Origin of the sequence: Brevibacillus fluminis, assembly GCF_003710825.1 — a bacterium.
In the GTDB taxonomy this organism is placed as follows: Bacteria; Bacillota; Bacilli; order Brevibacillales; family Brevibacillaceae; genus Brevibacillus_D; species Brevibacillus_D fluminis.
The window spans coordinates 1-57671 of record NZ_RHHQ01000021.1 but is presented as its reverse complement, the minus strand read 5'-3'; the positions used below and the strand labels follow the sequence as shown (position 1 = coordinate 57671).

Annotated in this window: 44 protein-coding genes (1 of these 44 running past the window's edge); 9 read left to right on the top strand and 35 right to left on the bottom strand. The window is 50.5% G+C overall.

Features of this window, described 5'->3' with window-relative positions; all coding sequences use genetic code 11:
- The 14 genes from EDM56_RS24400 to speE form a co-directional block, all read right to left on the bottom strand.
- A protein-coding gene (locus EDM56_RS24400; RefSeq protein WP_122920543.1) for an acyl-CoA dehydrogenase crosses the window boundary here: on the bottom strand, positions 1-682 show its 5' portion. 458 nt of this gene lie to the left of the window's left edge; only the first 682 of its 1140 coding nucleotides appear in the window; its start codon is at positions 680-682; the stop codon falls past the left edge of the window.
- 55 nt (positions 683-737) lie between these two features.
- The gene (locus tag EDM56_RS24395) at positions 738-1589 is read right to left on the bottom strand and encodes a 3-hydroxybutyryl-CoA dehydrogenase (protein WP_122920542.1); all 852 of its coding nucleotides are present in this window, start codon (positions 1587-1589) and stop codon (positions 738-740) included.
- A gap of 4 nt (positions 1590-1593) precedes the next feature.
- The gene (locus EDM56_RS24390; protein WP_122920541.1) at positions 1594-2778 is read right to left on the bottom strand and encodes an acetyl-CoA C-acetyltransferase; all 1185 of its coding nucleotides are present in this window, start codon (positions 2776-2778) and stop codon (positions 1594-1596) included.
- A 164-nt stretch (positions 2779-2942) separates the two neighbouring features.
- Complete coding sequence (locus EDM56_RS24385; RefSeq protein ID WP_122920540.1) at positions 2943-5027, bottom strand: heterodisulfide reductase-related iron-sulfur binding cluster; 2085 nt, start codon at positions 5025-5027, stop codon at positions 2943-2945.
- A 262-nt stretch (positions 5028-5289) separates the two neighbouring features.
- A complete protein-coding gene (gene kamA, locus EDM56_RS24380; protein ID WP_122920539.1) occupies positions 5290-6630 on the bottom strand; it encodes a lysine 2,3-aminomutase in 1341 nt (446 codons plus the stop codon).
- A gap of 175 nt (positions 6631-6805) precedes the next feature.
- Positions 6806-8242: a sigma-54 interaction domain-containing protein gene (locus EDM56_RS24375; protein WP_122920538.1), complete on the bottom strand. Its 1437-nt coding sequence runs from the start codon at positions 8240-8242 to the stop codon at positions 6806-6808.
- A gap of 60 nt (positions 8243-8302) precedes the next feature.
- On the bottom strand, positions 8303-8701 hold the full coding sequence (locus EDM56_RS24370; RefSeq protein ID WP_246009521.1) for a hypothetical protein: 399 nt from the start codon (positions 8699-8701) through the stop codon (positions 8303-8305).
- 41 nt (positions 8702-8742) lie between these two features.
- Entirely contained in the window at positions 8743-9168 is a 426-nt protein-coding gene (locus EDM56_RS24365) for a YwiB family protein (protein ID WP_122920537.1), read from the bottom strand.
- A 70-nt stretch (positions 9169-9238) separates the two neighbouring features.
- Positions 9239-10492 (bottom strand): MFS transporter, encoded by a 1254-nt coding sequence (locus EDM56_RS24360; protein ID WP_122920536.1) that lies wholly within the window; start codon positions 10490-10492, stop codon positions 9239-9241.
- A 197-nt stretch (positions 10493-10689) separates the two neighbouring features.
- Positions 10690-11832: a M20 peptidase aminoacylase family protein gene (locus EDM56_RS24355; RefSeq protein WP_122920535.1), complete on the bottom strand. Its 1143-nt coding sequence runs from the start codon at positions 11830-11832 to the stop codon at positions 10690-10692.
- A 172-nt stretch (positions 11833-12004) separates the two neighbouring features.
- Positions 12005-13426 (bottom strand): YfcC family protein, encoded by a 1422-nt coding sequence (locus EDM56_RS24350; RefSeq protein WP_122920534.1) that lies wholly within the window; start codon positions 13424-13426, stop codon positions 12005-12007.
- Positions 13427-13595: 169 nt separating this feature from the next.
- Positions 13596-15611, bottom strand: a complete 2016-nt coding sequence (locus tag EDM56_RS24345; RefSeq protein WP_122920533.1) for a sigma-54 interaction domain-containing protein — start codon at positions 15609-15611, stop codon at positions 13596-13598.
- A gap of 160 nt (positions 15612-15771) precedes the next feature.
- Positions 15772-16641 (bottom strand): agmatinase, encoded by an 870-nt coding sequence (speB, locus tag EDM56_RS24340; protein ID WP_122920532.1) that lies wholly within the window; start codon positions 16639-16641, stop codon positions 15772-15774.
- 14 nt (positions 16642-16655) lie between these two features.
- The gene (gene speE, locus EDM56_RS24335; RefSeq protein ID WP_122920622.1) at positions 16656-17489 is read right to left on the bottom strand and encodes a polyamine aminopropyltransferase; all 834 of its coding nucleotides are present in this window, start codon (positions 17487-17489) and stop codon (positions 16656-16658) included.
- 324 nt (positions 17490-17813) lie between these two features.
- Between speE and EDM56_RS24330 the strand changes: the two genes are divergently transcribed.
- Positions 17814-19862 (top strand): transglycosylase domain-containing protein, encoded by a 2049-nt coding sequence (locus EDM56_RS24330; protein ID WP_122920531.1) that lies wholly within the window; start codon positions 17814-17816, stop codon positions 19860-19862.
- A gap of 131 nt (positions 19863-19993) precedes the next feature.
- Here the strand turns inward: EDM56_RS24330 and EDM56_RS24325 are convergent, their stop codons facing one another.
- The 15 genes from EDM56_RS24325 to EDM56_RS24255 form a co-directional block, all read right to left on the bottom strand.
- Positions 19994-20254 carry a hypothetical protein gene (locus EDM56_RS24325; RefSeq protein WP_122920621.1) on the bottom strand — a complete coding sequence of 87 codons (261 nt, stop codon included), beginning with the start codon at positions 20252-20254 and terminating at the stop codon, positions 19994-19996.
- 460 nt (positions 20255-20714) lie between these two features.
- Positions 20715-21215, bottom strand: a complete 501-nt coding sequence (locus EDM56_RS24320; RefSeq protein ID WP_122920530.1) for a YwhD family protein — start codon at positions 21213-21215, stop codon at positions 20715-20717.
- A gap of 165 nt (positions 21216-21380) precedes the next feature.
- On the bottom strand, positions 21381-21692 hold the full coding sequence (locus EDM56_RS24315; protein WP_122920529.1) for a hypothetical protein: 312 nt from the start codon (positions 21690-21692) through the stop codon (positions 21381-21383).
- Between the two features lie 76 nt (positions 21693-21768).
- A complete protein-coding gene (locus tag EDM56_RS24310; RefSeq protein WP_122920528.1) occupies positions 21769-22044 on the bottom strand; it encodes a hypothetical protein in 276 nt (91 codons plus the stop codon).
- Positions 22045-22066: 22 nt separating this feature from the next.
- Positions 22067-24925: a lipase/acyltransferase domain-containing protein gene (locus tag EDM56_RS24305; protein WP_122920527.1), complete on the bottom strand. Its 2859-nt coding sequence runs from the start codon at positions 24923-24925 to the stop codon at positions 22067-22069.
- A gap of 68 nt (positions 24926-24993) precedes the next feature.
- Complete coding sequence (locus EDM56_RS24300; protein ID WP_148040415.1) at positions 24994-29304, bottom strand: hypothetical protein; 4311 nt, start codon at positions 29302-29304, stop codon at positions 24994-24996.
- A gap of 395 nt (positions 29305-29699) precedes the next feature.
- Entirely contained in the window at positions 29700-30617 is a 918-nt protein-coding gene (locus EDM56_RS24295; protein WP_183192579.1) for an S-layer homology domain-containing protein, read from the bottom strand.
- A gap of 37 nt (positions 30618-30654) precedes the next feature.
- Positions 30655-31209, bottom strand: a complete 555-nt coding sequence (locus EDM56_RS24290) for a hypothetical protein (RefSeq protein WP_122920524.1) — start codon at positions 31207-31209, stop codon at positions 30655-30657.
- Positions 31210-31418: 209 nt separating this feature from the next.
- Positions 31419-31922, bottom strand: coding sequence for a YwgA family protein (locus tag EDM56_RS24285; protein WP_122920523.1), 504 nt, complete (start codon positions 31920-31922; stop codon positions 31419-31421).
- Positions 31915-33210, bottom strand: coding sequence for an HD domain-containing protein (locus EDM56_RS24280; RefSeq protein WP_122920620.1), 1296 nt, complete (start codon positions 33208-33210; stop codon positions 31915-31917). Before EDM56_RS24280 ends, EDM56_RS24285 begins: the two co-directional genes overlap by 8 nt.
- A gap of 80 nt (positions 33211-33290) precedes the next feature.
- On the bottom strand, positions 33291-36398 hold the full coding sequence (locus EDM56_RS24275) for an efflux RND transporter permease subunit (protein WP_122920522.1): 3108 nt from the start codon (positions 36396-36398) through the stop codon (positions 33291-33293).
- Positions 36395-37636 (bottom strand): efflux RND transporter periplasmic adaptor subunit, encoded by a 1242-nt coding sequence (locus EDM56_RS24270; RefSeq protein ID WP_122920521.1) that lies wholly within the window; start codon positions 37634-37636, stop codon positions 36395-36397. The genes EDM56_RS24275 and EDM56_RS24270 overlap by 4 nt, the downstream gene beginning before the upstream one ends.
- Before the next feature lie 27 nt (positions 37637-37663).
- A complete protein-coding gene (locus EDM56_RS24265) occupies positions 37664-38287 on the bottom strand; it encodes a TetR/AcrR family transcriptional regulator (protein WP_122920520.1) in 624 nt (207 codons plus the stop codon).
- Positions 38288-38490: 203 nt separating this feature from the next.
- Entirely contained in the window at positions 38491-39426 is a 936-nt protein-coding gene (locus EDM56_RS24260; RefSeq protein ID WP_122920519.1) for an RluA family pseudouridine synthase, read from the bottom strand.
- A gap of 59 nt (positions 39427-39485) precedes the next feature.
- Positions 39486-40598, bottom strand: a complete 1113-nt coding sequence (locus tag EDM56_RS24255) for an aminopeptidase (RefSeq protein WP_122920518.1) — start codon at positions 40596-40598, stop codon at positions 39486-39488.
- Between the two features lie 540 nt (positions 40599-41138).
- Here EDM56_RS24255 and EDM56_RS24250 point away from each other — a divergent pair.
- A complete protein-coding gene (locus tag EDM56_RS24250) occupies positions 41139-42419 on the top strand; it encodes an MDR family MFS transporter (protein ID WP_122920619.1) in 1281 nt (426 codons plus the stop codon).
- Between the two features lie 65 nt (positions 42420-42484).
- Here EDM56_RS24250 and EDM56_RS24240 read toward each other — a convergent pair whose 3' ends face one another.
- The gene (locus tag EDM56_RS24240; protein WP_221176002.1) at positions 42485-45295 is read right to left on the bottom strand and encodes a DUF4855 domain-containing protein; all 2811 of its coding nucleotides are present in this window, start codon (positions 45293-45295) and stop codon (positions 42485-42487) included.
- A gap of 68 nt (positions 45296-45363) precedes the next feature.
- Positions 45364-46530, bottom strand: coding sequence for a THUMP domain-containing class I SAM-dependent RNA methyltransferase (locus tag EDM56_RS24235; protein ID WP_122920517.1), 1167 nt, complete (start codon positions 46528-46530; stop codon positions 45364-45366).
- Between the two features lie 126 nt (positions 46531-46656).
- Here EDM56_RS24235 and EDM56_RS24230 point away from each other — a divergent pair, with 126 nt between their 5' ends.
- Together EDM56_RS24230 and EDM56_RS24225 are read left to right on the top strand one after the other, a co-directional pair.
- The gene (locus EDM56_RS24230) at positions 46657-47283 is read left to right on the top strand and encodes a GNAT family N-acetyltransferase (protein ID WP_122920516.1); all 627 of its coding nucleotides are present in this window, start codon (positions 46657-46659) and stop codon (positions 47281-47283) included.
- Between the two features lie 10 nt (positions 47284-47293).
- Positions 47294-48169, top strand: a complete 876-nt coding sequence (locus EDM56_RS24225) for a carbon-nitrogen hydrolase family protein (protein ID WP_122920515.1) — start codon at positions 47294-47296, stop codon at positions 48167-48169.
- A 50-nt stretch (positions 48170-48219) separates the two neighbouring features.
- On the opposite strand, the gene EDM56_RS24220 is transcribed toward EDM56_RS24225, so the two are convergent.
- A complete protein-coding gene (locus tag EDM56_RS24220; RefSeq protein WP_246009520.1) occupies positions 48220-49101 on the bottom strand; it encodes a GNAT family N-acetyltransferase in 882 nt (293 codons plus the stop codon).
- Positions 49102-49352: 251 nt separating this feature from the next.
- On the opposite strand from EDM56_RS24220, the gene EDM56_RS24215 reads away from it, so the two are divergent.
- The 4 genes from EDM56_RS24215 (at position 49353) to EDM56_RS24200 (ending at position 53005) form a co-directional block, all read left to right on the top strand.
- Entirely contained in the window at positions 49353-50048 is a 696-nt protein-coding gene (locus tag EDM56_RS24215; RefSeq protein ID WP_122920514.1) for a response regulator transcription factor, read from the top strand.
- Positions 50038-51213, top strand: coding sequence for a sensor histidine kinase (locus tag EDM56_RS24210; RefSeq protein ID WP_425456357.1), 1176 nt, complete (start codon positions 50038-50040; stop codon positions 51211-51213). Before EDM56_RS24215 ends, EDM56_RS24210 begins: the two co-directional genes overlap by 11 nt.
- Positions 51214-51344: 131 nt before the next feature.
- Positions 51345-52262, top strand: a complete 918-nt coding sequence (locus EDM56_RS24205; protein WP_122920513.1) for a D-alanyl-D-alanine carboxypeptidase family protein — start codon at positions 51345-51347, stop codon at positions 52260-52262.
- Between the two features lie 98 nt (positions 52263-52360).
- Positions 52361-53005 carry a thiamine diphosphokinase gene (locus tag EDM56_RS24200; RefSeq protein WP_122920512.1) on the top strand — a complete coding sequence of 215 codons (645 nt, stop codon included), beginning with the start codon at positions 52361-52363 and terminating at the stop codon, positions 53003-53005.
- 72 nt (positions 53006-53077) lie between these two features.
- Here the strand turns inward: EDM56_RS24200 and rluF are convergent, their stop codons facing one another.
- A complete protein-coding gene (rluF, locus tag EDM56_RS24195; protein WP_122920511.1) occupies positions 53078-53776 on the bottom strand; it encodes a 23S rRNA pseudouridine(2604) synthase RluF in 699 nt (232 codons plus the stop codon).
- Positions 53777-54023: 247 nt separating this feature from the next.
- Between rluF and EDM56_RS24190 the strand changes: the two genes are divergently transcribed.
- Positions 54024-55412 (top strand): MATE family efflux transporter, encoded by a 1389-nt coding sequence (locus tag EDM56_RS24190; protein ID WP_246009519.1) that lies wholly within the window; start codon positions 54024-54026, stop codon positions 55410-55412.
- Between the two features lie 82 nt (positions 55413-55494).
- Here the strand turns inward: EDM56_RS24190 and EDM56_RS24185 are convergent, their stop codons facing one another.
- On the bottom strand, positions 55495-56109 hold the full coding sequence (locus EDM56_RS24185) for a YcnI family copper-binding membrane protein (protein WP_122920510.1): 615 nt from the start codon (positions 56107-56109) through the stop codon (positions 55495-55497).
- The gene (locus EDM56_RS24180) at positions 56106-57410 is read right to left on the bottom strand and encodes a copper resistance CopC/CopD family protein (RefSeq protein ID WP_246009518.1); all 1305 of its coding nucleotides are present in this window, start codon (positions 57408-57410) and stop codon (positions 56106-56108) included. Before EDM56_RS24180 ends, EDM56_RS24185 begins: the two co-directional genes overlap by 4 nt.
- Positions 57411-57671: the final 261 nt, after the last annotated feature.

The window sequence follows — 57671 nt, the reverse complement described above, 5'->3', positions numbered from 1 at the left end:
CTTCTCCCAAACGATTGGCAGCAGGAACACGAGCCTGATCAAAGATCAATTCCGTCGTGCTGGAACCGGATAGCCCCATTTTCTTTTCCTTTTTGCCGATCGAAAAACCTGGTGTTTCTTTTTCTACGATAAAGGCGGAGATTCCTTTCGTTCCGGCAGACGGGTCGGTAACGGCAAACGTAATGTAGATGTCAGCCTCACCACCGTTGGTAATAAACACCTTACTGCCGTTTAAAACGTACTCATCTCCCTGCCGGACGGCTGATGTACGGATTCTGCTCGCATCCGAACCCGCCCCAGGCTCTGTCAAAGCGAAAGCGCCGAGAAACTGACCGGAAGCCAGTTTGGGGAGGTACGTCCGCTTCTGCTCGTCCGTGCCGAAATACAGAATCGGGTTGGTTCCTACCGATGTATGAACCGATAGAATGACCCCGACAGTCGCGCTCACTTTGGAGATTTCATGAATAGCGAGAATGTATGAGGTGAAATCGGCCCCGACTCCTCCCCATTCTTCCGGAACCGGTATGCCCATCAAACCGGCTTCTCCCATTTTCTTGATCAGATGGCGTGGGAACTGTTCAGTTTCCTCCATCGTCGCGACAAAAGGCGCAATCTCTTTTCTGGCAAAATCCTGAACCATTTTGCGCATCATCAATTGTTCTTCGGTCATGTGCAGATTCATCGCTGCCCTACCCCTCCAAGCTTTTTCTTCCGTTCATTTTGATTCGCTGACCAGCCTATTGGTATGAATAGAAACCACGGCCTGTTTTGCGGCCTAACCATCCTGCTTTCACATATTTTCGCAACAGAGGGCACGGTCTGTATTTCGAATCGCCCAATCCCTCATGCAGCACTTCCATGATATAAAGACATGTGTCCAAACCGATGAAATCAGCCAAAGTCAGTGGGCCCATCGGATGGTTCATCCCCATCTTCATGATGTCATCGATCGCCTCAGGCGTCGCGACACCCTCGTACACGCAGTAGATCGCTTCATTGATCATTGGCATCAAGATCCTGTTGGAGATGAAGCCAGGGAAATCATTGACCGTGACCGGTACCTTGCCCATTTTTCTGGAAAGGTCCTCAACAAGCTGGTACACCTCGTCCGCCGTTTGCAGGCCGCGAATGACCTCGACCAGCTTCATCACAGGCACCGGGTTCATGAAATGCATGCCGATGACTTTTTCCGGGCGCTTGGTGATCGCCGCGATCTCAGTAATTGGCAAGGAAGAGGTGTTGCTCGCCAGCACGGTATGCGGCGGGCATACTTCATCAAGCGTCTTGAAAATCTCGGTCTTGACAGCCATATTTTCTGTCACGGCTTCGACGACGAAATCGGCCGCCGCGCCGTTTGCCAAATCGGTTGACAAGCGAATGCGCGATAATGTAGCCGCTTTATCCTCTTCGTTCAATTTGCCCTTCTCCACATTGCGTGTCAGGTTTTTGGTGATCGTGGCGAGCCCGCGTTCCACGAATTCCTGTTTGACATCGTGCAGGATTACATCAAGTCCTGCCTGCGCGGCTACTTGTGCGATACCGCTGCCCATCTGGCCAGCACCGATTACCATGAATGTTTGTACGTTCATTTGATTACGCCCCCTCTACCTGTAAAAGAATCGCATCTCCTTGTGCTGCCCCGCTGCAAATCGCTGCGATACCGAGTCCGCCGCCCCTACGTCGCAATTCATAAATCAAGCTCATCACGATGCGGGCTCCGCTGGCCCCGATCGGATGACCGAGCGCAATCGCACCGCCGTTCACGTTCACTTTATTTTCATCCCAACCGACGATCTGCCCGCTCGTCAGTACGACAGCGGCAAACGCTTCGTTCACCTCGAACAGATCGATCTGCTCCAGCGACACGCCGGTTTTTGCCAAAAGCTTCTGAATCGCCAAACCTGGCGTCGTTGCGATATAAGGCGCCTCTGCCCCTGCCTGGGCGTGGCCGAGGATCGTTGCCAACGGTTTTACACCAAGCTCGGACGCTTTGCTGTCCGACATGAGCACCATCGCTGCCGCACCGTCGTTGATACCCGGTGCGTTGCCTGCTGTAATCGTCCCATCTTTTTTATAAACAGGGGGAAGCTTGGCGAGTCCTTCCGGCGTCGTTTCCGGGCGCGGCGCCTCATCCGTGCTGACCAGCAACGGATCGCCTTTTCGCTGCAGTACCGGTACCGGCACGATCTCCTCCGCCAGTTTGCCGGACGCGATCGCCTGCGCTGTACGCTGCTGGCTTATGTACGCCCAGCGGTCCTGCTCTTCGCGGGTGATGCCGTACTCTGCGGCAACATTGCTGCCGTGAACCGCCATCGGCACCGAGTCAAACGGGCACGTCAAGCCATCGTGCATCATCAGGTCCGTCACGGCTGAGTCTCCCATTCGCAGACCATAACGTGCCTGCGGCAGTGCATACGGCGCATTGCTCATGCTTTCCATTCCGCCAGCCACGACGATTTGGGCATCGCCTGCGCGGATAATCTGGTCCGCCATGGTGACTGCGCGCATTCCGGATGCACACACTTTGTTGATCGTTTCAGAGGCTACGTCCCACGCCAATCCCGCTTTGCGAGCCGCTTGCCGGGATGGAATTTGGCCTGCTCCTGCTTGAACGACCATCCCCATGATGACTTCCTCTACCTGATCACCAGCCACACTAGCGCGATTCAGCGCTTCTTTGATCGTGATCGCCCCTAAGTCGACTGCAGGAATATCTTTCAAAGAACCGCCCAATTTGCCGATCGGTGTGCGCGCCGCGCCGACAATTACCGTTTTCATCTCGCTTCCACTCCCCTCACAGATTGCTTGCCGTTTAAAAGTAAAAACATTCCGTATACAATGCTATATTATACCATCTGATTGATCGCTCGCTCAATTAGGTTGAGAAAGCAGGGGAAGCGAAATCTCGCTTCCCTCACCTGCCTATTTGCTATGAATCCCGCTTACAGTGCTTCCGCCAAAATTTCCGCGATGTCTTTCGTTTTCACCTGGTCTTCGGCTTCCTTCATTTTGACGCCATCGTTCATCATAGTCAGGCAATATGGGCACGCACTCGCGATGGCTGTCGGGTTCACTTCAAGAGCCTGTTCGGTTCGCGCCACATTGACGCGCGTTCCTTCGTGCTCCTCCATCCACATCAAGCCGCCGCCTGCGCCGCAGCACATGCTGTCGCAACCACTGCGCTTCATCTCCAAAATTTCCACACCCGGGATCGCTTCTAAAATTTCGCGCGGCTTATCATAAATTTCGTTGTAGCGGCCGAGATAGCATGAGTCATGATAGGTGATCCGCTCTTTCACCTCTTTTGTCGGCTTCAGGCGCCCTTCTTTGACCCACTGTGCCAACAATTCAGAGTGGTGGTACACTTCTGCATTGAGGCCGAATTCCGGATATTCGTTTTTAAACGTATTGAACGCATGCGGATCGCACGTGACGATCTTTTTCACATCATATGCTTCAAACAGGGCAACGTTTTCCTGGGCGAGCTGCTGGAACAAAAATTCATTCCCGATCCGGCGCGCCGTGTCACCCGAGTTCTTCTCCTCATTGCCGAGAATCGCGAACTTGATGCCCGCCTCATGCATCAGCTTGATAAACGCATGCGAGATTTTCATGCTACGGTTGTCATACGATCCCATCGAGCCGACCCAGAACAAGTACTCGAACTCATCGGTTTCTTTCACGGTTGGGACCTCATATTGGCCTTGCAGACCTTCGATCCATTTCATCCGGTCTTTTCGGTTAATCCCCCAAGGATTTCCCTGGCGCTCGATATTGTTCAGCGCGCGCTGTGCTTCCTGTGGCATGCTGCCTTCTGTCATTACAAGATAGCGGCGCAGATCGATGATTTTGTCGACGTGCTCATTCATAACCGGGCATTGGTCCTCGCAATTGCGGCAGGTCGTGCACGCCCACAGCTCTTGTTCGGTGATGACATCTCCGATCAGATTGACTTCATAGGCAGCTCCCTGTTTTTCCGGCGCTTCCGCTGTTGCCGCTGCTTCAGTTGCCTGGAAAGCCAGTTTGTTTGCCGCTGCATCAGGAAAAGCAAAGCTCGGCATCCACGGAGTGCGTGATGTAACTGCGGCCCCTTTTTCCGTCAGATGGTCGCGCATTTTGACGATCAGATCCATCGGCGACAGCATTTTGCCTGTTCCCGATGCCGGGCACATGCTCGTGCAGCGCCCGCACTCCACACAGGCGTACAGGTCGATCAGCTGCACTTGTGTGAAATCCTCAATTTTTCCGACACCGAACACTTCCTGCGTCTCATCCTCGAAATTGATCGTGGAGAGCTTTCCAGGCGGGTCGAGCTTTTTGAACCAAACATTGAACGCTGCAAAAATAACGTGCGCATGCTTGGACTGTGGAACATATACGGCGAACGCGAGCAAAACGATCAAGTGCATCCACCAGAACACATAAAACAATGCGGCTGCTGCCGTTTTGCCGATGCCTGCGAACGCCAGGGCAATCAGCGAGGAAATCGGTGCAAAGCCGGAAGCTTCATGACCGAGCCAAACTTGCTCAAATGCAAGAGACAGCAAAACCGAAGCCATCAAACTGGAGAGAAAAATCAAAACCAGTCCCGATTTCAGACCGCGCTTCAAACGCTTCAGCTTCTCGATATATCGGCGGTAGTAAGCAAAAGCTACTGCCAGCAAAATCAGGAAGGACGTGATCTCCTGCATCAAGCTGAAGTACTTGTGAGCGCTGCCAAAAGGAAGCTCAAAACCCGTAACCAGCCCTTTGATGATCAGTTCCAATGCGCCGAACTGCAGGATGATGAAGCCGTAAAACATCACGACGTGCATGACGCCGCTCTTTTTGTCTTTCAGGAGCTTTTTCTGGAACACGACGTTTTCCAGGATCAGATTCAACCTTGTGGAAAAATCGTCCTTCACGTTGCTTTTCTTGCCAAGCTTGATAAACAAGTAACGACTGTACACGACGTGGGCAAATAGATAGAGCCCATAAGCTAAAACCAGAAAGAACGCAATTAGATTCAATAAAGGCAAAAAATCCACGGCCTCCCACTCCCCCTGCTTTTTTTCTCTATATTATCAAAAAACTCAAAATAAATGAATGACTATTCATTCAAATGAATACGCCCTATAGAAGGTTGCATCAGACTGAGCGCTCGCTCATTTATCACTATAACACATGGCCCCCGATTTGTCATAGCATTGATTTGCTTGCGAAAAATTGTCTACGCACCTCCACTTGCTTCCTTAAGAGAAAACCGCCCTGCACGATTTCACAGGGCGGTAGCCAGATCAGTTTACACTTTTAGGTATTGGAAACTTCTTTATGATCTTTCTTGTCTTTTTGCTCCGTACGAACATCTGCCAGCGATTTTACCTTAGTCGCCTTGATACGCTTGTTGCGTTTCAATTCGGTTGGCTCCAGGTTGTTACCTTCATCGCGCATCAGCGCATGGATCCCTACATGAGTGCCTTTTGCTGATTGGCAATATTCGCAGTTCTCTTCATCATGCGCATGATAGTGCTTCGGTTCCGGATACGAGGTGATAACACCCTCGAAGTTGCGGAGAACGGTTTTCTCGGACGATTGCGAGATAATGTAGTTTGGCATGACCGGGATTTTACCGCCGCCGTGCGGTGCGTCCACCACGAAGGTTGGCACTGCATAGCCAGAGGTATGGCCGCGAAGTGCTTCGATGATTTCGATCCCTTTGCTTACAGGTGCGCGGAAGTGGCCGATACCCTCGGACAGGTCGCACTGATAGATATAGTATGGACGCACGCGGATTTTGACCAGCTCGTGCACCAATTTTTTCATGGTGTTCGCGCAATCGTTGATGCCAGCCAAGATAACCGCTTGGTTGCCCAATGGCACACCGGCATTCGCCAGCATTTCGCAAGCGCGCGTGGATTCTTCTGTGATTTCTTTTGGATGGTTAAAGTGCGTATTGAGCCATACCGGATGGTACTTTTTCAAGATTTCGCACAGGTTTTCCGTGATGCGTTGTGGGAATACGACAGGTGCACGAGTACCGATACGGATGATTTCCACGTGCGGGATTGCGCGCAGGTTGCTCAGGATGTACTCCAGTACGCGGTCATTGATCAGGAGTCCGTCACCACCGGAAATCAGCACGTCGCGGATCTCAGGCGTATTGCGGATGTAATCGATACAGGCATCCAGCTGTTTCTTAGGTACGCCCATTCCGATTTGGCCGGAGAAACGGCGGCGTGTGCAATAGCGGCAGTACATCGAGCACTGGTTGGTTACCAAAAAGAGCACGCGGTCTGGATAACGGTGAGTCAAGCCAGGAACCGGCGAATCTTCGTCTTCATGAAGCGGGTCTTCCATGTCGTATTTGGTGCGGACCATTTCCTGCGAAAGCGGGACGGACTGCATGCGAACAGGATCAGTTGGATCATCCTTATCCATCAGCAACGCGTAGTATGGTGTAATATTTAATGGGATCGTCTGGTTGGAAATACGGACGCCCTCTTCTTCTTCTGGGGTGAGATTAACTACCTTTTTCAAATCATCTACAGTTTTAACGGTGTGTGTCAGTTGCCACATCCAGTCATTCCACTGTTCGTCGGTGACATCCTTCCACAATTCCACTTCACGCCAATCACGCATTTTTACTGCCATGTTTGCCATCTCCCCTCGATCGTAGCGATTTTTCTTCATTGTCGCTCTACGCCAAATAAAGAGATGCAAAAGCCATGCCAACGTAATCTAAAAATTCGAAACACTGCTGTAATGCGGTTTTTCACGATCGGTCATGAATTCGCTTACAAAGATTGTGCCGGATTTCCGGCACCCCTCAATGACGTAGCCCGCCCAAGTTCGCCAATTTATACTGGAGAGTCTGTCTCGGGATCCCCAATAGTTTGGCCGCCTGCAAAATGTTGCCGCCCGTCGAGCTCATCGCTTTTTCGATCAGCACGGATTCTGTTTTGCGCAGCACCTCTGGCAGCTTCCACGCCCCATCTTCTTGCGGCGGCAGTGGCAATGCAATCTGCTCCATGCCTTCTTTATGCGAGTCGAGACTGGTGCGCTCCCATAAATGGGCTGGGATGTGCTCAGCCGCAATGATCGTGCCGTCGACCATGTTCATCGCCGCTTCGATCACATGCTCCAGCTCCCGCACATTGCCAGGCCAGCCATACGAATGGAATCGTTTCTGCACAGCGGTATCGATCCCTTGCACCTGCATGCCGAAACGCCGGTTGTATTTTTCGATAAAATGGCCGGCGAGCAAGTCGATATCTTCCCGACGCTCCCGCAATGGCGGCAGCTCAAGCGATACGACATTGAGCCGGTAGAACAAGTCAGCCCGCATTGCGCCTTTTTTGACCGACTCAAGCGGCGGTTCGTTCACGGCTGCAATCACCCGGACGTCCACCTGCACCGAGCGTTCGCTGCCGATTCGCCTGATATGTCCATCCTGAAGCACGCGCAACAGCTTGGCCTGCAGCTCCAGCGGCATGCTGTTCAGCTCGTCGAGAAAAAGCGTGCCACCATTCGCCAATTCAAACAATCCCGGTCGGTCGTCTGCTCCCGTAAAGCTTCCCTTGGTTGTACCGAATAGAATGCTTTCCAAAAGAGAAGCCGGGAGCGCCGCACAGTTTTGCGCGATAAATGGGCGCCCGCTGCGGCCTGATGCTTGGTGGATTGATTGAACGAACAGCTCTTTCCCCGTTCCTGTTTCGCCGTAGACCAGCACGGGCGATGAAGTCCGGGCCGCCCGTTTTCCCCGCTCGATCAGCTTATGCATGGGCTCGCTGCCCGTAATGATGTCCTCGAAATGATAGATGAGGCCATCGGCTTCCGACTGTTTTGTCCGCTTCGGCTTTGCAATCTGGGCCTGCAGATCGATGAGGCGCTCGGACAACTCCCTCAGCTTGCGTATGTCTTTGGCTACCTCAACCGCGCCCACCAGCCGTTTCCCGACTCGCACAGGCAATGTCGTATTGATCGTTTCCACGCGTACTCCACGCCAGTTTGTGTAGGTTTGCGGCTGATTGAGGATCGGCTGGCCGTTTTCAATGACGCGCAAGAGCGTGCTCGTTTGCTGATCCAGTGAGGGAAATACGTCGAGAAGGGGCTTTCCGAGAACCTCTTCCTGTGTGAGACCATCTAGGGAGGCAGCCACATGGTTATAAAAAATCGTGATGCCGCTCGCATCTACGACATGAATCCCTTCATCGATCGTCCCCAAAATCGCTTGGAGCATCTCCACTGTTTCCGACATCGGCATGCTGTCATTCCTCCTCTTCCATGCTGCCAACATTTTGTCACATATGCCGAATATCCGGCGCTATTGATGTTTGTACTTCTGGTAGGCCAGATAAACGATGTAGAGAAGGTGTCCCACTCCCCATACGAGAAAACCCGTTATCGTCAACGGTTGTTCACTCAACAGGCTGAACGGAAAATAAAGCAATAAAAACACACCAAACCAGATCGCCAAATAGCGAATTGGCGAACGTTCCGCTTTGCGTGGATAAAAGACCAGCAATGCGACTGCAACAACAATGGAAATAATCAGATGAATGATCAGTTCCACAATCGACGGTAGCCCGGCCAATTGAGGCACATAGCTGACATCGATCAAAACCTGGAACGCATTGGTTGCAAACAAGGAATCACACAAGGCGAGAAAAGCGGCTAAAATCATTCCGGATGCTAAGCCATTGATCAGATAGAACATGACCATCGAATGGGGCACCTCCTTCATTTCTATTCCTTATTCCCTTTTCACTTTTCATACCAAGCAAATGACAGCTGGAGGTCGTATTCCCCAGTTTCCTGTCCGTTCATCCACAAGCGGTACTGGATGCGGACGCTTGCAGGGCGCGCGTTTTCTTGCTCGATGTGCAGGCTTTTCGTTCCCGTCTCCATCGCAAAGCTCATATAAGGGCTCTGATAGATGCTTTGGTTCTGCTCGCCCGCTTTGAAAACCTGCTTCATCTGTACACCGCCCTGCCGCAGCAAGGTCACGTCGTCCTCGCTAATCTTGATGACGGTTTGTACGGATACCCCTTCATCCAGCTGCTCTTTATAGGAGAAAAACCAGCCGCCTGCTTTTTTCACGCCGATGCCGGCATATTCGTATTGCGATTTCTCTTTTTGTCCGTCAAGTTTGTGGATCGTGGTAAGTCGAATAGCTACGTTTTCTTTCATTTTTGCTTCAGCTGCCTCACTTTTTTCGTTCTTCCTTTGATTGTAACGAAATCAACCCGTGAAAAAAAGCTCAGCTTTGCTCAGCAATCGCCGATGTGTCCTCTTGATTGGTAGAAACCTGCTGGGATACCTTCCGCATCGATGCCATAATCCCAATACCCGCAACCAGTAGCAAAATGCCCAGAATGAGGTATCCCGTCGCCGCTCCGGTCAGATCCAGCATCCACGTGAACAACCCGATCAAGAGCAGCCGCATGAGCATGCCAAGCGAATTCATAAAGCTCAGCACTCGCCCCATCAAATGCTTCGGCACCGCAAGCATATAAACCGATTGGCGAATCAGCCGGGTCGCCGCGTTGCTCCAGCCGACAAACGTAGCGAGGATGATGTACGCCCAGCCGGTCGGAATGGCAACAATCAGAAAATAAATGAGCGCAAAGAAAAATACCATTCCTACCATCGATGCATACTCACCCAGCCTGCGCGCGATCGACATGATCAAAAATCCCGCCGCCACTGCGCCGACCGCATAGGTCAAGTCGCTCAAAGAATATACGAGAACATCAGCCCTCAACGTCTGGTTAACGAATACCGGAGCTAGCAAGTTGCCTGCCATAACCGATATGAACGGAAGCTGCGCGGTGATCCCGAAGAGTAGGAAACCCCTTCTCTCCCGGATGAATTCCCAGCTTTGCGAAAATTGCGTAAACCAAGAAACGCCTGCGTTGGACGAGGCCTGTTTGGCGAGCGTAAACGTGTACTCCATCCGCACCAATTGCAGGTATGCGAACAAATATGTCAGCGCATTGAATATCAGGACGTAATGCAGACCCAATTTACTCAAAATGATCCCGGCAAATCCTCCTGCCAGCATGCTAGCAGTCTGGGATTCAATTTCGAGCAAACTATTGATGTCATTATAATGCTTCGACGCGAAGCCTTCCTGAACCAATGCCGACTGGGCCGGATAATGCACCTGGAAGATCAGGCCGGTCATCATATAGATGAGGATCAGCATCCATTCGCCAAACGGAGCAAAAAATCCCCAGACGCCAAGTATGATCAGTACAGCAAAGCCGAAGATGTTTTCAATCAGCAAGATATTTTTCCGTGAAAACCGATCGATCAGCGTCCCCAAATACGGGCCAACAAAAAACATCAGCACGGCCGAAATCAGCATCGTAGAGCCTAACAGCTGGGCTGAACCCGTTGTTTCCACCAAGTACCAGGATATCCCGATCATGCTCATCCCCTGGCCGAATCCGGAAAACAAATTGGCAAAAAACAGCTTGCGAAAATTGCGGTTGCCGAATACCTCTTTCACGGTAATTCCCCCATCCAAAAAGTTCCTGCAACTATGATAGTTGAAAAATAATACTTTGTAAACATAAATGTTTATAAAGTTTCAAGAGATTCTCCAATAGGGAAGCAAAGGATCGCGAGACTGTTTCTGACGGAATCAATGTAGCTTCACATGGCCAAAAAAGAGAGCCCTTTTTACAGGACTCTCTAGCAGTTTGATCACTTGTCTGCGTGTTGGTTAAAGGTATTAAGAACCGTTCGCGCTAAAATTTCGATACCATCAAGCAGCGCTTCTTTTTCAAACGTCATGTGCGGATGATGCAGCCCAGGTGCCAGCCCGCAGCCCAGCCCGAGCATCGTCGCCCGTAGCTGAGGACGTTCTTTGGTGTAATAGTGGAAATCTTCAGCGCCAGGCGTCAGAATCGGCGGTTCGAGCTTTTCTGCCCCCAACGCTTCGATAATCGCTTCAGCCATGATCTTCCGCGCTTCTTCATTCACCTCTGCCGCGTATACCATCTCGGTGATTTCGTAAGACAAGTCTGTCTCGTATAAGCGGCCCACATGTTGCAAAATGTGCTCAACCTTGGCGACCAAAGCTTCGATGATTTCATTCGTCTGCGCCCGCAAATCCAAGTGGAATTGCGCGGAGCCGGGAATGATGTTACTGCTTTTACTGCCAGCGGAAAGCTGGGTCATTTTTACTGAGTAGGGCACAAGCGGATCTAAGTGAATACCTTTGAGCTGCTCGACGATCGTGGCTGCCACCTCGATGGCATTGACACCGAGATGCGGGCGCGCGCCGTGAGCATCGCCCCCTTTGATTTGCCCGAAAATGGTGCCCCCCGCACCGTGCATGATGGCAGAAGCTGCTGTGCCGTGGGGAATTTCCTGCACCGGACGCAAATGGACCCCGTACAAGAAATCAATGTCGTCGACTACTTGCTTCTTTACCATCGCAAGGGCCCCACTCCCGCTTTCTTCTGCCGGCTGGAAAATGAGCTTGAGTCGTCCCGGCAGCTTGACACCCTGTGCCTGCAAAACCATCAGGACACCCAACGCCATTGTCATGTGGGCATCGTGTCCGCATGAGTGATTGGCTTGAAAAACACCGTCCACCTCTTGCCAGAGGGCATCCATGTCTGCGCGTACCCCGACCGTCAGCTTCCCCGGTGTCAAATCGCCCCATTCGGCTACGACGCCGGTCACATCGTCAAAGGTCGTGACACGACACTGATGCTTCTCCAACAAGTCCGCGATGAAAGCGGTCGTCTTCTCCTCTTGCCAGCTCACTTCCGGATTTTGATGCAGATGCTCATAGAGGGAAAAAATAGCTGGCTTCAATTGCTCGATCGTTGTGCGCATCATTCGTACCTCCATCGGTTTGTCATTCGATTAGAAAACCTGGCTACGCCATGCTTTTTGGCGGAGCCGCGGTTGCACTTATACTGGATAAGAATTTTATAAATTCTTATCTGTATAAAGCGAAGAGCTACGCCAAAAATCTTGACGCAGCCTGTTTTATAAAGCCAATTCGCTAGGAAATGCCGATCGTCACAGCCACAATTAAAGCGACGGCGGCGATCAATGCCCACCCCAGCAACAGCTTCCAAATAAACTTGACCCATTTTTCATAAGGTATGCCCGCAACTGCCAGATAGCCCATCAACGCAGAGGACGTTGGGATAATGGAGTTGGTCACGGCATCGCCATACTGGAAAGCAAGCACGGCCACTTGACGCTGAATGCCCAACAAGTCTGAAATCGGCACCATGATCGGCATGGTTGTGGCCGCTTGTCCACTTCCGGACGATATGAAGAGGTTCAGCACCGCTTGAATCAGGAACATCGCCAGCACATTGATCGCATCCGGCAAATGGCCGATTGCGGAAGTGAGGACGCTGATCATCGTGTCGATGATTTTACCGTCTTCGAGCACGACGGTAATCGCGCGGGCAAAACCAACGATCAAGGCGCCGAATGTAACCGCTTTAGCGCCGGAAACGAATGAATCAAACAAGGTATTGACCGACAAGCCGCCGGCGAGGCCCGCGATCAGCCCCATGACCAGGAAGGAAGCTGTAAGCTCGGTCAGAAACCATTCGTACTTGAAGACGCCGTATACGTTGAACGCCATGCCGCAGATCATGACCAAAAAGACAAGCTTGTGGCGAATATTCAAATCCGGGATATCCACGTCCACTTTTTCGGCGCTTTCTTGTTTTTCAATCGCATAAATCACGCTTTTTGTCGGATCTGCTTTGACGCGGTTCGCATACCGCATGACATACCAAATCGCAAAAGCCAGGACACAGACATAAACGACAGCGCGGAAGCCCAGCCCGGAGAATAGTGGCAATTGCGCAAGCGACTGCGCGACGCCAACCGTGAACGGATTGATCATTCCGCCCATGAAGCCTGCCGCCGCCCCCATCGTAATCATTGCAGTTCCGGTAACGGCATCGAATCCCATGGCGCGTGCCAGCGCAATCCCGATCGGCACGAAAATGATACTTTCTTCCGCCATCCCCATCGTGAAACCACCGATGGAAAAGAGGAACATGGATGCCGGGATCAGTAGCTTCTCCCTGCCCTCCAAATGCCGGACCCCTTTGTTGATTCCGGCCTCAATCGCTCCAGTTTGACGGATGATTCCGAAAACACCGCTGACGATGAAGATGTAGAAAATGATTTGAGACCCTTTTTGCATCCCTTCTGGAATCGCTTTAAACATGTCGAAAAATCCGACTGGACTGCTCTCTACTGCATGATAGCTTCCATTTACGACGATGGTCTTGCCGGAGGCTGCGTCTTTGACACGCTCAAACTCGCCAGTAGGGAGAACATAAGAGGCCAGTGCCGCCAAAATAATAATGATAAAGAGGATGGCGTACGTATGTGGCACAGAAAAACGCTTCTTGGCAGGTAGAGCTTGTCTGGATGAATGTTGTGTTGCCATGAGGTCACCTCGCTTTTTTCACCTTATTAAAGCAAGGTTTGTGCCAACTGTCGAAATTTCGCGAAAAAACGCGTAATTACAAGGTTTTTTGCTTTATGGCCATCGTTGACGGACAACGTTTAGGGATCATTAATAGGTTTTTGCGCAACCTAATACAGCCTAATAAGTACTAAATTCGTCCGCCTTTTTGCAATGTCTCGATACCCGCCCTCGTAATGGTTGTGCCTTGCCGTGTCGTACCCGAACGAACCAAACCAACCAGCTCTAGCTGTTTAAGCTTGTGACGTATCGCACTTTCCGTCCAACCGATTGATCGCAAAGCTGGCAAACGCGCCAACTGATAGCGTCCCAGCGGCTTGTTGGCTTGATACAAACAGTAGAGGATATCCAAATCCCGTTCCTCTTCCATCGTCTCGACTACTGTAGCCTTCTGCTTATGAGCTAGACGATCCGTCAAACGCTTAGGCAAATCGCTGCTTCCGATAATAGGCTGCTCGCTTACCGTGACGGCGTAATCGACGACGTTTTTCAGCTCGCGGATGTTGCCACGCCAATCATGGCGGAAAAACAACTCAAGCACTTCTTTCGACCACGTCTTACGAATCCCTTGCTGCATCAGATGGTTCTCGATCAAAAGCGGAATATCCGTTACCCTTTCACGCAAGGCAGGTATGTGAATCGGCAAAACAGCCAATCGATAAAACAAGTCCTCCCGGAATTCGCCTCGCTCCACAGCCTCTTCTAAATTGCGGTTAGTCGCCGCTACAACACGGCAATCTACCGCGAGAACCCCTGTCCCGCCAACGCGAATCACCTGCTTTTCCTGAAGGACGCGCAGCAGCTTCACCTGGATGGCGGGCGAAATGTCACCGACCTCGTCGAGGAAAATCGTGCCGCCTTCAGCCTGCTCAAACAAGCCGGGCTTCCCCCCTTTGCGCGCACCTGTAAAAGCCCCGTCTTCATACCCAAATAACTCGCTTTCCAGCAAGTTCTCCGGTAAGGATGCACAGTTGATCGCGACAAAAGGTCCGTTTTTACGCAGCGAGTGCTGGTGGATAGCATGAGCGAACAGCTCTTTTCCCGTTCCATTTTCCCCTGTCAGCAAAATGGTCTGGTTGTTTTTCGCCATCTTTTTGCTAAGTTCGATCGCTTCCTTCAGCGGCTGACTTTCGCCCTTGATGTCGGAAAAAGAATAGGTCGCGGTATGACCGCGCAAAGCGAGCTGAGTTCGTAGACGCTGGATTTCCGTAACGTCCTTCAACGTGCAGACAAAACCCAAAGGTTCGTATTTGCGTCGGATGATCTGGCCGCTCAAGATGAATTGCTTTTGCTCGATGGTGACAAGCATGTCCTCTTGATCCACTTGTTCAAAAAAAGGCTCCAGCAGCCCATGTTCCTTCAGCAACGTGTATGGCCTACCGACAATCGCCGATTCGTGCGGGCAAAAAAGCTCAACCGCCACGTCGTTAATGAACGTGATCACACCTTGCTCATTGCAGGCGATAACCGGATCTTTGACGGCCTGGAACGTGGATTGAAGCTGGCTGTTCAGCTTTTGGACCTCCGCGTAGGAGGTGCCGAGCATTTTCGCCAATTCGGACATTTCCACGATGAACGCGGACAAGTATTCTCGTTCACGCTCGATCGGTACGCCTACCTTGCGCCCGACATCGATCAAATCATGGATATTGATCTTTCGGAATCCCAGGTCGATTACTTCCACATCCGAGGGAAGCGGCACATCCGAATTGCCCATGATGATGACGTACTTGAATTGGAGTACGTCAAACGTACTGCCAGGGTAAAACGGAATATAATGCAAATGGTCAACATTCGCCTCGAGTAAATTTTGAATGACTTCCTGCGCAGAGACTGGCGTATTGTTCATGACCGGCACGGTGGTGCCTGGAGGTATTTGCATCAATGCCTTCATTTTGCGTAGCTCAAAGAAACGATTCAATACCGTGATCGCGGCCTCAGGAGCTCCAACTTTGCGGGCAGCGGTATATAACTCCGGTAATTTGGTCGTGAGGAAAATATGGGAGACGTTGCTCAAATCAGGAATGGTCGCGTGGCTGGCATAGCCGACCACCCGGCAATACGGCTCAAAATACGCCCGCAGCTCCTTCAACAAAAATTCCAATGTATCCAAGCCTTTTGCTATCACGACAATGGTGTTTTCCATGATGCACCGCCTTTGCGAAAAACAGTTGATACCATGATAGCATAACGATAGTCCCCCATCCGTCGTTTTCATTGGGGATGATGAAACAAAAAAATGCTCGAGGATTATTCCCCGAGCATTTTCTTATAAAGCACACCGCTTTTCTTTTCGAAAACGGCCTTTATTTAACGAATCCGAGAATCAGTTCGCGCACCATTTTGGATGCGACGATCTGTGTCATTTCACTGCTGTCATAAACCGGAGCCACTTCCACCAGATCGCAGCCAATCACGTTTGCGCCGTTTTGCGCCATGAAATGGATGGTATCCAGCAGTTCGCGGGACGTGATGCCGCCCGCTTCAGTCGTTCCCGTACCAGGCGCTGCGGATGGATCAAGCACATCGATGTCGATCGTCAAGTAGATCGGACGGTTGCCGATTGTCGGCAGGACTTGCTTCACCGGCTCCAGCACATCGTATTTGTAGAGGTGCATGTTTTCCTTAGCCCACTCAAATTCTTCCTTCATCCCGCTGCGGATACCGAAGGAATAGACATTTTTGCCACCGATCAGGTTGCACGCTTTCTTGATCGGCGTGGAGTGCGAGTACGGATACCCCTCATAGCTGTCGCGCAGGTCGGTATGCGCATCAAAGTGGAAGATCACCAGGTCTTTGTATTTTTCATACACAGCCTGAATGACTGGCCATGTGACCAGATGCTCCCCACCTAAACCGATCGGCATTTTGCCATCAGCAAGCACTTGGCTTACAAAAGAACGGATTGCATCGATGCTACCTTCCACGTTACCGAATGGCAGTGGAATGTCGCCAGCATCAAAATATTTCACTTCTTCCAGAAGACGATCCAAATACGGGCTGTATTCTTCCAGACCGATCGATACTTCACGAATGCGGGCAGGGCCGAAACGGGAGCCCGGACGGAAGCTGACGGTCCAGTCCATCGGCATTCCGTAGATTACTGCTTGGCTTTCTTCATAGTTGGCATGACTGCGAATAAATACGTTGCCAGAGTATGCTTCATCAAAACGCATGTAGTGGTTTCCTCCTATTCGCGAGTCAGATCAGCTACGAATTTCGGCAGCTTGAAGACGGAGTGATGGATGTCAGCCGAGTAGTATTTCGTATCCAGATCTTTGATTTTGCTTGCATCCACTTCCAACGGATCATGTTTTTTGGAAGCAATGGTGAAGCTCCACAGGCCGGATGGGTAAGTTGGAATGCTCACTGTGTACAGACGCGTGATTGGGAAGATCGATTTCAGATCTTTGAACACACGGCTGATCAGTTCTTTGTGGAACCAAGGAGATTCGGTTTGCGCAACCAGGATGCCATCAGGTTTGAGTGCGTCGTAGATGCCTTGGTAGAAACCTTTTTCGAACAAGCCGACTGCCGGTCCAACCGGGTCAGTGGAGTCAACCATGATCACATCGTATTCGCCTTTGTGATCGTGGATATGCTTGATGCCGTCGATGACTTGAACATCAACACGCGGATTGCCAGTCAATTCGCAAGCGATTTGTGGGAAGTAGGTTTTGCTGTGCTCGATTACGCCGCCGTCGATTTCAGCCAAAACTGCTTTTTCGACAGAAGCATGTTTCACGATCTCACGGATCGCTCCGCCGTCGCCACCGCCTACTACCAGAACTTTTTTCGGGTTTGGATGGGTGTTGAGTGCAACATGCGTGATCATTTCATGGTACACGAACTCATCCAGATCGGTTGTCATAACACAGCCGTCAAGCACCAGCATGCGTCCGAATTGGTTTGTTTGAATAATATCAAGTTGCTGAAATTCAGTTTGCTCACTATATAATGTCTCGCTGATCTTGGCCGTAATGCCAAAGTCCTCTGTTTGCTTTTCGGTATACCACAATTCCATTTTCATACAACACCAAACCTCCTTTAGATAAAAACCAAACATTCTTTGATGGTTTTGCCCGGAACTTTAGGGTTTTTGGGTTTCTTCACATCAAATTGAATTATAGTGGCTACCATCCAAATTGCAAGTAAATTTTCTGCGTACAGAAACCGCGAAGCCATACGTCTCCCGAGCCTGTCAGAAGTGATCGGACAAGTATAACAATTGCTAGTTTTACCCATACTGCTATGTAAAAGGTTTTCGGCTTAGTATGTCCGTTATGCGAGCAACCCACGCATGACCCAAAAAATGATCCCATCCACATCGAGAGGGGGAAAACGACCTATGGAGGTTATTCGCGAGTCCTCGTTAATCCGCATGCTCCGCCGAGTGAAACGGCTGATCAAGCTGGGGATTTTTCTGGTTTTGTGCGCCTCTTTTGTCTTATTGCTGTTTATTCTCTATCTTCGCTCACAACCGCTACCTGCGGCCACAATCAACCAAACGACAACCATTTACGCCCAAGGTGGTGAAGTGCTCGATACGCTCCACCAAGGAGAGAATCGGGTGGTCGTGCCTTTGTCCAAAATCGCCCCATCCCTGGTGCAAGCCACGATCGCCATCGAAGACAAAGGTTTTTACGAACATTACGGCTTCGACCTCAAGCGTCTTGCAAAAGTCGCCTACATCAACGTCACCAGCATGGACAAAGTTCAGGGCGCGAGTACGATCACGCAGCAGCTTGCTCGCAATCTGTATTTGACCATGGATAAAACGTGGGAACGAAAAATCAAGGAAGCGATCCTCGCTGCACAGCTGGAGCTGAACTACAGCAAGGAAGAAATTCTTGAGATGTACATGAACCAGATTTATTACGGAGAATCCGCATACGGAGCGCAAGCCGCTGCCCAAACGTATTTTGGCAAAAATGCCGACAAGCTGACGCTGGCAGAAAGCGCTGCGATGGCGGGCTTCCCAAAAGGTCCATCGATTTATAATCCATACAAACACATGGACAAAGTCAAAACGCGGCAAAAACTGATCCTGCAAGCCATGCAGGCAGATGGCGTCATCACCGCTGAACAGGCAGAAGCCGCTTACCATGAGAATCTGGTGTTCCGCGACAAAGGCTCCCAGCGGCAGGTCCTGAGTGCACCTTATTTCCGCGATTACATCGCCGAATTGGTAAAAAGCAAATACGGGATTGATGAAGATCAATTTCTACATGGCGGCTTGAAAATTTACACGACCCTAGATTACAACATGCAGAAAAAAGCTGAGGAATCGTTCGCCAAGCATTTGCCGAAAGAAAATGCCGACCTGCAAGCAGCCCTTCTTTCCGTAGAACCCTCTACCGGTAAAATCAAAGCGTATGTCGGCGGTCGTGACTATGCAAAAAGCCAGTATGACAGAGTGTTCAGCCTGCGGCAGCCCGGCTCTTCGTTCAAACCGATTCTGTATTTAGCTGCTTTGCAAAACGGGTTCACACCGCTGACCTTGATGAAAAGCGAACCGACCGTATTCAAGTATGACAACGGCAAAGAGTACATTCCGAGCAATTTTGGCGATCATTATGCCAATGCTTTTATTCCCATGCAGCAAGCAATCGCAACGTCAGACAATATTTATGCGGTGAAAACCATTGAGCAGATCACCCCGCAAAAAGTCGTCGACGAGGCTCGCCTGTTGGGGATTACAAGCCCTTTGCAAGCTGTTCCTTCACTAGCTTTGGGCACATCGCCCGTCTCTCCATTTGAGATGACAGGTGCCTATACCGTGTTGGCGAATAACGGTGAAAAGATTCCGTTGACGGCCATCACCAAAATTGAAGACAACCAAGGAACGGTGCTGGTCGAAGAGACTGCGGCCAAGACCCCAATCGTCGATCCTGCTTCCACATTTATTTTGACGCACATGATGCAGAGTGTATTTGAACAGCAAGGCACCGCTTATCGTGTCGCCAACATGTTAAATCGGCCGGTTGCCGGGAAAACCGGTTCAACAGATTATGATTCCTGGCTTGTCGGCTTTTCGCCGCAGCTGGTTACAACGGTCTGGGTCGGGTACGATGAAGGAAAAAAAATTGATCCGATTAAGGACGCCCGCGTAGCCGCTCCGATCTGGGCGGATTACATGGAAAGCGCCTTAAAGGAGCAACCACCTGCCCTCTTTGATATACCCGCTAGGGTCACTTCGGTTTACGTGGACATGGAAACAGGCAAACTCGCTACCGAGCATTGCCCGGCACCAAAACTGGTGTACTTTGCACTCGGATCAGAACCACAAGATTATTGCACAGACCATTTGCCCAACCCGAATGAAAAGCCGAAACCGATTAAGCCCCCGGAAGGAACATCGGTATGGCAGCGCGTCAGAGGTTTGTGGTCTCCCTAATCATTGTTGGATAAGCATTTAGCTAAGCCATTGATTGTAAAAAACCGTCAGCAGATCGAGCTGACGGTTTTATTTTTTTGCAGTAATTTGGCTTGAATCGGAGTTGATTCGCGCCCAGCAGCTACATTGTTTCACGCTTGTTCGCTTTGACCTCGATCGTTCCCCGTGTCTCCGCCGATTACGCCGTTTCCGTCTGTGAAAACATGGTCATTGAGGACCGTAATCAAACCAGCCTGATCCAACTGATCGAGTACCTCAAACAGGCTTTCCCGCTTCCCTGCTGGCAGCTTCCGTATATAGTTGTTGATTTCTTGCGCAGACGCATTATTGCGGAAATGGACACCGCCATGTCTCGCAAAGTTATCGTTTGCAGCATTTCCTGCCGACTGGATAGACTGCTCCTGATCCGGAATTTGGTTATACGTTTCCAAGGCATGACACTCCTTTTTTTCTGAAAAACGTCTCGACGTTTTTCATTAGATTGAATGAGACCGCTTGCGGTCAGCACTTTTGTCCCCCGATGAGAGGGGAAAAACGGTCATGACCGTTTTTGTAGCATCATTCGCTCATACAGAAGTAGTGTGCCGTAATCCCCTCTTACTCATTACTGAAAAGTCTTTTTCCAGTAGAAACCGCTTTCAAGTCGAATAGTAAGCGCTTACTTTTACAACCATAATAAAGACAAACAGGGAAAGATGACGGTTTCTTTCCCTGTTTGCTGACCTAGTATAACATGTATGCAGTTGTAAACATAAGTTTACCTGAGTTGGAAGCCTCGTACAATTGATTTCACCGTTTGTTCACATAGCGTTCAATTTTATTGTACGAATCGGCTTGATTCTTGACTTTTTGTTAAGCAAGAGCTTCCTTCAATTCGTCAGAGGAATTTTGCCACATCGTCTCATTATTATCGATCAAAAGTTTCTTCAGGGCTTTCTTGCTGGTATCATCCAGCTCACTCAGCATGATGCGGCGCTTCATCGAGTAGTCCATTCGATTGACATGGTCGACGAGCAGTTTGTAGCCGCGGCGAGCTTCCCGGTCGATTTCCATGTAACAAGCAGTCGCGCCTGCGTAATACGGCCCGGCTTCTTTGCGGTCAACCGTCACCCAAACGAGCCAGTACGGCTTGCCATTTGGCACTTCTTCTTTGTTCGTTGTCCATTTGATTCCTTTTTCAACGACGCTTTTCGCATGCAGCGCCCCCATGTCGATATAAGCTTCCTCGCCGTCAATGATTACCGACGACACGGCATTCAGGTCCAGTACTCCCTGCCCGAATCCGCCGTGGACATCCGTTTTTCCGCTGAGGATTGTAAAGCCCGAGTTCTTTTTGTTGTCGAACAGATCCACTTTTTCACACACCCCTCTATCCTTATCGGTAACACTTTTTGTACCGGATCTTTCATTACTACTATTGTACCGTGAAGAGCAGAGGATGTGCAATTTTTAGGTGGAACAGACAGGTATGAGGATGAAAGCGGTTGGGGTTGGATTAAGGATGTCGCCCTTGGTGTGTCAGCCTGTTTGCGTCGATACTTTCATCGCAACAATGTACATGCTCACTACCAGGATTGTCGCCAGCGTGTAAACGAATACCTTCAGACTGTCGTCCTTTCTGCAAAGAAGAAACCAGCCGAGAAAGTAACAGGAAAACGCATAATCGGCGAAGAGGATGTGGGTCACCAACGTCGCAATCACTTCTTCTCTTGTTTCAAATCCTGACTGCAATGGGATGATCTGATACACGCCGATAAACCAATACCCGACTAAGGAAAGAAAAAGATACCATACGATGGCCAGAACGATGCGCTTTGATGAGCGATTCATGCTTCCCCCCACTTATGCTGCATCGAGAAACAGCGGTTGTTCGCAGCAGATTTCATTCTATTCAATCTCCTAAGATCTACATGAGGTGGGTAATGGCCATGAGGAATGCCACACCCCCAACCATGAATAGTGAGAATGTGAAGGCATCTTTTCTTGCTTTTACTCCCGCCATTCGAAATAACAGGTAATTCGCGCCGATCGTCGTGATCGCATAGAAAAAGAAGGCAGCAACCCCCGGCAATGGATCGATAGACGACTTTCCCGTGATCGTAATGGACGTGACTGCCCAAAGAATCAACCCATTAAGCAAGAGGACCAGATTCATCGCCAAAACTCCCAATTTTTTCGCCATTGCTCCCCTCTCCCCATACCCTTCAGTCAAATTGAAGCGGCATTATTTTCAGTGCCTTTCCGTCCGCCTTTACGTTTCGCTGGCTTCGATTATGTTCAATCGTTATCTTTTGTGGTGACTTCATTCCAGCTTGTTTCAGGAGCAATTGATTGGCAGTTCGGCCATCTTTACTGTCATAGGAAGAAATAGACAACCCGTTCTCTCTGCCGTCATCCACGATGATTTCGAGATCAGCTTTTGTCTCGACAATAATTTGGAGGTTATAACGTTCTCCACTACCCACCGCATCTTCTAGCAGATAGTTTTTCGTGGACTGCTCACGGTCCAAATCGCCTTCTGCAGTAAACTGGACCAGTTCTACCTGATCATTTTCCTTATTTCGAATATGAAGCTGCAATTCGCGGAAATCGCTCTTATCGCCTGTGAACGAATATGCAGTCAAGCTCTGCTGCTTTACATTGTGCGGCGTTTTTTGGATTCCTGCGACCGTTCCTTCATTTCCTCGTAAAAGGCTCATCACTTGTTTTCGGACAGGCGCTTCTTTTAAAAGTTCCATGTGCCCATCTGTTTTTGTATAGAAGATGTTCGCTTTCGTACTTCCCGGATTATTTGCGCTGAAAAGCGGAACCGTACCATCGCCGCGGCCAAAAATGTACTCGATATAGAGACTTGGATTTTGATTGATCGGCAGCTCTCCCCAACGGTTTAACCCGATAATCGTATTTTGCGAGTCGCCGACAATATGAGCTTGCTTAACATTGGGGTATTTATTGTCCCACACCGCTCTACGGCTCTGCGCCAAAGCCGTAAGCGGTTTGTTGGGATACTCTTTTTTCAATTCGGAAAGAGGCAATGGGTTGAATTTTTGAAGCCGGTCGATATATCCGTAAACTGTGCGGTTGAATTGGGCGAGCATTTGCCTTTCATATTCGTCCCCAGGGGCCAGTTGATATACCGCAGGCGCATTTTCGGCAATTTTAAATCCTGTTAGCGGCATAAGAAGCAGAATTCCGAAGTTGTATCCTTGAATCAAAGCTTTGGAAGCAGCAGCGGCACCAAGGTAAGGTGTACCAATCGTTATGACATTGTGAATTTGTGCCGCACGCCGCGAATCAGCCAACAGGTAATCTTTGACCAGTATTCCCCCCATGCTATGGGCGACCAATTGAACCTTTTGGGCACCTGATGCAACCAGGGCCTCCTTGATTTTGCTTTGGAAAAGGGGATGCTGCTCTCGAATATCAAGCCGCCAATCATAAGGGAAACCAAAGAGCGTTTTTCCTTTTTCATAACCTGCATCCTGTAGATCACTTATCAGATCATGATACTGATTGCCCATTTTAGACATGACAGTGAGATTCTCAATTCCATCCAGCCCGTACTCCTCCGTAACAGGGGTGATGGTTACGCCATTTTTGGATGTGACCTTATTGCTTCCGGGTGAGACAGGAATCAAGGCAAGGTTGCGCTCAATGATCTGGTTGCTCGCGACGTCCACTTCATTGATCCACGTCACCTTCCCATTATCCACTGCCAGCTGTGAGCCACCGATCCCAGGGATCAGAATTACAGGGATGGTTTTGGCGCCTACAGACAGCTTGTATGGCTTGTGTGAAAGTTTTGACTTTTGCGAGGCTGCCACCTTTATGTAGTAATCACCAGGATTTCCGCTGTATGAAATGGTTTCATTTTTATTTTTGGGGTTTTCCGACCGGCCTACCTGTTTTTTTGTCGAATCAAGCAAAAACAAATCCAAATCCATTTCCTCGGAAATATCGCTTAATTCGAGATAAATCGTGGAAGGCATGTCCAACGATAGTTTATAGTAATCGACATCCTTCAACGTATGGATGGTGGCAAGCACGGTTTGGTCAGATTGAATCAATGTTGCCTGTTTTGCCTCGTCATTCGGTTCATACTCATCCGGCTTGCTTTCAACACTTTCCGCTGCAAAGTCGATTTTCAATCGATAATAGCCGTACTTGTCAAAAGAGTCGTCCTCACCTTTTATCAAAAGATAGAAGAATTGGTTTCTCTCTCCCGAAAGCCCGTCAATCCACTCATCCATGCTTGCATTGTTTTCAGAACGCTTCACTTCATTTCCACCGGCATCGTAAACATAGACATTGTAGTTTTGGTTGGTAGGCATTTCGCCAAGCCAAACTGTGAAATTCCCGCTCTCAGGGAGCTTTACTTTCCAATAGTCTATGTCTCCCGCTTTGCCGATCCTTCCATAACCACTGTGGTTCGCCGTTATCCAATCCGCTTTACTCATGGTGTCGTTCGATTCAATTTCATAACGGTCTTGATTGGATGTCTTCCCGGGCATCTGCTCGTTTTTCTGCTTACTTTTTTTCCAGTCTTTCTCGTACCTCTCAGCCTGCTTTTTAATCATGGCTTGTGGCATCGCATCTACATTCGTGAGTAACTCCAGTTCAAGTGTATTCGATAGCTCCGTTTGATCACTCCAATTCGCTTGTTCGACTTGAAGGTGTAGTGAGTTCCCCACAGACGATGATTCATGGTCTGCGATTCGGAGTAACGAACTGGCGACCATCTCCTGATCCTCGTAAGTTTTTATTGAAAAGAGAACCTGACCAAATTGCGCTTGTGTGTCGATCAAAATGGCCGCACGATCAGTATCCTCAAAGCTGATCTCCTCTGTCTCTTCACCCGTTGAGACTGTTAGCGCAATGCGTGGGTATTCGCGTTCAAGCTCGACCTGGACATAAAGCCGCCCATTCTCAATCCAAGCTGCCTTCTCTTTGATAAACAGCCCTTCTGTTTGTTTTGATTTTGCAGAAGCTGCAGTTGCGACCGGTTGGATGGCGATGAGTACGAGAGTAAGCAGCCATATCATCGATTTCAACAGTTTCGCCATGAAAGAACCCCCTCCTCCTTGTTTCTACCTTTAACGGTATAAAAAGACAGAGGAGGCCGCAAAAATATTTATTGCTTTGTGTGATTACGGATTCCTTGGCGCTCCCATGCATTCGCAATGATTCGGAAAACACTCTTATAGTCAGTTTGCTCATGACCTGACATCCCGACTTTATTGCCGAAAGCGAAGCCCTTCTCTACTTGATAGGCAAATTGGATGTGAAAATAGACTGCGTAACTGCCTCCTTTTTCGAATCCTTTTTGTTTATCTCCCATCAAAGGCGTATCCACACCGGTTTCACGTGCCCCGAGCTTCGCGATCGTTTGCTGTGCGCCTTTCCACAAAATCGGTGAGAATGCCAACAGGTTGATATTGGATTGGAGTGTCGTATTCCGTTTTCCCGTTTCCAGAATCCACGCTTGCGCTGCATTGATTTTGGGATACTGCTTGCTGAACGGATGCATATGCTTCGGCAAAAGTTCAATCTTAGCCAATATCCGTTCTCCGGCGTAAAAATCATTCGCCTGGTTGTTCGCGTATCGATCCCGCGCATGGTATTCCGTCCATTCAGCTGTGTGCCCCAATGATCCGGTCGCATTGGGCTCGTACACTTCAAAACTTGTTTGATCTCCCAATACAGTGATTGTGAACTGGTTGCTAATCGATGCCGAATCGGTGCCCGGCATACATTTTTTTATGGTCGGCGCTTTTTCAACCGGTTGTTCTGGGTCTGGCACCCAATTCGGGTCGTCAATCTCTTCGCATTTTTCATAGGTGACGGCGAAATCTACCTGATAAGGGACATCGATGGCGAACGGATCTACTTTTACAACATAATCAGCACTGTTCAGCATTTGGTTCCAGGTCGTGAGCGTAGGAGTGACTGTCCCTTCATACATGTTGCTTTGTTTCTCTACTTTTGGTGAAAGCAAAAACTGCTTATTAATTCCCGGCCCTGTCACCGTTAGCGGAATGGACGTCGGCCATACGGTTTTGGCATTCGTCTTGGAAACCCACGACTCCGGCTTTGGTGTCACTTTCACCTTCTCATAGACGGAGTCCGCATATTTCGCTAGCAGCTCGGCTTTTTTGTCGTCTATCGCTTTCTTTATTTCGCTGTCCACTTTAGCAAAAGCAGTATCCAGCTTGTTTTGGTCGATCTCTACATCGATACGTGCTGGCTCCCTTTCCCACACGCCATCCGCCGTGCTGACCAGCAGCCGATTGCTCGAATCATATACCTTAATTTTCATGCTTCCGCCCTCTACGCCGCCTCCTGGATTGCAGGTCGTACACGGTGTCGGTTCTTCAGGGTCCTTCAGTTCTCCCACGACAATGGTTACCTCAAAATCGCACTTAGCCGTGAAGTTTTTGTCATTGAGCTTGCCTATTATTTTGTACTTACCCTCGGGGACAGGGCTTTTTTGAAAAACAGTCCAGTTCACTTCCTTGTCATCGAACAGCGGACTGTCTACCCATGGCACCGGAACCGTCCAATCCACATTTATCGAATCGGAATATCCGTCATCGATGTCAATCGGGCTTTTGCTGATGGCGATCAAATACATGGCTGCCGATTTGTCAAGTTTGATCGTTTTGCCATTGTAGTTGTGGAAGCTTTGTGCCTGATCGATCGTCTGGTCCTTATTGGCAAATGCATAAACATGGATAAAAAAAGCATCGCAAGTGGAATTTTTGCTGGTCAAATCGAAACTGATGTACAGCTCACAACCGGTGAAGGCAGGATTGGCGGCATCCGTCACTTTCACTTTGACCAAATAGCTCGTTTCAACCAGCTTAGTTTTCTCAAAGAACACAGTGGGTGACGCCGAATCGTTGGTAATGGTTTTACCCGTCTTTGTGTCGGTCACAGTCCACGTCACCTTCAGTTGATTTTGTACGGAAGGCGTTTGACTATCAGAGGTCACGACAAGCTTGATGCCTGTGTTTGCATCAATAAGGATCGGATGGATTTTGCCGGGCGATGTCGTGATATCGCTTCCCGTATCGACCGACCATCTACTATCGGTGGAAAACTTGTATTGGATGAACAAGTCTTTGCACGTCAGGCTGCGGAATTCGATGATCAGATGCTTATCGGGGCAAGGTTCAAGCTGTCCTTTCCCTTTCACGCGGACTTTTAGCGAGTATGTTCCTGCTGAAATTTCCTTGAACGCTCGCGTATACGTGGTGCCGGTCCCGACAAATGTCGTGCCTTTTCCATTTGTCAGCTCCCACGTTACGCTTTCAATGCCATTGGTTGTCCCTGCACCATTTTTGTGTAGCAACGCTCTAAAATCGACGTTGTAATCCTTATTCAAGAGCAGTTCCATTTTGTATGGATCAGCGGGTGCACCTGTACCCGTCAAGGGAGTTTCGGCGCCATTCACGCTCGCGGTCACGTACACATCGCTGCACACGAATGGATTCGGTTCGCCCCAGATGATTTTGAAATAAGTTTTGCAGTCTTCTTTATCGCGTGGAAAGGCAAACAGCGTAAATTCGGGGACATTCGCCTTGTTTGGTCCAAAATCATAGGAGAATGCAGTATCCCATGCTCCTTGCTTGCCATACGTCGAATTGATTTCAAAGTACCCTTCTGCTTGCTGCGGTTTACCTTTGTAGAGCAATCGGAAGATCGCTTCGTTCGGCTCACCTTTTGGCACTTTCAAAACATATGGTGAGCTTTGCGTGCCTGCCCCGGTTAGCATCACTTTTTGTCCATCAAGCTCGACATCGTAGGAAAAATCACTGCAGACTGTATTCTGCGAGTCAATAATCGTTACCGTAATGGACCACACGCAGTTTTTTGCCCGCCACGAATCATACGGTTCCCCAGCAAGTCCTTCATAGCTGTACGAAATTGTATAGGTTCCTTTTTTATCGAATTGAATGATTTGGTCGGATGGTGCATAGCCGTTCGTAATCGGCAAATTCAAGAAGCTGCTCGGAAACAGCCCCCAGCTGCCTTTATCATTAGACGTCCAAACCTGCTTCACAGTCGTACCATCCGGCTTCTTGATCAGCCAGTAAAGATTCGCCGACTGCTTGTCCCGGTTGGCATCCACATAGGTAGCTGAAAGTTTCAGCGATCCTCCCAACGGGATATCCGTGATCGTCCCTCCATTATCTACGGTGCCATATCCCTCCCGGTAAACGGTCGGGCAAGAAACGCTGCCTTCCGCTCCTTTTCGCTCGAATGTTTTGCACCAGCAATAGCTGCCGTCGTCACTGACGAATTTGATTGTGAAGCTGCTGTGATAGAAAGAACCATCAGTGAAACTGGTTGGCTTCACGTTTGCAGACATTGGGATGATGTTTCCACTGCCGTCATACCATTTTCCAGGAATTGTCGTCTCAATCCGCAAGTAGTCTGCATCACTGGCGACAAACTGGGTTCCGCCCGAGGGAATCATCGCGTTCAATTCCCCTTTTCCGCTGGCCGTATAGGTTTGGACAGCAAGCACCCCCTTGCAGTCCGAGCACTCTGTCGAAACGGGGTCCGCTTTCAAAAATCGGAAGGACCATTCGCATTTAGTAGAATCCGAGGGAGTGAACGTTACTGTCCGGTCACTATCGATCAAAATACTGCTGAAGGTTGTGCCTGTCCCTATCGTCTTGCCATCGATCTGCAATGTGCCCGAGACAGGGAAGGTGAGGCTATTAATTGTGTTTTTTCCTTGGGGAAGTTTGTAGCTGCCACCGGAGGTCAACAGCTGATCGGATTGGCCGGAAATTTTTATGGTTGATTGGATCGGGGTACAAATGCCTCCCCCGACGGTGAACGGCTTTGCATAAGGGACACCCATCCCGTCGACCGCAGGTGCGTTTTGACTGTTGCGGGCGTGTAGGTCCGTAATCAGCACGCGCGCCTCATAGCGGCCTGGCTTAGTTGGGGTGAACGATTGGCCGTTTATCGCCAGCTTGTAGGGGCTTGCTGTGCCTCCGTAATTCGCTCCATCGCCTCTTGGGTCGTTGTATTCTTTCTCTTGATCCCGGAATTCTACTTCAACTTTTCCAGTGTCAAGGTTGTAAATGTAGTAGCTGAGAACTTTGATGCCGCGGTCATAGTAGCTGTAGTCTTCTGTCCAAAAGCTGATGGGGACGGCTTCTCCGACGTTGACGCTTGTTTTGGGCCCAATGTCGATGCCGCCTTGTGGGCGGGGGGATGTTTTGAAGTTTAGTTGTGCGTAGTAGACTTCTTCGTCACGGTCTTTTGTTTTTGGGTCTGCCCCGGGCTTTAGTTTGTAGGTGATGGGTTCTCCTTTCCCGCCAGACATGGATGCGATGCGGGAGAGGAGGTAGGCTTTGTAGGGGGTGAAATTATAACTAGTCCCTCCTATAATCGTAGAAGCAAACAGACCATTTTCACTTTTCATAAACCCAGGGTTTCCACCAAAGATTGTAGTCCATTCATATATTTCTGTTTCGTCTATGTACGGATAACCATTTTCAGTTTTTACAACTTCACCGTCTCTGCTGTAAATATTAAACACATTTGCTCGACCACTGATGGACTCATTAACGTTTACATCAGCAATGAACATTTTTGATAAATCTCCTACTGCATCTGGATTACCTAATATTTGTAATTTATTATCTGGCGTACCCCTGACAGTTTTATCTACATTTATAAAACCAGAAATTATAGAATGTGGGTTAGGATCGCTGGAACTTGCATTCACGACTTGTTTGCTATTTGGCGAAAAATTGGTTATTAGAGTAACAATAAAAAGTATAAACAATACTCGAATTAGTACTGCCTTTAATTTCATCAGTACCACCTACGCTCTCTTAAAGGCGGATCAAAAGAATCATATCTATACTCAACCAGTCCTTTTCTATAAGGGGTTACTGTTCCAAATATAACTCGAGCTACTTTTTTAACATCTTCTCGAAACACCGAATTATCAGTTTTTATAATTTTAAACTTACCATCTTTATATAAAATAGTTATATCTGTGTTTACTTGATTAGTTCCAGTTACAGCTTTCCCACTAATAACTCCACTTTTTACTTTCAAAGAAGTGTGAAATTCATCGGCTAGCTTATTAGCTTGTGCCATCTCATTTAGATCCACGTGAAGTTGATTTATAGTAAAGGCTTGTTCAGCTCTAGTATAGTTAGATAGCCCATCATAAGCCGTAGTAGAGACCCCATTTGGAAATTTACCTGCCTTCTTCGGAATCCAACGATAGCCAACTACAAACTGAATATTGGGTAGATTTTTGTAATAATTCTCGTTATTTTTTAACCCCCGAGAATTCCTCACACTCTGCATCGCATTAATAACCAAATAAGCCGCCTCTTCCCTCGTCAAAACCGCATACGGTCGAATCGTCACCCCGTCCAGCATGCCATCCGCTTTCGCCTTCTCATATGCTGCCTTGGCCCAGTGACCTGCTGCAATTTCCGGCACGGGTGCGGCCTTTTTCACGCCTTTGATTGTCACCAGACTAGTCACCAACTCCGCCTGCGTCACCACCTGCTCCGGCCGAAAACTTCCATCTGGGAACGTCCACATCAACCGATTCTTCAGTACGTAATCAATACTATTTTTCAACGGGTGCGCAGCATAATCCGATTGGGCTACTACCGTAGCAGGCTTTTCCGCGGCAAAGCTCGGCGAATAGGTTGCTGCTGTCCCCAAAATGGCTACCACTGCTACTACCATTTGCATGCTTTTTTTCATAAAAAACTCCCCCTCCATCGTCCATCTCTATTTTCCGTCAACTGGTTCCATGAATCGTCTCCTCCATTTTCCGTATGAGTCCTGCCGATTCCTTTACATTTATTTGATTTTCCTCCTGATTTTGTTTCCCGGTCCATCCGGCGACTTCGTTTGCACCGATGTCTCCCTCACTTGCATGCATGACGGCTTGCGTGACGAGGTCGGCTGCCTCCTTTACAGAGAGCGGGCTGTCGGGCTTGATGATGCAGGAACAACCTATGATGCCTTCCTTTTTGGCTGTCGCGTAATAAGGGGCAGCCCAATGATTTTCCGCCCCCTGTGGCACGATGAGCCCATTTTCTTTCGGGCCATAGGCAAGCACCAGCATCTTGATAAACATCGCCTGTGTGATCGGGTCCTTCTCCTGCAATCCCGAATCGAGAAACCCCTTTTCCATTGCCCACTGCATATCCGATTGAGGCGACAAGTCGCCGATATCCACGATTTCCTCCGCCTTGCTTGCCAATAACCCGCCGACAAATGAGAGTGCGCAAATCACAATCACGATGACCCATTTCCGTACGGTTCCCGTCCTCTCCAAGAGCTTGTTCATCCCGTTATCCCTCCCAACGTTTTACCTATTATCGCTTCCCGAGTTGGGACAAAAAAAGTTGGGTTACTCGCAATAAAAAAACTCCGCCGCATGTGCAGCAGAGCTTTCCCCATATTACATTCGTAGCACTCCATAAAAAAACACCCACTAAAAAAATCAGCAGGTGTGGCTTTTCGAACGACTTCACGCTCAACATAATAAATTCCTGATCAGTGCTGTAATCCACGAAGCTCGTCCACAAAAGCGAGTCCTTTCAAAATCTCTTCCTCTGTATATTTTTGCTTGCTTTTTAGTGTAAAAACTTTTTCCTTCATTTCCTCATACATCAGCGTATCGAAATAGAGAATGGTAGAGACCAACTCAAGAAACCGGGAATTCTCCTGGTTCATCCGGCGAATTAGCGCCTCCCCGTAGCCGAGGTCCGCCTCATGAAAACGGAGGAAATCGCTGCCGACCTCGTTGAGTATGTATCGATACTTTTGAATCGCGCCCTTTGTCTCCATCTCTTCGTCAAGCAGGCCCAGATTGCAAAGCTCATCAACACGCAACGTCAATTCTTCCGAATACGGTCCGTACATATGAAATTGAAAACGGTCATCGAAATCTACATTCAGCTTTTTCGCGATAAACACCATCTTGTGCAATTTCTTGCGGCCGCTTACCTCACCTGCGATTTCAATCAGGCGCAAAATTTTGGCGTGACCGTTAAGCATCCTCCATCACTCCTAGACGTTTTCGTATCTCATCCGCGACCTCGCGCGGCAACGCATCCAGCTTGTCCGCCGGGAAAAAGAGTTTATAGTCAAAGCGGCGCTTACCGCTAATCGATTCGACGATCTCCGACTTTGTCGACAGTTCCGCAACTTCGCCATTCGGCATGAGGAGCATGATCGGAATGCGCTCCTCTTCTTTTCCGCGGCGATAAAAATCATAAGGAAGATCGGAGGAAGAGTCAACTTCCAGATAATAGGCCGGGTCAATTCCGGCGTCGGTGAGCAATTGTTTCAGCTCGCTCAAGCGGCGAAAATCTCTCGGATTATATTCGACGTATTGAAAGAGATTCCTGTCAAGAAAGCGGTTGCACAGGTCCGACAAAATGGGGTCAGCGTCACGGCTCCACTGGTGCATGAAGTAAAACACTACCGACTCATCAAGCGCCAAATAATCCGCAAGCGTCGGCTTTTCCTGGAAAAACGGCAGCAAGTCGACCGGTTCCCGCTGGAAAGCAAAGCCTTGTTGATACAGATGCTTCGCACGCTGAAAAATTTTGTTCAGGACAACCTCCGCACTGCGTGTCACGGGATGGAAGTAGACTTGCCAATACATCTGGTAGCGGGACATGATGTAGTCTTCGACGGCATGCATGCCGCTGAATTTGAACACAATTCCTTCATCATGGGGGCGCATCACGCGCAAAATGCGTTCGATATCGAAATTGCCGTAATTGACGCCGGTGAAATAAGCGTCTCGCAGCAAGTAATCCATCCGGTCAGCATCGATCTGGCTGGAAACCAGGCTGATGATCAGCTTGTTGTTATAGGTCTTGGCAATGACCTCCGCCACTTTTTGCGGGAATTGCGGACTGACTCTGCGCAAAATTTGATTGATGTGGGTATCGCCTGTGATAACTTCCTTGGTCCATTCTTCATGGTGGAAGCGGAACACTTTTTCAAACGAATGGGAAAACGGACCGTGCCCAACGTCATGCAGCAGCGCTGCGCAAAGGCAGAGAAGCTTTTCTTCCCTCGTCAGCGTAATTCTGCCTTCAAAGGTTTCCAAAATGCGGCGCATGATTTCATAGACGCCTAGTGAATGGTTGAAACGGCTATGCTCGCCGCCATGAAAGGTGAGATAGCTTGTCCCCAGCTGGCGGATGCGGCGGAGACGCTGGAATTCGGGAGAATCGATCAGGTCCCAAATCAGCTTTTCCCGGACATGGACGTAGCGGTGCACCGGGTCTTTAAATACTTTTTCCTCATGTAACAGTTCCGGCTCCTGCAGCACGATGCTCCACCATCCTTTTCTTTGAAAGGAATCAAGAGGACCTGTAGCCAGGTCCCCTTGCTCATTCCACTCTCATTTTATACTTCGACCTGCTCTCCATACAAATCAGGACGTTTTGCTGCTTTTTTCGCGAGCCTTTTTGCCTTCCTTCTCGCCAATACCATATAGAAGGCGGGAACGACGATCAGCGTCAGCATCGTGGAGAAAAGCAGACCGAAGATAATCGTCACAGCCAGCGGTTTGAACAGCACATCGCCGGTCAGGGCAAGCGGCGTCAAACCGGCTACCGCCGTAAAGGAAGTAAGCAAGATCGGCCGCAACCGCGCCTCACCCGCATGGATGACCGCTTCCTTCAGCTCTGTGCCAGCATGACGCGCCTCTTCGATAAATTCGATCAGCACGATACCGTTTCGCACCACGATCCCGGACAGCGAGATCACGCCCATCATCGTCATGAAGCCAAGTGGCGTCTGCGTGATGAACAGCCCGATCAGACTTCCGGCAAAGGCAAGATAGATCGTGCTCATGACCAGCACCGGCATGGTCAACGAATAAAATTGCATCGCAATTAAAATCAAGATCAGGAACACTACGATGATCGATAGCTTACCCATATCAAGGAAGATGTCGGTTTGCTCCGATGTTTCCCCGCCAATTTCATAGCGATAGCCTTCAGGTAGCTGTGTCGATTTGACGATCGGCAAAATATCCTTCATCACATCGGTAGCTGTACGTCCGCTCACGTCACCGTAAATGGTCACTTCACGCGACAAGTTGCGGTGCAGCACTTTTTGAATGCTGAACGTCGGTTTGATTTGCGCGAGCTGCGAAAGCGGGATTTGTTGTCCCAACGCATTCATGACGGTCAGACGCTGGAAAATCATCGACGGATCTTCATCCGTTTTTTCCAAATATACTTTCATGTCAATTAGATCGTTCCCGGTATCGAACTGGCTGAACTCAATCCCTTCACTGACTAACCGCAGCGTGCGGGACAGCTCAGTGTAATTGACCAGCTTTTGCTGCATCAGGTCTTTGTTCACCTCGAATTGAAGCGTGTACCGCTCAAACCCCATATCATCCTGGATATCAAGGGTTCCGGGAACTTTGGAGATTTTCTCCTTCAGCTCTTTGGAAATGCTGCGCAGCGTATCGATGTTTTGTCCATAGATGCGCACGGCGATCGGCTTGCCGACCGGTGGTCCCATATCCAGCTCTTTCGGGACTACGCTGGCTTCCGGGAAGCGTTTTTTCAGTTCAACTCGCCATGGCTCAATGATATCGGAAGCATGCATTTGATGCGAGTCATATTTAACGACAATTTGTCCCACCATGATACCCGAGCCATTATCGGTATCTCCGCTGAACATTTTCGGGGCGCTTTCTCCCGCATAGGCGGCTACATCGGTAACGCCTTTTTGCTGCATGACCCAATCGGAAACGTCGCCGACCACCTTGTCGGTCTTCTCAATGCTGCTTCCTACCGGCACGCGGATATTGACCAAAAACACCTCTTGGTCCGATTTGGGGAACAATTGAACCGGCGTGAGCGGGATCAATCCGTATGCTGCGGTGCCGATCATAACGCCGACCATCCCGGTCAAGAGCGGTCGCTTCAGCATTCGTGGCATCAATCGGTTGGCATACCATTGCGTCAATTGATGAATCTGGACGCCTAAAAGCCCTGCTGGCTTGCGGTAGGAATCGACGCTCTTTTTACTGCGTTTCTCATACCATTCCCGGAAAATCGGGATGATCGTGAGCGACATGATCATAGAAGCCAGCATCGTCAACGAAATGATCGCAGGCATCGGTCTGATAAACTGTCCCGTGTTTCCGCTCAGGAACATGAGCGGGGCAAAGGAAGCCATGGTTGCGAGGGTCGCGGTAAGAATCGAGATGGATACTTCCTTCGCGCCCTTGACGGAGGCATCAAACGGCTTCTCACGCAGTACGGACAGTCTGCGCTCGATGTTGTCATTAACAACGACCGCGTCATCGACCAAAATCCCCAAGACGATGATGAGCGCCCCGATGGAGATAAAGTTGAGCGTAATGCCCATCGGCGGCAGAAAGATTAGACCAACGGCGATCGAAATCGGAATCGCCATGGCCACGACAAGCGAGGTGATCACGTTCAAGCCTAGCGTACATACTAGCAGCACCGACACGATCGCAATGCCCATTTCGCGAACCAGCTCACTGAACAGCTCGTTAACCCGCTCGTTTTGGGAGTAGATCGACTCCTTGTGCGCATAGGCAGGCAGCGTTTTTCCGAGAGTCTCCATCATCGCATCAACCCGTTTTTGCAGATCGGGAACATCGCTGCCCGTCTCCGCGTTGATGCTCAGCGTGACAGATGGTTTTCCGTTGTAGTACGAGTACGTTTTTACCTGCTCGGTCGACATGGTAACCTTGCCGATGTCTTTGAGATAGACTGGAAAGCCTTCCGGCGTTTTGGAAAGGATGATATTGTTCAGCTCATCGATACTGCGCGTCTCATTAATTTTGAGCTGATACGTGCGGTCGCTCACCGTCAAATCGCCGAGCGGTATCTTTTCATTTTCAGTCTTGACCGCCGACATGACCTGGGCCCAAGAAAGACCGTAGTTTTGCAGCTTTTGCGTATCAACATCAATACGTACCTCTTGCTCCGGCAACCCGCCAATCGTGACATCGGCGACGTTGGGAATGGTACGAAGCTGATCCTTCCACGTTTTCAGCAAATCACGCAGGCTGTTCACTTGTTCCCGTGTATCGGCATAGACCGCAATCGATTGAATAAAGGTACGATTCAGGTCATCATTGATGATCGGCTGCTTGGCGTCATTTGGCAAATCAGCTTTGGCGTCCTGCACTTTTTTGCGCAGCTCGTCGAACTTTTGCTTGGGTTCAACATCACCTTCCGTTTCGATCACGATAACCGAAACACCCAGGCTGGAGGTTGACTGAATCGACTTGATGCCTTGCAGCTCGTTGATTTTTTCCTCCAGCTTTTTGGTGACTGTCTGCTCCACTTTTTCCGGGGATGCACCGGGTAATACGGTTGTGACCGTCGCCACGTTTATGACGATGTCAGGATAATCTTGCCTGGGAAGCTGGAAAAAGCTCATGAAGCCAACCATGGCGACCATGACAAAGAATAGCAGTGTGATTTTGCGTTTTTTAACGATGTATCCGATCACTGCTTGGCCCCTCCCGTCAGCTCGATGGCATCACCGTCAAACAGCCGGTCAGCTCCTTTGGTCACCAATTGCTCCCCTTCCTTGAGGCCAGAGGTGATCTCCAGCTTGTTTTGGATGAGCACGCCGATGGTGACGCTCGTTTTGACCGCTTTCCCGCCATTCACCACAAACACATACGGCTGCGCTTCCCCTTGGCTGATGACTGCTGCGGCAGGGACAAAAATGCCGGTTTTTCCTTCGATCGTCTTGCTCGCTTTGATCACTTGCCCCGCAAACCAATCGTGCTTAGGGTTTGGAATTGTGATTTCCACCCCGATCGTGCCTGTGCTTTCGTTCGTCGCCGGGTAAATTTTCGCTACTTTTCCTGAGCGCTTCTGGTCGTAAAGAGCCACATCGACCGAATCTCCTACCTTCCACGCCCCGATCTCGTAGTCAGGAACGGGCAGGACGGTTTTCAATGTGTCAATCATACCGATCTTGTAAACGGGAGCTCCTGCGCCGACCAGCTGGCCGGCCGCATTCAGCTTCGCCAAGATAGTTCCCTGGATGGGAGAAGCCAGCTGTGTCTTCGAAAGCGTGCGGGCTGCTTGCTGCTTGGCAACCAGCGCCTGATCATAGGTGGAGCGCTGCGCCGCTTTGTCCTCGACACGCGCGCCCTGCGTGGTCAGCGAGTATGATTGCTTGGCTGATTCCAAATCTTTCTGGGCAATGTCCAGAGCATCTTTCGCGTTGTCCAGATCGTTTTGCGAGACGGCCTGTTCCTTGAACAGTTTTTGCACGCGATTAAAGTCGTCCTGCGCTTTTTGATAACCGATGGTCGCTTTATCCACGAGCAGCTTGGCTTGCAGTAGTTCCTGCTCGCGCGCTCCGTTGTTGACCTTGCTCAGCACGGCTCCCGACTGCTTCACCGTCGTATCCGCCAAGGCTAGCTGGAGAGAATAATCCTGGGAATCGAGACTAGCCAGCACTTCGCCTGCCTTGACTGCGTCCCCTTCCTCTTTTGCGAGTTGGGTGATCCGCCCGCCTACTTCAAAGGATATTGTCGCTTCTTCATAAGGCTGCAGTGTGGCTGACAGTTCACTGATCCGTCCCACTTTTTCCGGCTTGACCGCCATCGCCTCAACTTGCTTTGTATCCACCGGGGCTTGTTGGGCTGTCGGGTTATCCTTTTGGCTGCATGCGGCCGTCGTGACAACCAGCCCGGAAAGTAATAATACTGTGAGCCATTTGTTTTTCATGGTTCGCTCTCGCTCCATTCGTGCGCTTTATTTTCTTAGCCCGGTGAACAAGATGTTAGACGCATGCTGCATGACCTGGTATTCATCCATCGGACAAGTTGTTTCCAATCCAATGTGCTGATTAACAATAAATTCGATTAAAACCGTAGACAGAAGCATATGGGCAGCAACGCCGTGGTCCTTCTGGTCGTCGAGAATGCCCTGGCTCGCCAATTTCTCTAGCTCGGCTCGCAAAACCTCGATGGCTGCTTCTGGTATGCGGCAAAACAACTGCGCCAGCTCCGGCCTGTCGCGCGCTTCGAACATGCAGATGATGAAGCTGTCCTTGCGTTCGACCAAAATTTCATAATAGCGTCTCGCATAGGCAGCAAGCAGTTCCTCAACGCTACCGCTAAAATCTCTGACAAACGCTTCCAGCGGGTCGCGGATCGCGGTCATTTCCAGCAACGCAGCATCGAGAAGCCCTTCTTTATTTTTGAAATGGCGGAAAACTGTCACTTCATTTACGCCCGCAAGCTCAGCAATTTTTCGTGTGGTTGCGCCTTTATAGCCTTTTTCCGCCATGAGCTGCTTGGCGGCGGCGATGATGCGCTGCCTCGTTTCCTGCTCGGCTCCCTTGCCCTCGTGTATATCCGTATAGTCTTCATTCATTCTTTCAAACCTCCAAAACAAGCAAGTGGTTACTTACTTTCATGACTACCAACATCCAGATTATAGCTTCGCTCCCTATGCGTGTAAACACTTGCATGCGCTTTCACAAAAAATTTTTTTGCCACACGCTCCCACCCGATTAAAAGACAAAAAAACAGGCCGCAAAAGACTGAAGTCATTCCTTCAGCTTCCGCAGCCTGCTGTTAGATGTTCTGCTTGAATTCCTGTTCGATAAAAGTAGCCAGCCCTGCCGGCAGCTTGGCTTCGACTGCAATCGGAGCGCTTGTGACCGGGTGAACAAACGATAGCCGGTGCGCATGGAGCGCCTGCCCCGTCGCTTTACTTCGCTCGCCGCCGTAGAGGGTATCGCCGAGTAGGGGATGGCCGAGATGGGCAAAATGAACGCGAATTTGGTGGGTACGCCCCGTCTCCAGCCACGCTTCCACCAATGTCATCGACTCCGACCGCGCCAAAACTTTGTAGTGGGTAACGGCATTCTCGCCTTTGGCATGCACGCGGCGCCGCACCTTATGCAAAGGATCGCGTGCAATCGGGGCGTTGACCGCCCCCTCGTCAGAAGCAACAACTCCGCTCAAAACCGCCACATATTCTCGGCTGATCTTGTTGTCGCGCAGCAGACGGTCTGCCAGCTGGTGGGCGTAGCTGCTTTTGGCGATCAGCACGGTGCCCGATGTTTCCTTGTCCAGCCGATGGACCGGATGAGGAACAGCCGGCGCTCCTTTTGCCGCCCAATAAGCAGTCAGCACATGCACAAGCGTCTCATTTTGCCCTTCGCCGACTGGATGAACCATCATTCCGGCCGGTTTGTTGATAATGATGTATTCGTTATCCTCATACAGGACGTCGGGTGCTGGCAAATCCGGGTTCATCAGCAGCATCTGTGCCCCTGCACTTGCTGCCGGATCCGGTTTGTCTACTACCCGCACGCTGATTCGATCGCCCACTTTTACTTTCCGTCCCAAAAACGGGGTCTTTCTGTTCAACTGGATACCTTTGCTTCGGGTCAAACGCTGCAGCATTCTGCCAGACACCATCAATTTTTCCCGAATCACTTGCTCGACCGTTAGCTCGGTGTCCGCTTCCGTTGCCACATATTCCCGCCATCTGCTCTGACTCACAAAAAAACCCCTCACATCCGCGCATTTTTTCCCATTGTAGCGGATTGAGGGGCAAAACTCTAGTTTTTCAGGTTTTCTGGGTTCAACGCGAGCAGCTCCGGCAAAACGAACAGGCCGTCTTTGCGAATCAGCACGTCATCGAACCAAATTTCCCCGCCGCCGTAATCAGCGCGTTGGATATTGACCATATCCCAATGAACGACGCTGCGATTGCCATTGTCTGCGCTCTCGTAAGCCTGGCCAGGGGTAAAATGGAAGCTGCCGTCGATCTTTTCATCAAACAGGATGTCGCCCATCGGATGAAGGATGTACGGGTTAACGGCAATCGCAAATTCTCCGATGTAGCGGGAGCCTTCGTCGCTGTCGAGAATTTCGTTCAGACGCTTGGTGTCGCTGCCGACCGCTTCCACGACTTTTCCCGCTTCAAACGTGAGGCGGATGTTTTCGAACTTAGTGCCCATATAGACCGTCGCTGCATTGAAGGTGATCGTGCCGTTCACTGAGTCGCGCACAGGAGACGTATAGATTTCCCCGTCTGGAATGTTTCTTTCACCCGAGCAAATGACTGCAGGAATGCCTTTAATCGAGAAGGTCAGGTCTGTGCCCGGCCCCTTGATCTGCACTTTGTCCGTACGTTCCATCAGCGCTTTCAGCGGTTCAAACGCTTTGCCCATTTTGGCGTAGTCAAGCGAGCATACATCGAAATAAAAGTCCTCGAATGCAGCGGTTGGCTTTCCTGCGTTTTGCGCCATCGCAGCTGTTGGGAAGTTCAGCAAGGTCCACCGCTTGTTGTTGATGACCGGGTCCATGATCGGACGCATCCCCACTTGGTGAATGCGGCGCTTCTCCACAGGAACGTCAGCCATTTCACTGTCGTTCGTGAAGCCGTTGATCACGATATAAGCATCGATGTCAGCCATCATTTGCTCTTCCCATTTCCGCAGATTCGCCGTGCGCTCTTCGGACGTGCCCATCAAGATTTCCCGTTGGATCTGTGCGTCAATGTAGCGAACATACGGGTATCCGCCAACCGCGTAAGCTTGCTTGACCAACTCGCGGGCCAAGACGTGCCCTTCCCCGCGCACCTCAATCAAAAGACTTTCCTTCTCCTTCAGCTCTACGGAGTAAGCGACCAAATTTTCCGCCAGCTTGCTAATGCGTGGGTCCAACATCCCTCATAACCCCTTCCATCATTTCGGTTCTACTTCTTAGTCTAACACAGGTCAAGCCGTGGGTGAGTTCTCTCGCCACCGCAAAGCACCCAGCCTCTTTATTCTTTATTGTAAAAGAAATTTTCCTGCCAGACAAAATTTTCTTGCTTTTCATATTACAGTTGAGGTACGCTACTCCTTAAGCGAAATTGCCAATTATTTGTTGAAATGGAGGTTGGATCAATGTTCATTCCTGTCAAATCAATGTTGTAGGCGGTTCCCGTTCAGGGAGCTGCGATCTCCCTGAATATCCGTCAAGACGTTCTGATTGGCAGGATGCTTGATCCATCCGACGTTTCCATATGAATCGATATGGAGGCGAATGGCTCGATTGCTATCGTTCGATGGCAGGGTGAGCTTTCGCCTTTCGCATTTTCTGCTACACGTGGCAAGGGAATGCGACTAAACCGCGCACAAGGGATGGGTCTTGTATCTGATGACCGTTTTTTCCTTCGTGCGCGGTTTTGTTTTGAAAATATGTGAGTTATGGAGGTGGCCATGGTGAGCTGGCTAACATGGGATGTCAATCTGAAAGTACGCCTGCTGGGGGAAACACTCTTCCACGTCTGTTATTGGATGTTTTTCCCCTTTATGGCCCTTCATTTTAGTGAAGCGTTTGGCAAGGAAACAGCAGGCTTTCTGCTCATGCTTCCTCCGCTTCTCGGTGTGTATGCAAGCTTGATCGGCGGGCAAATGGCAGACCGCCTGGGGCGCCGCCCTACGATGCTGCTTGGCGCCGGTCTGCAAGCAGTAATGCTTGGTTTGTTTACGCTATCGAACTCCCCTTGGATCGACTATATCGCGTTTATCGGCCTTGGTGTTGGCGGGTCCTTCTACTGGCCTGCAAGCTCCGCAATGGTTGCAGACTTGACGCCGGAGGAGGATCGCCGCCACGTCTTCGCCACGTTCTACACGGCTATGAACGTTGGGGTGGTATTCGGTCCCGTTCTAGGCTCGTTCTTTTACATCTACTACCGCACGCCGCTTTTGATCGTCTGTACAGCGGTCACCTTGCTCTATACACTTGCCATTTTTTTCATCATCAAGGAGTCGCTACCGGGCGAGGTGAAAAACCAAGCTGCCCAGTCCCGTTCTACGTTTGGCCTGAAAGAGCAATGGCGTAGCTACTCCGTCATTTTCAGCGACAAGGTGTTTGCCCTCTACATCATCAGCGGAATTTTGATCGCGATCATCATGATGCAGCTCGACCTTTACATGGCCGTCTACATTAAGGAATATGTGCCTGTGCAGCCCTTGTTTAGCTGGGGTGATTTTTCCTTTATGATTGGCGGAACCAAGCTATTCGGCTGGATGGTCGGTCTGAACGGGCTGCTTGTGGTTTTGTTTACGCTGGTTGTGACCAACTGGACAGCAAGATGGAATGATCGTCGCGCCTTCATCATTTCGTCGATTATATTCGGACTCGGGATGGCAATGATGGGCTTGACGACAAATGTGTGGCTTCTGTTCGGCTGTATCGCCGTATTGACACTCGGAGAGCTGATCCGCACGCCTGTCGCCCAAAGCTTTGTCAGCAAATATGCGCCGGAAGACCAACGTGGGCAATACATGGGCGCGACTACGTTGCAATTTTCGATTGGTCGGTTTTTTGCCCCGTTGCTGATCACGGCGTCCCAGTGGATGCCACCGCTAGGGGTGTTTGGCATCATCCTGCTCTGCGGCCTCATTAGCGCGTATCTGTATGTTATCATGTTCCGCAAGCTTCCCGCGTCATTTGAAACAGGAGAGACGCATGGCAAGGGGACCACAGCGAGCATGTAAGCTTTGTTGGATCGGTTTTTATACAAAAAAGGGTTAGCGGCCATATGCCACTAACCCTTTTTTCGTTACTTGTTTTGCGGTGTAGCTGGTGCCACCGGCGGCGGCGTGCCTGGTGTTGACGGAGTGCTAGGTGCGGTCGTCGTACCTGGTGCAGTCGTCGTGCCTGGCGTCGTCGTCGTACCCGGAGCAGTCGTCGCACCTGGCGGCGTCGTCGTACCTGGCGGCGTCGTCGTATCCGGTGTAGTGGTAGTACTCGGCGTGGTCGTCGTACTATCAGCTGGTGGCACCGGCGCCACTTCCGGCATCAAATAATCCGTTTGTTGAAAACGCCCGCGCATCCACTGGTACGTATCGTCATAAACGGCGCGCGCTTGCGGCGAGTTGCTGCGGAACGCCTCCAACAAGCTTTTGGAACCGTAGTAATAGGCGTGAACTTTATCCTTATCGATACCCAGCTTGTGCCCGGCAATCAACTGGTTGTAATACGTCCGATAGAAGCGCATGTCCCGAACCATCCGCTCGTCGCCTTCCACCTCGATGCCCATCCCGTACTGATTGGCCACAGCCAAGGTTCCTTCCACCCGGTCAACCGGGATTTCCTTGTCGCTGTAAAAATTCGGCTGCAGGAACGCATAGTCAAAGCCAAGCGTTTTCCACTCAGTCAGCCCGGCAGCCCCAAAGTACGGAATCCAGTAAAAGCGCAACGAATTTTGGTGCACCATCGTGGAAGCGTCCCGGATCAATTCCCGCTCATGCGGCGCCCCGTCATCCACAAACTCATGGAACCAGTAGATTCCCTCCAGCTGCAGATACTTGAAGTCCGAGCTCTTCCAGCGCTTCATCATATCGTTGAAATACCATTCCAACGCCATTTTGCGGAACTTGTATGCCCGCTCATCGCCCACCTTGTCAGCTGCGAAGGAAAATGGGACCATATCACTGTATACTTGCCCAAAATTGTTTTGCGTCGGCGTCGGATACGGTAGTGTCAACACTACTTTTTCCTTCGTTGGATTGTTGACCAGCGTGCCGCGCCGTTCGTTGTATTCCCGCATCGCTTCATTCAGCGCGTCAAGCTGTCTGCCCCCCAGGAACAGGTCGTCGAGATACGCTTTCCAGCCTTTTTGCGTAGTCTGCAGGTTGGGGTATGGCAAAAACAGGATGCTGTCAAACATTTGGTCCAAGACTTTTCCGTCCTGTGAGATATACCCGACAAACGGGAGGAAGTCATCCTTCGTCCAAACCCCGCGCTCTGCATAGCCGCCTGAATACGCCAGCAGCATGTTTTGCAGTCGGTCACCCGCTTTTTGGTCTTCAAGCGATGTGCGCTCTTTGGCGGAACCAAGCAGGACTGGGGCAAGCGCAGCAGAGCCTGTTGATTGCGGTTCATCCGAACCCCAAATTTGCAAGTTGCGCGCGAATACGATCACCTTGACCGGGAACCGGACGCGCACATAGCTCGCCTCCATCTCCGGCAGACTGACCATCATGGTGTGGTTCATCGGCGTCAAGTCGGACGGAGAAAAATCATTGGTCACACTTCCCGCATACCACCAAACCTTCCCATCCTGGGACAGCTCGACCTCCATGCTGGGTGGCAGCTCGACACCTGACTTGCGCTCTTGACGGAACGTAAGCAGAATGTGCGAAATTCGCTTCGCCTCTGGCAAGGCCACCGTCACTTCCCGACCAATCTGGCGGAAATAGCCCGTCCATGCGTCTGATGGCTTGGTCAATCCGCCCACCGGTCCAGGGTACTTTTTCTCCATATCGCTCAAAAACGTATCGACAGGTCCTGTCGTCTGAATGGAAGTAAAACTATCAGGTCCGTAATTCGTATATCCTTCTTCCGCTAACCAGTTCGTCGGCAGCGAGTTTTTTTGTTCGGTCGATGCCGCTGCCTCCCCTTCTTTCGGGGCGCCGTCCGGGGTAATTTCCACTGGGATGGTTACACTTTTTTGCCCGACGGTAACCGTAATCGTCCCTTTCCCCGCTTTCGGTCCGGCAATAAACGTTCCGTCGGACAAGATCCGGCCAACCTCCGCCTGGTCAAAAGAAAAGATCGGAGAAAAATACAGCTTTTCGCCTTCCTTCGGCGTCACATGAATCTGTTCGCTCGTCCCTGCTACCATTGTCAGTTTGGTCTTGTCGACTTCAAAATCGACCTTGGCGAGCTTTGCCTGTCTAGCCGCGAAAATGCGGTCGGCAATGACGGCAGCATCTCCCCGTGAAACGACACGCGTCGGCGAAAAGAGGCCATTGTTCCCCTGCATCCATTTGATGGATGTAACAGCGGCTACCGCATCCTGAGCGTAATCAGCGATTTCTTGGTCATCTCGATATGTCACCGTCGCTGTGTCTTCCGAAGCTTTTTCCCCGGCCAGCCCCATCAACCGGTGGAGCACAACTGCCAGCTCTTGGCGTGTCATGCTGTCCCCGGCGCCGAATGTTGCCTCACTTCTTCCTTTGATGATTCCCGCTTCTGCCAAAGTGGCGACATAGGCTCCCTGCAGACCCCCATGCGGGACGTCCTCGAATTGCGGCTCAGCCTGTGCATTCGGTTGCAACCCAACTATTTTTGCCAGCAATGCAGCCGCATCCAATCGGGAAATCGGGTCGTTCGGCCGGAATTTCCCATCACCTTTTCCGTTCAAAAACTGGTTGGCTGCGAGCTGTTCCACCGCTTTGCGGGCATAGCTTCCAGACAAATCGGTAAAAAGAACAGGTGCGTTGACATTCAATTCAGACGTTGCATTTGGTGTTTCGTTTATCGTCACCGGAGAGGTGCCCTCTGCTGCCCAGGCCGAATTGGCCAAGAGCGCTGCGCATAAGCCAAGCGCTGCGAGTTTACCGGCGAGACGTGTTCCTCGTTTCATGGTTCCTCCTATTATCTGTAAAAAAACTGGTGGGCGTCGCTCATTTAGCGACGCCTCGCGTACACGCATCAATCATGGTCCAAACTGGTTTCAGGCCGTTGGATTCTCGGCGGCTTAGGGCCGAAAAACTGATAGAAATCCACCTTGATGTTGCCGTTGTACAGCTTCCGTTTTTTGCTCGCCTGACGGCCGAAAAACTGCTCAAACTGCTCGTCGGAGGTGATGACGTAATGTGACCACGTATCCAGCTTGCCGAATACCTGTCCCATTTCGCGGTAAAGGCGTTCCACCTCGCGACGTTCGCTCAGCCTTTCGCCGTATGGCGGGTTACAGATGATATATCCGTATTTTTTCTTCGTCCGCAGCTCGCTCATCGCCATCCGCTGGAAGTGGATTTGATCTTCGACGCCCGCTTCAAGTGCATTTTCACGGGCGATGTAGAGCACTTCCTCGTCAATGTCGGTCCCTACGATCTCGAGCTTTCGGTCATACTGGGCCAAGTCATGTGTTTCCGCACGTGCTTGGCGCCATACATCCTTGGGAATAATCGGCCAGCTCTCCGAGGCGAACTCGCGGTTCATTCCCGGGGCAATATTTTGTCCAATCAGCGCAGCTTCGATCGGAATCGTGCCGGACCCGCAAAACGGATCGATCAGCACCCGGTCCGGCTTCCAGCGCGACAACAGAATCAGCGCAGCCGCCATCGTTTCCTTCAATGGCGCAGTCCCGATCCGTTCACGGTATCCCCGTTTATGTAAACCTGTTCCGGAGGTATCGATCGTCAATGTTGCAATATCTTTCAGAAGCGCCACTTCAATCTTGAAGAGCGGCCCCTGCTCTTCGAACCAGTCTTGTTTGTACGTTTTCTTCAGGCTTTCCACCACTGCTTTTTTTACGATCGCCTGGCAGTCAGAAATGCTGAAGAGCGTTGATTTGACCGATTTTCCCTCCACAGGAAACGTTGCGTTCGCTGGAATCCAGTCGGACCACGGCAACGCCTTTGTTTGTTCAAACAGCTCGTCAAAGGTCGTCGCACGGAATTCCCCGATCTTCACACGAACGCGGTCTGCCGTGCGCAGCCACAGATTGGAGCGGGCAATCGCGGACAGGTCAGCGGTATACATGACTTTACCGTTCTCTACCTTGACGTCCGTATAGCCCAAATGTTTCACTTCTTCCGCAACAACCGACTCCAAACCAAAAGTGGCGGTGGCAATCAATTCGACTTTTTGCATACTCCATACTCCTGTCCTTGGGTGTGTTATCCCACTACTCACTATACCATGACTATCATACCCGAATGAAACCGTGCGTGGTACAATACTATGCAAGATAGTCTTTCATGAAAGGGAGTGAACAATGTGAGCATCCTGATCCGTTCTTATACGCTGGGCGATTTTGGCGGTCTTTTGGACGTGCAGCGAGAAGCATTCCCTCCGCCCTTCCCTGAAGAGCTTTGGTGGAGTCGCGAGCAAATCGCTTCCCATATCGAAACCTTTCCAGAAGGCGCGATGATTGCTGTACTCCCGGACGGAACCATCGCAGGATCGTCCACTTCGCTGATCATCCACTATGACGGAAAGCCACATACGTGGGCACAAGTCGCGGACAATGGGTATATACGCAAAAGTCACCAGCCTGATGGAGACAGCTTGTACGGCATCGATGTATGCGTGCGGCCAACGTTTCGCAAATTTGGCGTAGCCAAAGCTTTATACGAGGCACGCAAGCAATTGGTCACACAATTGGGCCTCAAACGTTTTCTCGCGGGATGCCGCATTCCCGGCTATCATCAACATGCTGCTCACATGAGCGATCAAGAGTATGTGGAGCGGGTCGTCAAAGGCGAACTTTACGATCAAGTGCTCAGCTTTATGTTGAAGCAGGGCCTGACCCCGATTCAGATTCTCGAAAACTATGTAGAAGACGAGGAATCTCTCAACAAAGCCGTTTTGGTGGAATGGAGAAATCCCGATATAAAGGAGTGAGCCGCTTACGATGGCAAAGACGACAATCGGTTCCGTACAATATGAAATCGGTCCGCTGAAAACAAAAGCAGCATTCTGGGACCAAGTAAACGCGCATGTGCGAACAGCAAAAGAAAACGGAGTCAACCTGCTGATGTTTCCCGAGTACCTGACCGGCCATCTGTTGGCATTGGAACCGGAGATGAGCACACCGGATGCGTGCGCATATCTGGATCGACACACCGACGAATATATGACTACCTTTACCGAAATCAGCCGTCAGACGGGTATGACGATTCTCGGCGGAACCCATATCCATAAAGAAAATGACGGCTATCTGAATACGGCGTTCCTATTCTTCCCGGACGGCCGGATCGAGCGCCAGACCAAGATTCACCCGACACCGGAAGAACGCCGCACATGGTTCCTGACAGCCGGTGACAGCTACAGCGTGTATGATACCGAACACGGCAAGCTGGCCATCCAAATTTGCTATGACATCGAATTTCCGGAAGGTTCGCGCATCGTCGCCGACATGGGAGCCGAAATCATTTTGTGCCCATCCTATACGGATACCGCAGCTGGGTATTGGCGCGTGCGTCATTGCTCCCAAGCCCGTGCGATCGAAAACCAGCTGTTCGTGGTGCTGGGCGGCATCGTCGGCGAGCTGCCGCACGTTCCGCAAATCGACGCCGGCTACTGCCAAGCAGGCTTCTTTGCGCCAAGCGACCACCCCTTCCCGGCAAGTGGTACGCTGGCAGTCGGGGAAACCAATAAAAACAGCGTGATCATCCATACGCTCGATTTGGAGTTGATTCAGGAGAATCGCAAAAATGGCGGTGTCTCCCCTTATTTTGACCGTAAAACCGCCTTGTACGACCGCTATCGGACGACTTCCAAGGCATAAGAAAAGCGGATGTGTCCCCGATTTTTCCGAGGCGCATCCGCTTGCTTTTTTTATCGCTCTTTTCGCATATATACTTGTTCCATCGATGGAGTGAAACCAGCAGAAGCAAGTGACTGGACAACCCGCTCCTTCGATGCCGGTAAGTTAAACGTCGTGCGTTTGCACGCCACATCCCACGGGGCGAATGCGTGCGACAATGCGAGACGTACGATATCGTCTGCCTGTACATGTCCTGGCCGCACTTCGCACTGAAGTAAGCTGACCTGCAGCGGTTTGCCCGATTCATCAAAGCTCCGCTTGTATATGGCGTAGCCAACCTCTTGTCCGTCCGCATTCAGCACAATTAGCGATTCCCCGTCCCGAACGCCCTGCCATTGGGTCTGCCATGGATGCAACGTGTCAGAGAAGCTGAGATGACGCACATCCTGCGGAATGCCGTGCTTCACCGTAAAAGGCAGCTTCTTGGCGTCGGCAAACGGATTGGTCTCAAACGCTTCGGTATTTTGCAAGAAAAGCAGCTGATCGATGATCTCATAGCCCATTTGTTGATACAGTGCGATCGCTTTCTCGTTTTGACGAAATGCTTCGAGAATCGCCACATCGATGCCAGCTTCCTCATACAGCGCCATCAGCGCTTTCATCATTTCCCGTCCGACACCTTGCTTGCGGTACGCGGATGCCACACCTGTCCCGCCGTTCCACGCTACTTTTTTCCCGTCAATCGTGCGGACACCGCTCAAGATCAACCCGACTGGCTGATCGTCATGGAAAGCCACAATGGATAAATCCGATGACAAGCCTTCATACGCAAAACGGGTAATAAATCGGTCAACCGTCGTCGTCGCATCAAAAAAATAGCCTTCAAAGCCTTTGTTCCATGCCTCCACTGCTTGAAGAAACGTGCATTCGCTCAATTTTTTGATCGTAACCACTGCAAATTCCCCCGATAAAATAAATTTTATCAACTGATTTCACTTTAATCTAAATTGTCAAAAAACGCAACTCCCCTGCTTGCTTTTTTTTTACAGGTTTGTTTATAACTTCACAGTAGCCAAATAGAGGGGGTTCGTTCTATTCTGTATGAAAACTTGCCTGCACCAATATCGGCTAAGCATTGTCATCACCGCTTATCTGTATAAAAATAGTAGCAGACAAATGACAAGCTATTAGGAGAACACGTAGCATGAATAAAAGTGTCTTGATCATTGACGATGACAAGGAGATCGTGGATCTTCTGGATGTTTACTTGCGGAATGAAGGTTATGACATTCATAAGGCTTATGACGGTGAAGAAGCGTTGACCAAGCTCGCTGGGGAGCGAATCGATGTCATGGTGCTGGATGTGATGATGCCCAAGCTAAACGGGCTGGAGGTATGCAAGCAAGTGCGCAAAACCTCGAATATCCCTATTCTCATGCTGAGCGCCAAGGCGGAGGACATGGACAAGATCATCGGCTTGATGACAGGCGCCGACGATTACATGATCAAGCCTTTTAATCCGTTGGAACTGGTTGTGCGCGTCAAAGCCTTGCTGCGGCGCGCCTCCTTCCAAAGCAGCGCGCCACAGGTAAACAGCGCGGATTGCATTCGGATTCATTCGTTGGAAATCAGCAAAAAAAACCATACGGTCAAAGTGGAAAACGAGTTCATCAAGCTGACATCGATTGAATTCGATATTTTGTACCTACTTGCTAGCCATCCTGGCCGGGTGTACAGCTCCGATGAGATTTTTGAACTGGTGTGGAAAGAAAACGGCGCGGGCTTGAGCAAAACAGTAATGGTTCATATCAGCAACTTGCGGGAAAAGCTGGAAGAAGCGACAAACGGGGAGAAGCTGATCCAAACCGTTTGGGGCGTGGGGTACAAAATTGAAAAATAACCAGCTAGGCTTCCTGCTCTTACTGCCCAAATGGCGCATCATCCGCATGCTGGTCCTTTCCATTGGCCTGACAGCGTTGACAATCAGCCTGATGTATCGCATCGTGCTCAGCTTCATCGACAGCTCCATTACACTAAGTGGTTTGCTTGATGCGTTCATTAGCCTTGTCGGCGCGGGAAAATTTTATCAGCTGACCGAATCGCTCGGTGTCACCTTGCTGTATTACTTGTTTCTGTTCAGCGTATTTTTATTTTACCTGTATCTGTTTTACCGATATGAGAAACGCAAGTATGAGGAGCGCTGCCTGCAGCAGTTGATCACCGAAATTGGTTTCATTGCAGACGGCCATTTCGATCACCAGGTCTGCATCACCACGCACGGCAACGAGCATACCAAGCAGCTGGCGAAAGACATCAATCGTCTTGTCGCCCAGCTGAAGCTGGCTGTTGAGGAAGAACGACGCTCCGAGCAAGCGAAAAACGACCTGATCACCAACGTGTCGCACGACTTGCGCACGCCTTTGACCTCGATTATCGGCTACCTTGGGCTCATCGAGCAAGACCGTTATAAAGACGAGCTGGAGCTGCGTTATTACATTCAGATCGCCTATCAAAAAGTCACGCGTTTAAACACGCTGATCAATGACTTGTTCGAATACACGCGCGTACAAAATACCGGTCTCGCAATCACCAAAATCCCGATCAACATGGCCGAGATGCTGGGCCAGCTGATCGTCCAGTTCCGCCTGCAGCTGCAAGAGGCGCAGATGGAATGCCGCTCCGAAGTCTCCATGGACAAGCTGATGGTGCTTGGGGACAGCAACAAGCTGGCGCGCGTATTCGAGAATTTACTGCAAAACGCCATCCGCTACGGAAAAAACGGCGGTTATGTCGACGTATCTGCCCGCGAAGAGGACGAGCATATCGTCATCGATGTGACCAACTATGGCGAACCAATCCCCAGCATCGACTTGCCGCACATTTTTGAGCGCTTTTACCGCATTGAAAAATCGCGTTCAGAGTACACCGGGGGAACTGGCCTGGGGCTTGCGATCGCCAAGGGCATCATCGACTTGCATGAAGGCAGCATCACCGCCTACAGCGATTCGGAAAAAACGATCTTTACCGTTAAATTGAAGAGTCTGAATGGATCCGCCCCTTCCTAAAAAGGGGCTAATTTTTATTTAGAAAAATCTTTAGGTTTTCTTTACTTTTTCTTTCCGCCTTCTTGTACTTTGACTTTTATACTGTTCCAGTATGGAGCAAAGCGATTTTTTACAAGAAGGAGTTCAAGAGCATGCAATTTTCTACTAGGCGCTTATTCCTTTTCATCCTCGTTATCGTCATCTTGTTTGTTACCGTTCGCCATTGGCGTGAAAATACACCTACTGTCGTCGCCAAAGCAGCTGTTCTCATGGACGCCAACAACGGGAAGCTGCTCTATTCCCTCAATAGCGACACTCCCTTGCCGCCTGCGAGCATGTCCAAAATGATGACGGAATACATTGTCTTGGGGAAAATTCATGACGGATCGCTCAAATGGGATGACCGCGTTCCGATCACAAATGCACGGCTCGAGGAGGAAGCAGCCAAAATCGCCGTACATCATGGAGACACCTTAACCATCCACGATCTTTATCAGGCTATGGTCATCTCGTCTGCAAACAATGCAGCTGTGACGCTTGCGGAAGAGATTGCGGGCAGTGAGTCCAACTTCGCGGAGCTGATGAACCAGAAAGCGAAAGAATTGGGGTTGTCCGACGATGCGCACTTTGTGAATGCAACCGGTTTAGAAGGCACGCAATCGACCGTGATGACCGCCCATGACGTCGCACAGCTCGCCTACCGCTTGATCAACGATTACCCGGAAGTGTTGGAGACGACGCGGCTGTCCTCCTCCCAACTCGATTACGATGGAATCCGCGTGACCAGCACCAACATGATGCTCACGTCCAACAATCCCGATATCCAATTTGAAGGAGTAGACGGCCTCAAGACAGGTTATACCAACCAAGCCGGCTATTGTTTTGCAGGAACGGCCAAACTCGGAAACAAGCGGCTGATTTCGGTCGTCATGGGTGCATCTGATGAGACGGCACGATTTATCGAGACAAAGAAGCTGCTCGCGTACGGCTTTGAAAAATGGTACATTCCACCGTTTCTCACCAACATCCATCAGTTTATCAATACGTACATCAGACACGTGGGCGTATAGAGCGCCACATCGCCCATTCACGCTTTGTTCACTCTTCCCGATCGTGGTATGATCATTTCAAATCAACACGAACGTTAGAAACAAAGAGGGACGACAACATGTATTCCAATCGACGTATTTTACTGTTTAGCGGCGGCAATCTGGGCGACTGGGCCGTAACGGATATTCAGGCCGACGATGTTCTGGTGGGAATCGACCGCGGGGCGCTCTTTTTGGTCCGACGCGGCCTTCCCCCCCATTTTGCCTTGGGTGATTTCGACTCGGTTACCGCAGAAGAACTGCAGGAAATCAAAAACAGCTGCCCGGAGCTGGACGCCTGCGATCCGATCATGAAGGATCTGACCGATACAGAGATGGGCTTTTTCTGGGCACTTGAGCATCGGCCTCGGGAAATCGTAATGCTTGGCGTGCTCGGCACCCGCTTCGACCATAGCCTGGCGAATGTGCATCTGCTACGCATCGCCCTGGAGCAAGGCATCCCGTGCCGCATCGTCGACGAAACCAACGAGCTGCTTTTGATCGATCGCACGGTGCAGCTTCGCAAAAGCCGCTTCTCCCACGTATCACTCCTGCCGCTCACCATGGATGTGACGGGAATTACGCTCACAGGCTTTCAATACCCGCTGCACAAGGCGACTCTCACCATCGGACAGTCGCTTGGCATCAGCAATGTGCTGGTTGCCGATATGGGGACGGTAGAGATCGACAGCGGCTATCTGCTTGTCATTCAAAGCCGTGATTAACCTCTTTACATGCAAAAAAGCATTCCGCTCCACCGCTGTCATGTGGAAGGGGATGCTTTTTTGCTTTTAGTCTTACTGCCGATACCCAATTTCAGCAAATAGCGTTTTCAGTTCCTTTGGCTCGAGATTGCGCCATGTCCCTTTTTTCAAGTTGCCTAGCTGGATGTTCATGATCCGCACGCGCTTCAACCGCTTTACCTGGTAGCCAAACGCTTCGCACATGCGCCGGATTTGCCGATTCAACCCTTGTGTCAGGATGATTTGGAAGACATACTCATCCACCTGCTGAACCTTGCAGCGCTTGGTGACCGTCCCCAAAATTTTGACGCCAGAGGCCATGCCGCGCAAAAACTCGGGCGTAATGCGCTTGTCCACCGTGACAATGTACTCTTTTTCATGATTGTTCTCGGCGCGCAAAATTTTGTTCACGATGTCCCCGTCATTGGTCATCAAAATCAGGCCTTCCGAATCCTTATCCAGCCGCCCGATCGGGAAAATGCGCTCTCGGTGGTTGACGAAATCGACGATATTACCCTGAATGTGCTGCTCTGTCGTACATGTGATGCCGACAGGCTTGTGCACGGCGATGTAGACCGGCGCTTTTTTCACACCGATCGGTTTGCCGTCAACTCGTACATCGTCACCCGGTTCTGCCTGGCTACCCAGATCGGCAATAACCCCGTTGATGGTCACCCGCTTGCTTTCGATCCACTTGTCCGCTTCCCGCCTCGAACAGATACCCGTTTCGCTAATAAATTTGTTGATCCTCATAGGAAGCTTTTCACCTTCTTCGTCTTAGCCTTGCAAAAACGGTCATAACCGTTTTCCCCCTCTCATCGGGGGACAAAAGTGCTGACCGCAAGCGGTCACATTCAATCTAATGAAAAACGTCGAGACGTTTTTCATAAAAAAAATACAATCGATAGAAGCTATTTTGGCGTTTCTCTGTTATGATTTCAGGGAGCAAACTCAGCTGCGCCAAGCTTATGATACAAGAATGCATGAGGAAGTGATTGTTGTGCCAACCGCTTTGGCGGAGGAGGGGCAAACTTCCCTCCGCACCAAAATTTCTATCATTCTCACTTTAGCATTGCCTGCCATGACGGAGCAAATCCTGCAGGCACTGGTCGGCTTCGTCGATATTTTGTTCGTTTCCCGGCTGGGCAGTGTTGAGGTAGCCGCTGCCGGCGTCGCCAACGCGTTCATGTCGGTTTATATGGCCGTTAGCCTGGCGATGGGGGTATCCGCCTCCTCTCTGATTACCCGCAGCATTGGGGCTGGAGATTATGAACGGGCGCGCGGGATTGCCCGGCAATCGATCTTTTTGGCCGTCCTGTTAGGCATTTTGTTCGGGATCATCACGTTTCTCTTTGCCGAACCGTTACTTCAACTGATGGGGGCAGAACCCACTGTGCTCAAGGATGGAGCCGCCTACTTCCGAATTGTCGGAATTCCCACTATTTTTATGTCGATCATGATTATCGCCGGCAGCATCATTCGAGCGAGTGGAGATACCAAAACGCCGATGAAAGTCAGCCTGTGGGTCAATTTGATCCACATTCCGTTCGATTATGTATTTATTTACGGAATCGGCCAATTCGCAGGTCTAGGGGTAGCCGGTGCAGCGTGTGCGACAGTCCTCGCCCGCGCGATCGGCAGCGTTGCCTTGCTGTATTCGCTGAAAAAATCCGATCTCGCCATTTTCTCCAAGCATCCGAATGACCATCCGTATACCAAAAGCCCGTTTACCGTGCCGATTCTCAAGCTGTCTACACCGGTCATGATCGAGCGACTCTTGATGCGGTTCGGCGTCATTCTCTATTACAGCTTGATCATCAATATCGGCACCAACGCCTATGCGGCCCATATGATCGCCTCCAACATGGAAATGATGGTGGTGCTGGCTGGTGTCGGCTTCGAGGTAGCCACCTCAATCCTGGTTGGGCAGCTGGTGGGCGCGAAAAGGTTCTCTGAATCGCGATCCTATGCCTTTCTCAACATGGGCTTAGCGACTTGTTTGATGACGATCGTGGGCATCTTGCTCTTTGTGCTCGCTCCCCTGATCGCTTCCTTCTTTACCACTGACCCGGTGATTGCCAACATGGTCGTGATCGCCCTGCGCTTTATGGCCGCCTATCAGCCTGGACTGGCGTTGCTGTTGATTCTCACCAGCTCGCTGCAAGGATCCGGCGATACGAAGACACCGATGTACAGCACCTTCATCGGCATGTGGCTGGTGCGGATGGCCTGCATCTATCTACTCGGAATCCACATGGGTTGGGGCATTACCGGCGTATGGCTGGGCATTACCCTTGATGTGTATGTCCGGGCCCTCTTCCTATTCTTCCGCTTCCACAGCCGCTTCCGCAAAATGACTATGGCAGAAGTAAAAGGCATCCCCGCATAGGAGATGCCTTTTTTATGTTCTACAGAGCAACCGCGGCTCCGCCAAAAAGCATGGCGTAGCCAGGTTTTCTAATCAAGCTTGCTTATGCTTTCTTTCTGAAGAAGCCGATGATCGCGACGAGCAGAGCCAAACCTGCAAGCACGGTTGGCAGCGTATTGCTGCTTCCGCCAGTTTGTGCGGCTGCTTGAGCTGGCGCTGCCGTTTGCGCAGCCCCATGATCATCCTCGCCCGCACCTGCATTCACGGTCGTAACCGATGCCGGCGTTTTGGAATCTTTGTCACCGGTCCACTCGACCGTTTCCCCGTCTGCATACGTTTGATACGCTTTCCATGTTAATGAGCCCGTTTCCTTCGGATTGGCGCCAACGAACGCGAACTCCATGAACTCGTGAGACTTGATGCCTCCCGCTGTCGCCGTCCACGTGATGGCTTTGTTCCGTCCCTCCGAGTCCTTCTCGAATGCATAGTCCCACCCAGGAATCGGCATTACCGTGCTAACTTTTACATTATCCGGGAATTCCAGACGCACTTTCGTGGTGTTCACATCTTTTTCAACCGGCACGCGGACGGTGTATTTTTCATAAGCTCCGGTCGTCGTTTCTTTCGGGTATACATTCACATGCGCTTGCGCTGTAGTAGCCAGTGTCAAAATAGCGCCCGTCAACAGAATGCTGCTCAACCATTTTTGTACTTTCATTTCGATTCCCCCTGTTTGTATTCAACATGTTGATGATCGTGCGCAGCGGCAGGAAGCGGATATTGCGTTTGACTCATCCATACGCCTGCCAACAGAGCGATCAGCCCCAAGATTGTTTCTACGCGTAAAAGCGTCTGTTTCAAAGATTCGCCTCCACGCCAGCTTCGTGTCTGGCGCCAAGCGAGGAAAAGCATAGCAGCCACTGCAAGCAGCTTGCCAAGCAGCAGACAGCTCCATGTTCCGGTACTGCCGATAATGCTGGAAAAATCGGTTTGGATCATAAGCAAAACCGCACCGGACGCCAATGTGCAGAAAGCTGCAACCGCCACCAAGCGCAGGAAAAATGCTTTGAACGGCGCATTTTCACGCTTGCCTTGCACGCTGATCAACACCAGGTAAAACAGGGCTCCTAGCCAGAGCGACACGGTCAAAACATGCATAACGCGCGCAATGATCGATAGTGCCAGCGGTTCGATTCCCCACACATGACCGCCCAATGCCTGAACCGTCACGACCAGCAGCCACATGGTGATGTACCACCCTGTTTCCATTCTCGGAATTGCCGTAAGCAGCAGGAGCAACGTCGATACGAGAATCATGACGGCGAACGGCGATTGCCCAAGCAGCCCCCAGTCGCCATTCAGCAGCGCTTTCGTAAGATTGACTTCCGGCAAAGTCGCCTCATACAGCAGCCACAGCATAAGCATGCCAAGCAATGGCAGCAACCAGCTGTACATCATGTTTTTGCCCAGTATCTCCCGGAAGGACGGAAGCGAATGCTTGGCTGCCCGCCATGAGACAAAAACCAGCCCGCCCATTAACAAGATCATTCCTTGCGTCACATATCGGGTAATAATCAAGAACAGGCTGTTCAGCGATGCTGCGTATTTCGCATTCGGGTTTTCATTCGGCGCTTTCACACTCGCGCTTTTGACGCCGACGGAAAACAGCAGCGTATCTTTGACCGGATGACCGTCCTCCGAAACGACCGACCATACAACCGTATAGGAGCCCTGCGCCAGTGTGGGCAGATCGGCGTAAACCGTGGATGCATCGCCGCGCTGCAGCTTCGGCTTTTCAATGCTAATTTCATTTGCGTTCCAATCGTACAAACGGATGGAAACTAAACCTGGCTCCAACGTTTCAGTGAAACGCAACGTAATTTTCGTCGGCGCAGCTTTGACAATCTCCCCGTTTTTCGGGCTTGTTCCCACCAAGCCGGCATGTGCCGATACGCTTGGCGTCTGTAAGCACAGGAGAAAAAGGATAGCGAACGAGAGAACCATCCTGATGTGTTTCATCGCCATCACCACCATCCGTCTCATCTTTTCCTTTACGATCATAGCAAATTACCCGTTCGGTTCGTATGGCCCAACCGGGCTATAAACCCCATCTAGAATTCGTCCACTTTGTTACAAGCTGGGCGATTTTCAGGCGGACAAAGAAAAAACAACCAGGATTCCTGGTTGTTCAGATTGTCGAGAAACCCCATGTTATTTGGGGGTTTCTCTTCTTGTTAAGTGGATTTTTACACGAACCGCTTATCCATTTTGGACATTCTG

Bases quoted from the DNA above. Each gene is read 5' to 3' on its own strand.
- EDM56_RS24395 (WP_122920542.1), bottom strand. From the start codon at position 1,589: ATGAACGTACAAACATTCATGGTAATCGGTGCTGGCCAGATGGGCAGC.
- EDM56_RS24390 (WP_122920541.1), bottom strand. From the start codon at position 2,778: ATGAAAACGGTAATTGTCGGCGCGGCGCGCACACCGATCGGCAAATTG.
- kamA (WP_122920539.1), bottom strand. From the start codon at position 6,630: ATGGCAGTAAAAATGCGTGATTGGCGTGAAGTGGAATTGTGGAAGGAT.
- EDM56_RS24375 (WP_122920538.1), bottom strand. From the start codon at position 8,242: ATGCCGATGTCGGAAACAGTGGAGATGCTCCAAGCGATTTTGGGGACG.
- EDM56_RS24370 (WP_246009521.1), bottom strand. From the start codon at position 8,701: ATGGTCATGTTCTATCTGATCAATGGCTTAGCATCCGGAATGATTTTA.
- EDM56_RS24365 (WP_122920537.1), bottom strand. From the start codon at position 9,168: ATGAAAGAAAACGTAGCTATTCGACTTACCACGATCCACAAACTTGAC.
- EDM56_RS24355 (WP_122920535.1), bottom strand. From the start codon at position 11,832: ATGCGCACAACGATCGAGCAATTGAAGCCAGCTATTTTTTCCCTCTAT.
- EDM56_RS24350 (WP_122920534.1), bottom strand. From the start codon at position 13,426: ATGGCAACACAACATTCATCCAGACAAGCTCTACCTGCCAAGAAGCGT.
- EDM56_RS24345 (WP_122920533.1), bottom strand. From the start codon at position 15,611: ATGGAAAACACCATTGTCGTGATAGCAAAAGGCTTGGATACATTGGAA.
- speB (WP_122920532.1), bottom strand. From the start codon at position 16,641: ATGCGTTTTGATGAAGCATACTCTGGCAACGTATTTATTCGCAGTCAT.
- speE (WP_122920622.1), bottom strand. From the start codon at position 17,489: ATGGAATTGTGGTATACCGAAAAGCAAACAGAGGACTTTGGCATTACG.
- EDM56_RS24330 (WP_122920531.1), top strand. From the start codon at position 17,814: ATGGAGGTTATTCGCGAGTCCTCGTTAATCCGCATGCTCCGCCGAGTG.
- EDM56_RS24315 (WP_122920529.1), bottom strand. From the start codon at position 21,692: ATGAATCGCTCATCAAAGCGCATCGTTCTGGCCATCGTATGGTATCTT.
- EDM56_RS24310 (WP_122920528.1), bottom strand. From the start codon at position 22,044: ATGGCGAAAAAATTGGGAGTTTTGGCGATGAATCTGGTCCTCTTGCTT.
- EDM56_RS24305 (WP_122920527.1), bottom strand. From the start codon at position 24,925: ATGGCGAAACTGTTGAAATCGATGATATGGCTGCTTACTCTCGTACTC.
- EDM56_RS24300 (WP_148040415.1), bottom strand. From the start codon at position 29,304: ATGAAAAGTGAAAATGGTCTGTTTGCTTCTACGATTATAGGAGGGACT.
- EDM56_RS24295 (WP_183192579.1), bottom strand. From the start codon at position 30,617: ATGAAAAAAAGCATGCAAATGGTAGTAGCAGTGGTAGCCATTTTGGGG.
- EDM56_RS24290 (WP_122920524.1), bottom strand. From the start codon at position 31,209: ATGAACAAGCTCTTGGAGAGGACGGGAACCGTACGGAAATGGGTCATC.
- EDM56_RS24285 (WP_122920523.1), bottom strand. From the start codon at position 31,922: ATGCTTAACGGTCACGCCAAAATTTTGCGCCTGATTGAAATCGCAGGT.
- EDM56_RS24270 (WP_122920521.1), bottom strand. From the start codon at position 37,636: ATGAAAAACAAATGGCTCACAGTATTATTACTTTCCGGGCTGGTTGTC.
- EDM56_RS24265 (WP_122920520.1), bottom strand. From the start codon at position 38,287: ATGAATGAAGACTATACGGATATACACGAGGGCAAGGGAGCCGAGCAG.
- EDM56_RS24255 (WP_122920518.1), bottom strand. From the start codon at position 40,598: ATGTTGGACCCACGCATTAGCAAGCTGGCGGAAAATTTGGTCGCTTAC.
- EDM56_RS24240 (WP_221176002.1), bottom strand. From the start codon at position 45,295: ATGAAACGAGGAACACGTCTCGCCGGTAAACTCGCAGCGCTTGGCTTA.
- EDM56_RS24235 (WP_122920517.1), bottom strand. From the start codon at position 46,530: ATGCAAAAAGTCGAATTGATTGCCACCGCCACTTTTGGTTTGGAGTCG.
- EDM56_RS24225 (WP_122920515.1), top strand. From the start codon at position 47,294: ATGGCAAAGACGACAATCGGTTCCGTACAATATGAAATCGGTCCGCTG.
- EDM56_RS24215 (WP_122920514.1), top strand. From the start codon at position 49,353: ATGAATAAAAGTGTCTTGATCATTGACGATGACAAGGAGATCGTGGAT.
- EDM56_RS24205 (WP_122920513.1), top strand. From the start codon at position 51,345: ATGCAATTTTCTACTAGGCGCTTATTCCTTTTCATCCTCGTTATCGTC.
- EDM56_RS24200 (WP_122920512.1), top strand. From the start codon at position 52,361: ATGTATTCCAATCGACGTATTTTACTGTTTAGCGGCGGCAATCTGGGC.
- rluF (WP_122920511.1), bottom strand. From the start codon at position 53,776: ATGAGGATCAACAAATTTATTAGCGAAACGGGTATCTGTTCGAGGCGG.
- EDM56_RS24185 (WP_122920510.1), bottom strand. From the start codon at position 56,109: ATGAAAGTACAAAAATGGTTGAGCAGCATTCTGTTGACGGGCGCTATT.
- EDM56_RS24180 (WP_246009518.1), bottom strand. From the start codon at position 57,410: ATGAAACACATCAGGATGGTTCTCTCGTTCGCTATCCTTTTTCTCCTG.